Source organism: Methylophilus sp. VKM B-3414 (assembly GCF_032248435.1).
In the GTDB taxonomy this organism is placed as follows: domain Bacteria; phylum Pseudomonadota; class Gammaproteobacteria; order Burkholderiales; family Methylophilaceae; genus Methylophilus; species Methylophilus glucosoxydans.
In genome coordinates, this window is the sequence record NZ_JAVTLI010000008.1 from 57,171 (window position 1) to 114,605 (window position 57,435).

55 protein-coding genes and 1 tRNA gene (3 of these 56 only partly in view) are annotated in these 57,435 nt (G+C 51.2%); 31 read left to right on the forward strand and 25 right to left on the reverse strand.

The features are described 5' to 3' along the window. Position 1, reverse strand: a 1-nt sliver of a protein-coding gene (locus Q9292_RS09035) for an efflux RND transporter permease subunit (RefSeq protein ID WP_313987097.1). The gene continues 3,128 nt to the left of window position 1, outside the view; just 1 of its 3,129 coding nucleotides falls inside the window; its start codon straddles the left edge of the window (only 1 of its three bases is visible, at position 1); its stop codon lies beyond the left edge, outside the window. Next, positions 1-3,084: the 5' portion of an efflux RND transporter permease subunit gene (locus Q9292_RS09040; protein WP_313987100.1), read on the reverse strand. It extends 3 nt beyond the left edge of the window; only the first 3,084 of its 3,087 coding nucleotides appear in the window; its start codon is at positions 3,082-3,084; the stop codon falls past the left edge of the window. Before Q9292_RS09040 ends, Q9292_RS09035 begins: the two co-directional genes overlap by 4 nt. A 15-nt stretch (positions 3,085-3,099) precedes the next feature. Further along, positions 3,100-4,404 carry an MdtA/MuxA family multidrug efflux RND transporter periplasmic adaptor subunit gene (locus tag Q9292_RS09045; RefSeq protein ID WP_313987101.1) on the reverse strand — a complete coding sequence of 435 codons (1,305 nt, stop codon included), beginning with the start codon at positions 4,402-4,404 and terminating at the stop codon, positions 3,100-3,102. Between the two features lie 385 nt (positions 4,405-4,789). Next, positions 4,790-5,356, reverse strand: coding sequence for an MOSC domain-containing protein (locus tag Q9292_RS09050; protein ID WP_313987103.1), 567 nt, complete (start codon positions 5,354-5,356; stop codon positions 4,790-4,792). Positions 5,357-5,650: 294 nt separating this feature from the next. On the opposite strand from Q9292_RS09050, the gene Q9292_RS09055 reads away from it, so the two are divergent. Then, complete coding sequence (locus Q9292_RS09055; protein WP_313987106.1) at positions 5,651-7,777, forward strand: molybdopterin-dependent oxidoreductase; 2,127 nt, start codon at positions 5,651-5,653, stop codon at positions 7,775-7,777. A 133-nt stretch (positions 7,778-7,910) separates the two neighbouring features. On the opposite strand, the gene Q9292_RS09060 is transcribed toward Q9292_RS09055, so the two are convergent. Continuing rightward, entirely contained in the window at positions 7,911-8,483 is a 573-nt protein-coding gene (locus Q9292_RS09060; RefSeq protein WP_313987109.1) for a hypothetical protein, read from the reverse strand. A 463-nt stretch (positions 8,484-8,946) separates the two neighbouring features. On the opposite strand from Q9292_RS09060, the gene Q9292_RS09065 reads away from it, so the two are divergent. Beyond that, positions 8,947-11,016, forward strand: a complete 2,070-nt coding sequence (locus Q9292_RS09065; RefSeq protein ID WP_313987112.1) for a hypothetical protein — start codon at positions 8,947-8,949, stop codon at positions 11,014-11,016. A 208-nt stretch (positions 11,017-11,224) separates the two neighbouring features. Here the strand turns inward: Q9292_RS09065 and Q9292_RS09070 are convergent. Both Q9292_RS09070 and Q9292_RS09075 read right to left on the reverse strand, forming a co-directional pair. Continuing rightward, positions 11,225-11,301 (reverse strand) — tRNA-Arg (locus Q9292_RS09070). Positions 11,302-11,391: 90 nt separating this feature from the next. After that, the gene (locus Q9292_RS09075; protein ID WP_313987115.1) at positions 11,392-12,426 is read right to left on the reverse strand and encodes a sulfite exporter TauE/SafE family protein; all 1,035 of its coding nucleotides are present in this window, start codon (positions 12,424-12,426) and stop codon (positions 11,392-11,394) included. Between the two features lie 225 nt (positions 12,427-12,651). Here Q9292_RS09075 and Q9292_RS09080 point away from each other — a divergent pair, with 225 nt between their 5' ends. The 5 genes from Q9292_RS09080 to Q9292_RS09100 all read left to right on the forward strand — a co-directional run bounded on the left by Q9292_RS09080 (position 12,652) and on the right by Q9292_RS09100 (position 17,884). Further along, entirely contained in the window at positions 12,652-13,791 is a 1,140-nt protein-coding gene (locus Q9292_RS09080; RefSeq protein WP_313987117.1) for an NDP-sugar synthase, read from the forward strand. 118 nt (positions 13,792-13,909) lie between these two features. Further along, the gene (locus Q9292_RS09085; protein ID WP_313987120.1) at positions 13,910-15,394 is read left to right on the forward strand and encodes a choice-of-anchor I family protein; all 1,485 of its coding nucleotides are present in this window, start codon (positions 13,910-13,912) and stop codon (positions 15,392-15,394) included. 150 nt (positions 15,395-15,544) lie between these two features. Continuing rightward, positions 15,545-16,048, forward strand: a complete 504-nt coding sequence (locus Q9292_RS09090) for a c-type cytochrome (RefSeq protein ID WP_313987123.1) — start codon at positions 15,545-15,547, stop codon at positions 16,046-16,048. Between the two features lie 224 nt (positions 16,049-16,272). Next, a complete protein-coding gene (locus Q9292_RS09095; protein ID WP_313987126.1) occupies positions 16,273-17,112 on the forward strand; it encodes a symmetrical bis(5'-nucleosyl)-tetraphosphatase in 840 nt (279 codons plus the stop codon). Then, the gene (locus tag Q9292_RS09100) at positions 17,081-17,884 is read left to right on the forward strand and encodes a sulfite exporter TauE/SafE family protein (RefSeq protein ID WP_313987129.1); all 804 of its coding nucleotides are present in this window, start codon (positions 17,081-17,083) and stop codon (positions 17,882-17,884) included. The genes Q9292_RS09095 and Q9292_RS09100 overlap by 32 nt, the downstream gene beginning before the upstream one ends. A gap of 21 nt (positions 17,885-17,905) precedes the next feature. On the opposite strand, the gene Q9292_RS09105 is transcribed toward Q9292_RS09100, so the two are convergent. The 5 genes from Q9292_RS09105 to Q9292_RS09125 form a co-directional block, all read right to left on the reverse strand. Next, on the reverse strand, positions 17,906-18,628 hold the full coding sequence (locus Q9292_RS09105; protein ID WP_275356734.1) for a lysophospholipid acyltransferase family protein: 723 nt from the start codon (positions 18,626-18,628) through the stop codon (positions 17,906-17,908). Between the two features lie 76 nt (positions 18,629-18,704). Beyond that, the gene (locus Q9292_RS09110) at positions 18,705-19,493 is read right to left on the reverse strand and encodes a GNAT family N-acetyltransferase (RefSeq protein WP_194749443.1); all 789 of its coding nucleotides are present in this window, start codon (positions 19,491-19,493) and stop codon (positions 18,705-18,707) included. A gap of 204 nt (positions 19,494-19,697) precedes the next feature. Beyond that, positions 19,698-20,156, reverse strand: coding sequence for a glycine zipper 2TM domain-containing protein (locus Q9292_RS09115; RefSeq protein WP_194749444.1), 459 nt, complete (start codon positions 20,154-20,156; stop codon positions 19,698-19,700). A gap of 29 nt (positions 20,157-20,185) precedes the next feature. Next, positions 20,186-21,154: a carbohydrate kinase family protein gene (locus Q9292_RS09120; RefSeq protein WP_275356736.1), complete on the reverse strand. Its 969-nt coding sequence runs from the start codon at positions 21,152-21,154 to the stop codon at positions 20,186-20,188. A gap of 85 nt (positions 21,155-21,239) precedes the next feature. After that, positions 21,240-21,806: a TetR/AcrR family transcriptional regulator gene (locus Q9292_RS09125; RefSeq protein WP_313987134.1), complete on the reverse strand. Its 567-nt coding sequence runs from the start codon at positions 21,804-21,806 to the stop codon at positions 21,240-21,242. A gap of 169 nt (positions 21,807-21,975) precedes the next feature. Here Q9292_RS09125 and Q9292_RS09130 point away from each other — a divergent pair, with 169 nt between their 5' ends. Next, entirely contained in the window at positions 21,976-22,464 is a 489-nt protein-coding gene (locus Q9292_RS09130; RefSeq protein WP_313987137.1) for an SRPBCC family protein, read from the forward strand. Positions 22,465-22,549: 85 nt separating this feature from the next. On the opposite strand, the gene Q9292_RS09135 is transcribed toward Q9292_RS09130, so the two are convergent. Genes Q9292_RS09135 through Q9292_RS09145 form a run of 3 tightly spaced genes read right to left on the reverse strand, consistent with a single transcriptional unit; the run spans position 22,550 to position 24,136 of the window. Continuing rightward, positions 22,550-23,296, reverse strand: a complete 747-nt coding sequence (locus tag Q9292_RS09135; RefSeq protein ID WP_313987140.1) for a hypothetical protein — start codon at positions 23,294-23,296, stop codon at positions 22,550-22,552. Between the two features lie 6 nt (positions 23,297-23,302). Then, the gene (locus tag Q9292_RS09140; RefSeq protein WP_194749449.1) at positions 23,303-23,713 is read right to left on the reverse strand and encodes a CopD family protein; all 411 of its coding nucleotides are present in this window, start codon (positions 23,711-23,713) and stop codon (positions 23,303-23,305) included. Then, positions 23,714-24,136, reverse strand: a complete 423-nt coding sequence (locus Q9292_RS09145) for a TlpA disulfide reductase family protein (RefSeq protein WP_313987144.1) — start codon at positions 24,134-24,136, stop codon at positions 23,714-23,716. Between the two features lie 192 nt (positions 24,137-24,328). Between Q9292_RS09145 and Q9292_RS09150 the strand changes: the two genes are divergently transcribed. Further along, positions 24,329-28,198: a DUF3683 domain-containing protein gene (locus Q9292_RS09150; protein WP_313987146.1), complete on the forward strand. Its 3,870-nt coding sequence runs from the start codon at positions 24,329-24,331 to the stop codon at positions 28,196-28,198. A 64-nt stretch (positions 28,199-28,262) separates the two neighbouring features. On the opposite strand, the gene Q9292_RS09155 is transcribed toward Q9292_RS09150, so the two are convergent. Beyond that, on the reverse strand, positions 28,263-28,388 hold the full coding sequence (locus Q9292_RS09155; RefSeq protein WP_194749452.1) for a DUF3149 domain-containing protein: 126 nt from the start codon (positions 28,386-28,388) through the stop codon (positions 28,263-28,265). A gap of 192 nt (positions 28,389-28,580) precedes the next feature. Between Q9292_RS09155 and Q9292_RS09160 the strand changes: the two genes are divergently transcribed. From Q9292_RS09160 to Q9292_RS09185, 6 genes are all read left to right on the forward strand, one after another. Further along, a complete protein-coding gene (locus tag Q9292_RS09160; protein WP_313987149.1) occupies positions 28,581-29,597 on the forward strand; it encodes a quinone-dependent dihydroorotate dehydrogenase in 1,017 nt (338 codons plus the stop codon). Beyond that, complete coding sequence (locus Q9292_RS09165; protein WP_313987152.1) at positions 29,597-30,208, forward strand: glutathione S-transferase; 612 nt, start codon at positions 29,597-29,599, stop codon at positions 30,206-30,208. Before Q9292_RS09160 ends, Q9292_RS09165 begins: the two co-directional genes overlap by 1 nt. Positions 30,209-30,260: 52 nt before the next feature. Beyond that, entirely contained in the window at positions 30,261-30,641 is a 381-nt protein-coding gene (locus tag Q9292_RS09170; protein WP_275356742.1) for an antitoxin Xre-like helix-turn-helix domain-containing protein, read from the forward strand. Further along, positions 30,601-31,314 carry an RES family NAD+ phosphorylase gene (locus tag Q9292_RS09175; RefSeq protein ID WP_313987155.1) on the forward strand — a complete coding sequence of 238 codons (714 nt, stop codon included), beginning with the start codon at positions 30,601-30,603 and terminating at the stop codon, positions 31,312-31,314. The genes Q9292_RS09170 and Q9292_RS09175 overlap by 41 nt, the downstream gene beginning before the upstream one ends. Positions 31,315-31,483: 169 nt before the next feature. Further along, the gene (locus Q9292_RS09180; protein ID WP_313987157.1) at positions 31,484-33,280 is read left to right on the forward strand and encodes an ATP-dependent nuclease; all 1,797 of its coding nucleotides are present in this window, start codon (positions 31,484-31,486) and stop codon (positions 33,278-33,280) included. Beyond that, on the forward strand, positions 33,264-35,291 hold the full coding sequence (locus Q9292_RS09185; RefSeq protein ID WP_313987159.1) for a UvrD-helicase domain-containing protein: 2,028 nt from the start codon (positions 33,264-33,266) through the stop codon (positions 35,289-35,291). The genes Q9292_RS09180 and Q9292_RS09185 overlap by 17 nt, the downstream gene beginning before the upstream one ends. Positions 35,292-35,315: 24 nt before the next feature. On the opposite strand, the gene Q9292_RS09190 is transcribed toward Q9292_RS09185, so the two are convergent. After that, the gene (locus tag Q9292_RS09190; protein ID WP_313987161.1) at positions 35,316-36,266 is read right to left on the reverse strand and encodes a PhoH family protein; all 951 of its coding nucleotides are present in this window, start codon (positions 36,264-36,266) and stop codon (positions 35,316-35,318) included. Positions 36,267-36,268: 2 nt separating this feature from the next. Then, the gene (miaB, locus tag Q9292_RS09195; RefSeq protein WP_275356745.1) at positions 36,269-37,606 is read right to left on the reverse strand and encodes a tRNA (N6-isopentenyl adenosine(37)-C2)-methylthiotransferase MiaB; all 1,338 of its coding nucleotides are present in this window, start codon (positions 37,604-37,606) and stop codon (positions 36,269-36,271) included. 111 nt (positions 37,607-37,717) lie between these two features. Between miaB and cysG the strand changes: the two genes are divergently transcribed. After that, positions 37,718-39,109: a siroheme synthase CysG gene (cysG, locus tag Q9292_RS09200; protein ID WP_313987163.1), complete on the forward strand. Its 1,392-nt coding sequence runs from the start codon at positions 37,718-37,720 to the stop codon at positions 39,107-39,109. 69 nt (positions 39,110-39,178) lie between these two features. Here the strand turns inward: cysG and Q9292_RS09205 are convergent, their stop codons facing one another. After that, positions 39,179-40,492, reverse strand: a complete 1,314-nt coding sequence (locus Q9292_RS09205) for a sensor histidine kinase (protein WP_313987167.1) — start codon at positions 40,490-40,492, stop codon at positions 39,179-39,181. A 21-nt stretch (positions 40,493-40,513) separates the two neighbouring features. After that, entirely contained in the window at positions 40,514-41,239 is a 726-nt protein-coding gene (gene ompR, locus Q9292_RS09210) for a two-component system response regulator OmpR (RefSeq protein ID WP_313987169.1), read from the reverse strand. 429 nt (positions 41,240-41,668) lie between these two features. Between ompR and Q9292_RS09215 the strand changes: the two genes are divergently transcribed. Then, entirely contained in the window at positions 41,669-42,277 is a 609-nt protein-coding gene (locus Q9292_RS09215) for an EF-hand domain-containing protein (RefSeq protein WP_228518928.1), read from the forward strand. A gap of 114 nt (positions 42,278-42,391) precedes the next feature. Next, positions 42,392-43,585 carry a GNAT family N-acetyltransferase gene (locus Q9292_RS09220; RefSeq protein WP_313987173.1) on the forward strand — a complete coding sequence of 398 codons (1,194 nt, stop codon included), beginning with the start codon at positions 42,392-42,394 and terminating at the stop codon, positions 43,583-43,585. A 5-nt stretch (positions 43,586-43,590) separates the two neighbouring features. Here Q9292_RS09220 and Q9292_RS09225 read toward each other — a convergent pair whose 3' ends face one another. Then, positions 43,591-44,283: an SDR family oxidoreductase gene (locus tag Q9292_RS09225; RefSeq protein WP_313987177.1), complete on the reverse strand. Its 693-nt coding sequence runs from the start codon at positions 44,281-44,283 to the stop codon at positions 43,591-43,593. A gap of 107 nt (positions 44,284-44,390) precedes the next feature. On the opposite strand from Q9292_RS09225, the gene Q9292_RS09230 reads away from it, so the two are divergent. The 5 genes from Q9292_RS09230 to Q9292_RS09250 all read left to right on the forward strand — a co-directional run bounded on the left by Q9292_RS09230 (position 44,391) and on the right by Q9292_RS09250 (position 49,322). Then, positions 44,391-45,482 (forward strand): TIGR03790 family protein, encoded by a 1,092-nt coding sequence (locus Q9292_RS09230; RefSeq protein WP_313987180.1) that lies wholly within the window; start codon positions 44,391-44,393, stop codon positions 45,480-45,482. Between the two features lie 98 nt (positions 45,483-45,580). Further along, a complete protein-coding gene (phoR, locus tag Q9292_RS09235; protein ID WP_194749463.1) occupies positions 45,581-46,879 on the forward strand; it encodes a phosphate regulon sensor histidine kinase PhoR in 1,299 nt (432 codons plus the stop codon). Further along, entirely contained in the window at positions 46,876-47,619 is a 744-nt protein-coding gene (locus tag Q9292_RS09240; protein WP_228518929.1) for a hypothetical protein, read from the forward strand. The genes phoR and Q9292_RS09240 overlap by 4 nt, the downstream gene beginning before the upstream one ends. Positions 47,620-47,630: 11 nt before the next feature. Next, a complete protein-coding gene (locus tag Q9292_RS09245; protein WP_313987185.1) occupies positions 47,631-48,785 on the forward strand; it encodes a cupin domain-containing protein in 1,155 nt (384 codons plus the stop codon). Between the two features lie 270 nt (positions 48,786-49,055). Beyond that, positions 49,056-49,322 carry a hypothetical protein gene (locus tag Q9292_RS09250; protein ID WP_313987187.1) on the forward strand — a complete coding sequence of 89 codons (267 nt, stop codon included), beginning with the start codon at positions 49,056-49,058 and terminating at the stop codon, positions 49,320-49,322. A 12-nt stretch (positions 49,323-49,334) separates the two neighbouring features. Here the strand turns inward: Q9292_RS09250 and tpiA are convergent, their stop codons facing one another. Continuing rightward, entirely contained in the window at positions 49,335-50,117 is a 783-nt protein-coding gene (gene tpiA, locus Q9292_RS09255; RefSeq protein ID WP_313987190.1) for a triose-phosphate isomerase, read from the reverse strand. A 64-nt stretch (positions 50,118-50,181) separates the two neighbouring features. On the opposite strand from tpiA, the gene ybeY reads away from it, so the two are divergent. From ybeY to Q9292_RS09280, 5 genes are all read left to right on the forward strand, one after another. Continuing rightward, positions 50,182-50,616: an rRNA maturation RNase YbeY gene (ybeY, locus tag Q9292_RS09260; protein WP_313987193.1), complete on the forward strand. Its 435-nt coding sequence runs from the start codon at positions 50,182-50,184 to the stop codon at positions 50,614-50,616. Between the two features lie 37 nt (positions 50,617-50,653). After that, complete coding sequence (locus Q9292_RS09265; RefSeq protein WP_194749468.1) at positions 50,654-51,451, forward strand: segregation and condensation protein A; 798 nt, start codon at positions 50,654-50,656, stop codon at positions 51,449-51,451. A 28-nt stretch (positions 51,452-51,479) separates the two neighbouring features. Continuing rightward, a complete protein-coding gene (gene scpB / locus Q9292_RS09270) occupies positions 51,480-52,001 on the forward strand; it encodes an SMC-Scp complex subunit ScpB (protein WP_409934492.1) in 522 nt (173 codons plus the stop codon). A 7-nt stretch (positions 52,002-52,008) separates the two neighbouring features. Then, on the forward strand, positions 52,009-52,356 hold the full coding sequence (locus tag Q9292_RS09275; protein WP_313987201.1) for a LysR family transcriptional regulator: 348 nt from the start codon (positions 52,009-52,011) through the stop codon (positions 52,354-52,356). A gap of 227 nt (positions 52,357-52,583) precedes the next feature. After that, complete coding sequence (locus Q9292_RS09280; protein ID WP_313987204.1) at positions 52,584-52,808, forward strand: hypothetical protein; 225 nt, start codon at positions 52,584-52,586, stop codon at positions 52,806-52,808. A 97-nt stretch (positions 52,809-52,905) separates the two neighbouring features. On the opposite strand, the gene Q9292_RS09285 is transcribed toward Q9292_RS09280, so the two are convergent. The 3 genes from Q9292_RS09285 to nadB are packed head-to-tail and all read right to left on the reverse strand — an operon-like array spanning position 52,906 to position 55,557. Continuing rightward, positions 52,906-53,385: a peptidylprolyl isomerase gene (locus tag Q9292_RS09285; protein ID WP_194749471.1), complete on the reverse strand. Its 480-nt coding sequence runs from the start codon at positions 53,383-53,385 to the stop codon at positions 52,906-52,908. Between the two features lie 60 nt (positions 53,386-53,445). Further along, complete coding sequence (locus Q9292_RS09290; protein ID WP_313987207.1) at positions 53,446-53,943, reverse strand: thermonuclease family protein; 498 nt, start codon at positions 53,941-53,943, stop codon at positions 53,446-53,448. Between the two features lie 3 nt (positions 53,944-53,946). Further along, on the reverse strand, positions 53,947-55,557 hold the full coding sequence (gene nadB / locus Q9292_RS09295; RefSeq protein ID WP_194749472.1) for an L-aspartate oxidase: 1,611 nt from the start codon (positions 55,555-55,557) through the stop codon (positions 53,947-53,949). Between the two features lie 209 nt (positions 55,558-55,766). Between nadB and rpoE the strand changes: the two genes are divergently transcribed. From rpoE to Q9292_RS09310, 3 genes are all read left to right on the forward strand, one after another. Next, positions 55,767-56,396, forward strand: a complete 630-nt coding sequence (gene rpoE, locus Q9292_RS09300; RefSeq protein WP_194749473.1) for an RNA polymerase sigma factor RpoE — start codon at positions 55,767-55,769, stop codon at positions 56,394-56,396. A gap of 99 nt (positions 56,397-56,495) precedes the next feature. Next, positions 56,496-56,960 (forward strand): sigma-E factor negative regulatory protein, encoded by a 465-nt coding sequence (locus Q9292_RS09305; protein ID WP_313987213.1) that lies wholly within the window; start codon positions 56,496-56,498, stop codon positions 56,958-56,960. A 37-nt stretch (positions 56,961-56,997) separates the two neighbouring features. Beyond that, a protein-coding gene (locus tag Q9292_RS09310) for a MucB/RseB C-terminal domain-containing protein (RefSeq protein ID WP_313987216.1) crosses the window boundary here: on the forward strand, positions 56,998-57,435 show its 5' portion. 516 nt of this gene lie beyond the right edge of the window; only the first 438 of its 954 coding nucleotides appear in the window; its start codon is at positions 56,998-57,000; the stop codon falls past the right edge of the window.

Consider the following 57,435-nt stretch of genomic DNA (forward strand, 5'->3'; position numbering starts at 1 on the left):
TGGGTTCGCCTCGCTGTGTGTGACTGCTTTGTGCTGACCAGGCTGGGCCAGGCGGTCAAACATCAGGTAGATGACTGGCGTAGTAAACAAGGTGAGCAACTGGCTCACTAACAGGCCGCCTATCATGGCAATGCCGAGCGGCGCACGCAATTCTGAGCCGGGGCCATCGCCGGTGACCAGCGGCATGGCACTTAACAGCGCCGCCAGTGTGGTCATCAGGATAGGCCGGAACCTGAGCAGGCAGGCTTCATAAATGGCTTCTTCAGGCGACTTGCCATGATGGCGCTCGGCCTCCAGTGCAAAATCAATCATCATGATGGCATTTTTTTGCACAATGCCGATCAGCAAGATAATGCCGATGATGGCAATCACGCTGAGCGGGTGTCCTGTCAGCATGAGGGCCAGCAAGGCGCCGACGCCCGCTGAAGGCAAGGTGGAGAGGATGGTCAGCGGGTGGATATAACTTTCATACAAAATCCCCAGCACGATATACATGGTGAGAATGGCGGCCAGCATTAAAAACAACTCGTTGCCGAGTGCAGCATTAAATGCCGCGGCTGCGCCCTGAAAACGGCTGATGATGGTGGCCGGGAATTGCATGCGCTGTTTGACTGCATCAATTGCTGCCACGGCATCCCCCAGGGCATAGCCATCGGCAAGGTTAAAGCCAATGGTGACCGAGGGTAACTGGTCTTCCCGGTTCACCACCAGCGCCGCCGGTTGCTCGCTGATACGGGCAATGCTGGCCAGCGGCACCTGGCGCCCGGTATTGCTGGTGACATAAACCTGATCCAGCGCCTGCAAGCCCGAGGCCGAGGACGGTTGCGACTCAATAATTACGCGGTACTGATTGGCCTGGGTGAAAATGGTACTGATCATGCGCTGGCCAAAGGCGCTATAGAGCGCATTGTCCACATCCGCCATGGTAATGCCCAACCGCCCGGCACTGTCGCGGTCCACGGTCACGGCGGCGCGCAGGCCGTCGCTGTGCAGGTTATGCGTGACGGTGGTCAGTTGCGGCAGCTTGCGCAGTGCTTGCATAAAGCCGGGGAGCGCGCTTTGCAAGGCCTGCGGATCGGTGCTGGTCAGCAGGTATTGATACTGGGTCTGGCTGACACGGTCTGACAGCGTCAGGTCTTGCACCGGTTGCATAAACAGCTTGAGCGGGGCGGTGGCCTCCAGGCGAGATTGCAAGCGGGTAATGACCTCGCTGGCGCTGGCCTGGCGTTGCGGGTAGGGCTTGAGGTTGATCAGCATGCGGCCACTGTTATGCGTGGTGTTGACCCCATCCACGCCCACCACCGAAGAAATACTTTCTACATCGGCATCCTGCAAAATGGCTTCTACCACGGCTTGCTGCTTGTGGCTGATCACGCTGAAGGCATCCGAACCGTTGGCCTCAGTCATCACCTGGATAAAGCCGGTATCCTGGGTCGGGAACAGGCCTTTGGGGATGCTGATCACCAGCGTGACCGTCAGCACCAGCGATGCGGCGGCAAGCAGCAATACCAGCGGCTGGTGCCGCAAGGCAACCTGCAGTCCTCTGCCGTAATAGGCAATGATGCGGTCTATGAGGTTAGTCTGGTTTGCGACAGGGGCTTTGGCTGGTTTGAGCAAGCGCGCGCATAGCATGGGCGTCAGGGTGAGCGAGACTACCGCCGAAATGAGGATGGCGACCGCCAGTGTGACGGCAAACTCGCGGAACAAGCGGCCAATCACATCGCCCATAAACAGCAAGGGGATCAGCACCGCAATCAGCGAAAAGGTCAGCGAGATAATGGTAAAGCCGATCTGGCGGGCGCCCTTGATGGCGGCATTCATCGGCGTCTCGCCTTCTTCAATATGGCGCGCGATGTTTTCGATCATGACAATGGCATCATCGACCACAAAGCCGGTGGCAATGGTCAGCGCCATCAGGGTGAGGTTGTTGATGCTAAAGCCTGTTGCATACATGATGCTAAACGTGCCCACCAGCGACAGCGGTACAGTCAAACTGGGGATGACGGTGCCCGCCGCCGTGCGCAAAAACAGGAAGATCACCATCACCACCAGGGCAATGGCCAGCATGAGCTCAAACTGCACATCTTCAAGCGCACTGCGGATGGTATGTGTGCGGTTAGTGAGTTCGCTGACGCTGACATCGGCCGGCAAGCCCGCAGTCAGGCCGGGCAGGCGCTCGCGAATCTGCTCGACCACCTCAATCACATTGGCGCCGGGCTGGCGGCGGATATTGACCAGAATGGCGGGCGTTTGATTGGCCCAGGCAGAGATATACAAGTCTTCTTGTGCTTCTTTCACCTCAGCCACATCCCGCAGGCGCACGGGCCGGTCACCGGTGTTGGCAATAATCAGGTTACGGTATTCCTCTGCGGACCGTAGCTGGCTGTTGGCATCGAGTTCATAGGCCAGCAAGGGGCCATCAATATTGCCTTTGGCCTGGTTGGAGTTGGCGCTGTCTATGATGGTGCGCAGCGTATTCATGCCCAGGCCGTAGGCCGCCAGCACGGGCTGATTCACCTGAATGCGGATCGCCGGTTTTTGCCCGCCATCCACACTGACCAGGCCCACGCCACTCACCTGCGCAATTTTTTGCGCCATGCGTGTATCCACCAGGTCGCGTAACTTGGGCAATGGCAGGCTCTGCGAAGTCACGGCCAGCGTCAGCACCGGGGCATCGGCCGGGTTCACCTTGTTATAGATGGGCGGGGAGGGTAAATCCGCAGGCAAAAAGGTACTGGCCGCGTTCATGGCCGCCTGTACCGACTGGACGGCAACATCGAGGCTGTTTTTCAGACTGAACTGCAAGGTAATGACTGAAACACCGCCAGAACTGGCAGAAGACATATGCGCCAGGCCAGCCATAGAGCCAAATTGACGCTCCAGTGGCGAGGTCACATTCATCGCCATCACCTCGGCACTGGCGCCGGGGTAGAGCGTGACCACTTGAATCATCGGGTAATCGACCTGCGGCAAGGCAGCTTTTGGCAACAAGGTATACGCCAGCAGGCCCGCCAGCAGAATGGCGACCATCAATAACGAGGTCGCCACCGGTCTTAAAATAAACAGCCGTGAAGGGTTCATCATCGTCAGGCGTGCCGCTTATGCCCCGGCTGCCGCGCGGCGTCTATGCTTGGATGCTTGTCCATCAGCGCTACCACTGGCCGGCGCTGGATCCGCCTGCTCAGCCGGATCCAGCGCGTGATTCGGGTCCTTGACCCGCACTTTGGCGTCTTGCTTGAGTTTATCAATGCCGCTGCTCACCACCCGGTCACCCGGCTGCAAGCCCTTGGTAATGGCCGCGATTTCTGCGTCGGTATGCCCGACCGTCACCGCTTGCAACACCACTTTTTCGCCGTTGGTATCGGGCACAATTTTATACACAAAAGCGCCGTCCGGCCCTTGCTGCAAGGCATTGATCGGGATCATGCTGGCATGCGGAATCGTCTCGCTAAACAGTTTCACATTCACAAACTGGTTAGGAAACAGATGGTCGTCCTCGTTGGCAAAGGCCGCCTTGAGCTTAAGTGTGCCCGAAGTCGTATCAATCTGGTTATCAATACTCTCCAGCACCCCGCTGGCCAACCGCCGCGTATTGCCTTTGTCCCACGCTTCTACCTTGAGTTTGTGCAAGCCAGCGCTTGACTGGCTTTGTGCCACCAGGCGCGTGATGCGGTCTTCCGGCAGCGTAAACACCACATGGATAGGATGAATCGCATTAATCACTGCAATCGGGCTGGTGGTGTCGATATTGTTGCCGCTATCGACCTGACGCAAGCCAATGCGGCCGCTGATTGGCGCGGTGATGTTGGTAAAACTGAGCTGTAACCTGGCGTTTTCCACCGAGGCTTTGTCGGCCTGCACTGTGCCCTGGTATTGCTGCACCAGCGAGGCTTGTGAGTCTACTTGCTGCGAGGCAATCGAGTCTTGCGCTTGCAGGGTTTTATAGCGCTCCAAATCAATCTGGCTGTTTTTGAGCAAGGCCTGGTTGCGCACCGCCTGCCCCTGAATCTGCCCCAGCGCCGTTTCAAACGGACGCGGATCAATCTTCGCCAATAACTGCCCTTGCTTGACCAGCTGACCTTCCTGAAAAGCCACTTGAATCAATTGCCCGGCCACGCGGCTGGTCACCGTCACCACCGCAGACGGAATTGCCGTCCCCAGCGCCGTATGTGTCACCGGAATATCGGCAACCGTCACCGTGGCCGCTGTCACTGGCGTGGGCTTGTCTCCCCCCGGGCCATGATGGCCGTGTCCGTGTCCGCGACCATGCCCCTGCCCAGCTTGCGCCTCTGCCTGGGGCGCCTCAGCCCCTTGATCGGTACGCGGATGTTTCCAGAACCAGATTGCCAACCCCAGGGCAATCAGTCCTATTGCAGTGTTCAGTAGCGCTTTTTTATTAGACATAGCCGACTCAATATGCTTGCTCAACGTTGAAAATACAAACATCTCTTCATGCGGTCAATCATTCACCCCGCGACTTGCATTTTATCGCGCCCATCCCCCGATTCTGGTTTTCCAGAAAAAGAAAATTCCAAATCGCAAACGGGAGGAGTTTGTAATTGGGGTGGGACTCACTGTGATATCTGTTTACAGGGCGTAACCTTGCATCACCGCATTGAGTGCTGCATTTGCTAGGCAGCTAATCTAACAATTGGTGCGATTATTGTGCAAAAGATTTTGTCACGAAATGTATCAACCCCTGATTCAACGCCGGGGATTGAAGCGGGCTTAGTCAGGGGGTAGGCGGCGAAGACAAGTCAGGAAAAAGTAATTTTGCGGGCTGCTTCTGCTAGAAGCTCAAAGACGATTGCAACGGCGCATCTGTTGCAGACTCAGCGACCATCACCCGCACCGGGTCTCCTCGCTGCAGTATCCCACTTTTTAAAACCCGAGCCGTGACCCCGCCATGACCACGCATGGCGTTGTAACCGCCTGTCCCCAGCACCTGCTCCATACGTGAGCATGGCTCACAAGGGCCAGTCACCTCCAGCACCACTTCACCTATCAATAAATGCAAGGGCTGATCTTTAAACAGCGATTTAGCCGCCAGCAGATTGAGCCCGGAGACAATCAGGTTGCGCCTGAGCACCCCCGGATCCACCTGCGCCCGACCCGTGAGTGCCGCAATCACTTGTAAATGCTCGGCTTGCAGCAAGGTCACCTGCCGTTTGCTGCCATTCGCTTGTGATGACGCCCTCAAGCTGGCTCTATCCCCTTGCAATCCACGGTTTGCTATCGCTAAGGCTTGATTGGGTGACAAACAAGGCTGACCGCGATCTGGACGAAGGTAAATGTTTTCCAGTCGACCGTGTTGGCTAAAGTGCTGGGTTAAGTCACGCAGGGTGGCGGTTTGCATTGATTGAGTCTTAAAAATAAGCGGCGATTCATAAATTGGGGCGCTGGGAAAACACAATTGATTTTGTTTGCGTATCGCCTAGAACGATTATATCGAGTTTGAATAGCGAGTCATGCAACCCATGCTCAAACTTTTTATCTACAGGCGATGATCCGCTTTAAGAACAAAAAGTATCAATATCCAGCAGCATTGTATTTCCATGCTAAGGGGTATAGTATTTGAAATAGACAGACCTGTCTTGCATTGATTCTTTTTAAAACATGACGGCATATAACAGTGCGCTTGGAGTGTCATATGAATGATGTTGCAGATGTAGTCCAAACCTTTCATGGTGGTTGTCCGCATGATTGTCCTGATACTTGCGCGATGCAGTTTCATGTCAAAAACGGCGAGCTGATTTCAGTTTCAGGTAACCCTGATCATCCGATGACGCGAGGCGGGTTATGCGTCAAATTAAAAGATTACGAAAAGCGGCATTATCACCCCAACCGCCTGCTGTACCCCATGAAACGGGTCGGGCCCAAAGGCACCAATCAGTTTGAGCGCATCACCTGGGATGAGGCCCTGGATACCATTGTGGATCGATGGCAAGCACTGATCAATCATGAAGGCCCCCGTGCGATATTGCCAGTCAGTTATCTGGGTAACCAGGGGCTGGTACATGGACTCAATGGCGGGGATGCCTTTTTCAACCGGCTGGGCGCCACTGTTTGTGAAAGAACCTTTTGTGGTGAAGGCTCTTGCACTGCCTGGTTACTCACGGTCGGGCCGACCGCCGGCGTGGACCCCGAAAGCTTCATCCATGCCAAATTCATCGTCATCTGGGCGTGTAACTCTGTCTCCACCAATCTTCATCATTGGCACATTATTAAAGACGCCCAAAAACGAGGGGCGAAGATCGTCGTGGTAGATTCGTTCGCTTCCAAAACCGCAAAAGAAGCCGATTGGCATATTGCCCCCAGGCCAGGCACCGATGGCGCGCTGGCGATGGCGATGATGCACGTGATCATTGCAGAAGACTTGGTCGACCATGACTATGTTGAGAAATATACCGTCGGCTATGCCGAGCTGGCTGAAAGAGCTAAACCCTGCACGCCGGAATGGGCAGCTGACATCACAGGCATCCCCGCCGACCAGATTCGCCTGTTTGCCCGCGAATATGCGACCACGCCGCCAGCCGCCATCCGGATTGGCGTCGCGCTGGAACGCAGTTATGGCGGCAGTCAGGCGATACGCGCTGTCACCTCATTGCCAGCCCTGATTGGAGCCTGGCGGCACGTAGGCGGGGGCGCACTGCAATTCCCAGTCTGGGAGCATCCTTACAAGTTTGATGTGATTTGCAGGCCGGACTTGATCCCTGAAGGTACGCCAGTGGTGAATATCCTGCAATTAGGCCGGGCGCTGCTTGGCGAAACGCCGCTAGAGGTGCCGATTAAATCGATAATGGTGTGGAATACCAACCCGGTCACCCAATCGCCCGAAACTGACAAGGTCATCGAAGGGCTCAAGCGCGAAGACCTGTTTACCATTGTGGCTGATCATTTCATTTCAGATACGGCGTCGTATGCAGATATTGTCTTGCCCGCCGCCATGGGTGCAGAGCAGGAAGACATGATCTTATCCTGGGGCCATTTATACCTCACCTATAACACCAAATGCATAGAGCCTCCCGGCGAAGCCTTACCCAACAATGAAATATTCCGGCGCTTGGCCCAGCGTTTGGGATTCGAAGAAGACAATTTCAAATGGAGCGACAGCGAATGTCTTGAAAACTATGTAGATTGGAATTCACCCGCCTGCAAAGGCATAGACCTCAACTACATGCGTGAGCACGGGTTTGCAAAACTGAATGTCGGCACCAAAGACGACCGCGCCCCGCATCGCGAGGGCAATTTCCCCACCCTGACAGGTAAATGCATGTTCATGGTCGAAGGCGCCAAGAATTTTGTCGCAGGCCCCTTCAGGCAGATGTATGACGGTTTTCAACCGGGTGAGGATTTAGACCCATTGCCGGCCTATGTGCCCAGTCGGGAAGCTCCTGATACCAACGCAGCGCTGGCGGCCAGGTTTCCTTTAAACATCATCTCCCCCAAAAGCCATGGCTTTATTAATTCTTCATACGCGAATATGGAATCCAAACTCCGTGTGCAAGGCGAGCAATACCTGATGATCAACCCGGTAGATGCACTCGCACGCGATGTGCAGGATGGCATGGTGGTCAAAACCTATAACAATAGAGGCGCTTTTGAAGCGGTCGCCCGTGTCACTACTGATGTGAATCCTGGCATCGTGGTCGCTACCTTGGGCTATTGGCGCCAACTCAACAAGGGGACGGTGAACTGTATCAGCTCTGCCGAATACGGAGACATGGGCCACTCAAATACGTTTAGCGATAATCTGGTTGAGGTTGAGCTTGTTTGAGAAAATGGTTTACTAAGTAGAAACAGGATTTCGTTTGATCGATCAGATTTCAACATTCTGGATCGCCACTCGCGCTTAAAAGCTGTTCAATCAATTGGCTGAACAGTGACTACAAAATTAGTGGCGATTCAAATTAATCTACCCATTGAACCTCGCCAATTGTTGTATAGGTAGGTCTGGAGAAAACATTGATGATTGCTATTACATCAGAATCACTGTTACCAACTCCTTGAAAGGCATCGTTAAGTTGCAAGAGTCGATCTGGGTATATATTTAATCTGCTCACTAATGCGTCATCCTCTAACAGACAGAAAAAAGGTTGTTCATTTTCATTAGGGCTATCTTTCTCTGGGATTTCGCCTAGGTTATGGGGCTTCCTTAGTCCATCGAGGAGTGTTTTTATACGGTTATCTAGATCTCCACCTCTAGTGATTGCCCTTCCCGGCTCGTCCCTTACTAAAAGGGTGATATTAAGTTCTGCAGTGTGACGTAGTGACTCTGAAATAATTGGAACAAAAGTGAATTCTCCGAGCTGGGACTGAACAACACGACCACTATTTTTTTCAAGCATCGCTCGAAATGTCCCCATAGGGGGGCGGCTCACAAGATCTTTTAGCTGAGTGTGTATCTGACGTCTGATAATTTGTTTCTGCACTGGGCCACGGTTTGAATTAAGCTGCCCTTTGTAAATCAAATGAAACTCCATTTATCTTCTCCGATGTTATTCTGACTATACTCAGGATAAGTGTATAAAAAAACATTCACATCTTAAGATACTAATTTGTATGCTGCGCCAGCGGGAATCGAACCCACGACCCTTGGCTTCGGAAAGCACCACACGCATAATAAGTTAGTGCTTATTTTATAAGGGAAAACCTAGTAAACACCAGGCTTGCCGCGCACCTGCTACTGGATTTAATCGGATAGTATCGACTTAAAACGGTCAATTTTTTAGCACCAGTTTAGCACCACTCATCAAAATTTAGCACCACTTAGCACCACGTGTCTCGCCGCTTTTTGGGGGAAGATTTTGCGATTGTTTTTTGGTATTGAGGTTAAGAGTCAGTAGGTTATTTTTTCTATAGTCTTTGATGTCCAAATATTTTTGTTATTTGCTTTCTGATAGTAAACTGACACGAGTGCAAAAATAAATTTTGGATTAAATAATAATGACTCTGGACATTCGGGGTGGTATCAAAAATACAAAAATTAGCCAGAACTCCTTCACGGTTTTTGAGGAGTTATTATCCAATTCTATAGATTCTTATCTGATTCGAAAGAACTCTGACGAATACTGCCCTAAATTAGATATTCATATAAAAATTGAATATTTAGACGGGCTGTTGAGAGACGGGAGTCAATCAGTTCGATTAACTTGTACAGATAATGGAGCCGGATTTGGTGATGGGCCGGTAAAAGCCTTTGTCACCAAAGATTCCACATATAAAGACTCACTAAGTATTACTGGTATTGGGAAGTGCAAAGGTACTGGCCGAATTCAATTCTTTCATTATTTTAACCATCTGAAAATTGATAGTACGTTTATTGTCAATGGATCTATTAAACATAGAAGCCTGATTATTTCTGAAAATACCAAAGAGGTATCGGAGCAAGATTTTAAAATTGCGGATAGTGCCTCATCTGAGCTGCAAACCGTTGTTTCTCTTGCTGAGTTAAAGCCGAAGTTGAAATTAGATTTTTCAAGCCAAGATATTCGTGATTATTTGTTTCTAACATTTCTGCAGCGATTCATTTTTCTTAAGAAAGTTATTGGTGATTTCAAGATTGATATCACTGAAGTGCGTACGCAAGGTGAGGAGCAGGTAGAAAACACTTTAAGTATTGATTCGAAAGATTTGCCAGAACCCACTGATGAACAGCAAATAGTGGTTTTGACAAGTAATGAAACCAGGATTCTTTTAAAGGTTACGCGATATTCAATACCTGCTAATGAATTGAGCAAAGGGCAACATGAGGTGGCTTTGTGTGCCAACTACACGATTGTTATGTCAATCATAAAAGATTTTATTAAAAAGGCTGACAGGACATCTCCACTATACGGTAATTTTGAATTGCTATTTGTGGAGAGCGAGGTTCTTGAGACAACGGTTAATGTACAGCGAGATGGTTTTGATTTGCCCCTTAATAAAAGTCCAGTTGAAAGTTTTAATGATGATATATCGCTTGAAGAAATCATTGAGGCTCTTAAGGATTATGTATATTCAATATTGACCCCTAAAGATTTTGATAAAGAAGAGCTCATAACTGCTACTCAAGAAAAATTTGGTATTACAAGGGGCATGCTAAATACAATGAACATCAAAGTTCATTATGGTGATACAGAAGGAAATATTGCAAAGCGGGTCTTGCGTAGGTTTCAAGAGGAAATAGTGAATGAAACATCCAATCTTGTTGATTTAAAGCAAGAGGTTCTTAAGTTAGATCCAAGAAGCCAAGATTTCCGAGACAAGGTGCAAGAGTTGTCATGGGAGTATACAAGTTCAATCAAAAAAATGGATATGGCAAATCTTTCACAGTTGGTTGTGCGTAGAGCAACTATCTTGGAAATTTTGAAGCTTGCGGTTAAGAGCTCACTGAATTGCCAAAATGAAAGTGGAGTAAGGAATGAAAATGAAAGAGTTATTCACAATATTTTCTTCCCAATGGGTAAAGATAGCAACGAGTTCCAAGACCATGATATTTGGATATTAAACGAGGAGTACCATTACTTCTCACATATTGCATCTGACAAGTCTCTCGCATCAATCACGTTGCCAAACTCAGAGAAACTTTTTGATAGTGATATTGATGCGAGCCTAGAAAAGCTATTCGCTCAAAATAACGAAGAGCACAAACTAAAACGACCTGATATAGCCATCTTTAATGAGGAGGGTGCTGCTATTATTATTGAGTTCAAAGCCCCTGGGGTGCCTATTCAAGAGCATTTGAATGACCTTACTCAATATGCAAGATTGCTGGCAGCCAAATCCAAAGGTAAATTAAGGAAATTTTATGGGTATATCATTGGCGATACAATTGACCCATCAAGAATTCCAGGCAACTACACTCCATTTCCAAGTGGATTGGGATATTTTACCAGTAGTCCTTTAACTGACCCTGTTTCAAGAATTCCTTATGGTGAACTTTATTCTGAGGTTTTACTGTATAGCCAATTCATAGACAAGGCTGAGAATAGACTTAAGGTATATAAGGAGAAACTCAATTTTGATATCAATTAGATTGCAATATGTTAAAAAAGACCAAGGTTTAAAACTTGGTCTTTTTTATTGTTTAATCGGAGCAACGACTCATGGTGTAATGCACCAATACCACACGAAATATGCTTAATTTTCTTGAAAATTTGATAAGAATAGCACTCAAAGTAAGGATATTTACGCTTAAATTAGCACCACTTTAGCACCATTGGAGTTAAGTCTTTGATTTGTATGGTGCGCCCGGCGAGATTCGAACTCACGACCCTTGGCTTCGGAAACCAATACTCTATCCAGCTGAGCTACGGGCGCAATCCTGCCATTATATCAAATTAAGTGCGGCTGGCTTCGCTTGTCGCCGCTCAATTTTTAGGTGTGTTTGATTCAAAGCGTTTCACGCTGTTACTTAAACTTGATCTTTTTGATCAAGTTAGTTTCGCCTTTGTAGTAATAGGCTTCGTATGAGATTTTCTTCAGAGAATAGACTTTTTCGATAACAATTTTGTTTGCGCCTATATTCTGCGCGTTTACATGGGCTTGTCTTGGCGCATCCAGCGCTGTGAATGGAATAATCCGTTCAAATTCAAAGCCTTCGCCGTATTTGAACTCGATGGTATAGATTAAATCATCCCAGTTTAGCGTGGCGTCATAGCCCTTGGAGACGCGGACGATGTGTACGTTGGGGTCGTGTGCTTCTTGAATGCGGATGATGGCACTGTTGAGCAAGACGACGCCGGACAAGACCATGGCACCGTAGCCAACTTTGCTAAAGAGGCTGATGGAGATTTTAGGTAGCACGTATTTCATCAGGTAGGTGGCTGCGACGGCAGCAATGGCGACCAGTATGCCGATGGTGAGTGCTTTTAGCGTAAATAATCCGAAATAGGCATATAGGCCCAGTTTGACGATGTGCAGAAAAATCTCATTGGCTGCGCGGGTGGCGATGATTTCTTCTTTGCTGAGCCCGTATCTGAGGTAAACACCATTGAACAAGACGCCGACTGCGCCGGTGAGGGCGGAGATAAAGCCTGCGAGAAAACCGATAAATTTAAGAAAGTGGTTGGATAGCGCGGGTTTGTCTGCACTGGGGGTGGCGGCTTTTTTGAAGAGGTAGGGCAGGTTGCAGACCAGAAAAATGGCCATGCACAGCTCGATGTACATCGGGGCCAGGTAGCTGAGTAGCCAGGCGCCGACGATCACCCCCAGTAAGGCGAGGGGCAGAAAGTGCCTGACGATGCGCCAGTTAATGTGCTGGAAGAACAAATAGAGCTTGGTCAGTGAACTCACTGAGGTGCCTACCGATAGCGCCGCTGGCACCTGAGACGCCGGGAGCACGTGGCCTAGAATGGGGATCAGTAGCAGGCCTGCTCCGCCGCCGCAAACCATACTGATTGCAAACGCGATGAAGGCAATGAGGAAAATATTTAAATAAATCATGGCAGGGCAGGCGTTATGTTTGTGGTTGCATTTGAAACGCTCAAATCATAGCCCAAATGCCTGGGCTTTTAGTAAGCATCTCTAAAAAAGCGGCAGTCGTTTGGCGGGCAGGGGGTAGCGCTCACCTTGCCTTGACTCGGGGAGCGTACTAAAGGTTGCAATAATCGTGTCATAGAGCGTGACTATGCTTGGCTGATAAATCTAAACATATGAGGATATAGCACGATGAAAGCCATGATTTTAGCTGCGGGGAAGGGCACTCGCGTTCGGCCACTGACTTATGATTTACCCAAGCCGATGATTCCGGTGCTGGGCAAGCCTGTGATGGCTTATCTGGTGGAGCACCTGGCATTGCATGGGGTGGCGGATATTATGGTCAATGTCAGTTATCTGCACAAAAAGATTCAGGATTACTTTGAGGATGGTCATCGTTTTGGCGTGAATATCGGCTACTCGTTTGAGGGGGATATTGTGGATGGTCAGGTGGTGCCGCATGCAGTGGGCTCAGCTGGTGGCATGCGCAAGATTCAGGACTTTAGCGGCTTTTTTGATGAAACGACGATTGTGTTGTGCGGGGATGCGATTATTGACCTGGACATTACGCGTGCGGTGAAAGAGCACAAGGAGAAAGGCGCACTGGCGAGCCTGGTGACCATGCAGGTGCCCATGGACAAGGTGTCTGGCTATGGTGTGGTGGTGACCAACAATGAAGGGCGCATTATTTCGTTTCAGGAGAAGCCTAGCCAGCTGGAGGCGCGCTCTAACTGGGCGAGTACCGGCATTTATATTTTTGAGCCGGAGGTGCTGGACTTGATCCCCTCTGGCAGCGAGTTTGATATTGGCTCGGACTTGTTTCCATTATTGGTGCAAAAAGGCTTGCCGTTTTACGCGATTCAGCATCCGTTTAACTGGATTGATATTGGCGTGGTGACCGATTACTGGCTGGTGATGCAGCAAATGATGCAAGGCTTCTTCCCGTCGATGCCGATTCCGGGCACGCAGGTGAAACCGGGTGTTTGGGTGGGCCTCAATGTGCATATTGACTGGGAGCACACGCAGATTGAGGGGCCGGTATACATTGGTTCTGGTAGCCGGATTGATAAAAATACCCGCATTGTTGGCCCAACCTGGATTAACTCGGGTTGCCATATCCAGCGCGACAGTACGGTCATCCGCTCCATTTTGTTTGATTACACCCGCATTGCGCAGGGCTATGAAATTGTTGAGCGCATCGTCTGTGGCGAGTATTGCGTAGACCGTAATGGCCGCATGGTGCATATGGATGATGATAGCTGCGACATTATCTGGACTGATGCACGGGAAAAAGTGGTCTATCCGCAAAACTACGCTTATGCGAGGTTGTAATTTCAGCGCGGTTTGATTTTAAATGACTAGTCCGTTTTCATTTGATTGACATTTAACTGTCAAGGATTTGTCATGCATGATGCCTATGCTTTTCTCACTTTATGAGGAGAGTATACACATGAAAAAAATGACTTTAATGATCGGCTTGCTAGTGGGCAGCATGGGCGTGGCTGAGGCTGCAACCAGTTATCAGATTAGCAAAGAGTGGACCTTTAGCCATAGTGGGAGTGGTTATTTGTCTGAAATTCCGGCATTTGATGCCATGACCAATACTTTATGGGTCGCAGGCGTCAAAGGCGTAGATGTTTTGAATGCGGCTACAGGCAGCCTGGTGCAGCATATTGACACCAGTAGCTTCGGTAACATCAATAGCGTCAGCATCAGCAATGGCATGGCGGCATTTGCCATCGAAAACAGTGCACGTACTCAACCGGGGATCGTGCAGTTATATAACACCACAACCAGAAGCCTTGCATCTGGGACTAACACATTTACGGTCGGTGCATTGCCAGATATGCTGACATTTACGCCGGATGGCAGCAAGATTTTGGTTGCCAATGAAGGAACCCCAGATGTGTATGGCACACGTAAAGGCAGCACGGTGCCACGCGTATTCAACCCGGCAGCCAATGATCCAGTCGGTAGCGTGACTATTATTGATGTAACCAAGCGTAGCGTGGCTGCCACTGCGACCTTGTCTGGAGTGCCTGCTTCAGGTAGCCATATTCGCAATAATACTGGCATGGATTATGAGCCTGAGTATATTGCCGTCAGTGCAGATGGCAGCAAGGCTTACGTGACCCTTCAAGAGGCGAATGCCATCGGCATTTTGGACATGAACACCAATTCATTTACCCAGGTGGTTGGCTTGGGTGCCAAAGACTTCAGCCTGCCGGGCAACAGCATAGACCCGCTTAACAATGGTAGCGTTAATTTTATTAGCGCCAACGTAAAAGGGTTGTACATGCCTGACGGGATCGCGACTTACAACGTTGCTGGCAAGGACTACTTGGTGACTGCGAACGAAGGTGATTTCCGTGAGGATGATGGTGATCGCTCTAATGCCAGTTCATTAGGCGCGACTGGGGATTTGGCCAATATTCGCGTATCAAACACCGATTCATCTGCAGGCGATCTGTACGCCGCAGGCGCGCGTTCTTTCAGCATCCGTAATGCCGATGGTAGTCTGGTTTATGACAGTGGCGATATCCTTGATAAAGAAGCTTTTGCACGTGGGATTTATGATGACGCCCGTAGCCGCGACAAAGGGGTTGAGCCAGAAGGTGTGGACTTGTTTACCCTGGGTGGCCGTACCATCGCTGCTATCGGTTTGGAGCGAACCCTGAAAGGGGCCGTAGCGCTGTTTGATATCACTGATCCTACCAAAGTCAGCTTTATTGATATGATTGTCTCAGACGGCGACAAAGCGCCAGAAGGCTTGGTTGCGTTTGAAAAAGCCGGACAGATTTTCCTGGCGTTCTCGAATGAAAGCTCCAACACCACTTCCTTGTTCAAGGTCAGTGCTGTCCCTGAACCCGGCTCCGCAGCGATGCTGGGGATGGGGTTGCTCTCATTGGCGATGTTGCGTCGTCGACAAAAGTAGTACGGTTTTATCTGTGCGAATATCAGCCGGGTCTGGGAATCAGCCCGGCTGTTTGTTTTGCATGGCAGTAAATACCGGTGCGCGTTTCCTGTCTGGCGGTTCTGCGCTATAATCACGTGGAAAATTTTTCTAACGCAACGGGATGCAGATATGTCGGGTTACAATCAGAGTTCAAGCATTAAAGAGTTAATTATTGCCATTCCAGGCGCCATTATTGCTTTCACATTGCTGGTTTCGCTGCTGGCATATCTTTTTGGCGTGTTTGGTGCCGAAAAAGCAGCCCCAAGCAAAGAAGTGGCTGAAGCAGCAGAGCAAAAAGTGCTGGCCAATATTGCCCCGGTTGCGACAGTGGCAGTGGCTGAAGCAGGTGGCGCGCACGTTGAAAAGAGCGGTGAAGAGATTGTTAAAGGCGTGTGTATCGCTTGCCACGGTGTGGGTGCCTTGGGTGCGCCAAAAATCGGTAATGCCGGTGACTGGGGTCCACGTATTGCACAAGGCTATGAAACCTTGGTAAAACATGCCATCGAAGGGATTCGTAGCATGCCAGCGCGCGGCGGTAACGCAGAGTTGACTGACCACGAAGTCGCGGATGCGGTGGCCTATATGGCGAATCAGGCAGGGGCCAAATTTGATCCTGCCAGCTTGAAAAAATAAGCAGCAATATTGCGATAAGCCGCTTGAATCTCAAGCGGCTTTTTTATTGGTCAGGGCGCTTCTACACCTTCAAATCGCTCAGCCAGACAAGGCGCGAATGAAAAAATTTGATGCTGCATATAGTTGATATGGCAGGAGAAATTTCTTGATGAGCAACGCCGTATCGCGACGGAAGTTGAGTGTGTAGCAGTGCCCGTAAATCGATTTCAGATAGGTGCATAGCCATGGCGAGATACGCAATTGGCGACCTGCAAGGTTGCTATCATTCTTTTATGCAGTTGCTGGCAAAGCTAAACTTTGCGCCTGGGCGCGACCAGTTGTGGCTGGTTGGCGATTTGATCAACCGCGGCACGGGATCACTACCGGTATTGCGCTGGTTATATGCGCATCGCGAGCATATCAAGGTGGTGCTGGGTAACCATGATTTGCATGCCATTGCCGTCGTACACGCCGTGCGGCCACCGCATCGCTTTGACACTTTAGCGCCTTTATTGGCAGCCGAGGATGGCGAAGCGTTATTACACTGGTTGCGGCATCAACCATTGATGGTGCTGGAAGACGACTATGCCATGATACATGCCGGCTTGTATCCGCAGTGGTTGTTGCCGCAAGCGAGGGCGCTGGCTGCCGAGGTTGAGGTGGTGTTGCAATCGCCCGACTATCTGGGCTTTTTGCAAAAGATGTATGGTAATCAGCCTGCCGCCTGGCACGCGGACTTGACCGGCATGGACCGCTTGCGGGCGATTACCAATGCGCTCACCCGCATGCGTGTGGTGGATGCGGCCGGCGCGATGGAGTTCGCGTTCAAAGGCGAACTGTCTGAGCTACCGGCCGGGTATCTGCCCTGGTTTCAGGCGGCCGGTCGCCAGTCCGCCCAGGCCAAGCAGCCCATCCTGTGTGGGCACTGGTCGGCGTTGGGCCTGTATCAAGCGCATGGCGTGATCGCGCTGGACACCGGTTGTTTATGGGGGCGAGAACTGACGGCATACGCCCTGGACACTGGCGAGGCGACGCAGGTGGCACTGGATCCGCGTGATCAGCCGCCCGGCCTGGGTGGCGATTAGTCCGGAGACGGGGGTGGAGCTCTGGTGGGTGATCCTGGCCGCTTTTGGGGCGGGCGTGGTGGATGCCATGGTGGGCGGCGGTGGACTGGTGACCGTCCCCGCTTTGCTAACCAGCTTTCCGAATGCCGCGCCCGTGCTGTTGCTTGGCACCAATAAATGTTCCAGTGTGTTTGGCACCAGTGTTGCCGCCTGGCGCTATAGTCGGCATGTGCGTCTGGATTGGACTTGGTTAGTCCCTGCAACGCTGGCTGCATTTTTAGGCGCCTGCCTGGGGGCATGGACCTTGACTTGGGTCGCGCCAGATTTTTTGCGCAAGCTATTACCAGCGGTGTTGTTGCTGGTGTTGGTGTATACGCTCAAGTTTCCGCAGTTTGGGGTCGAACAGGGGGCCCGGGGCCACAGTGTGCGGCAGCGATGGATGATTGCGTTGGCCATTGGGGGCAGCATCGGCTGGTATGACGGTTTCTTTGGGCCAGGCACCGGCAGCTTTTTTATTTTTATGCTGGTGCGTTTTCTCGGCCAGGATTTTTTGCATGCTTCTGCCTCTGCTAAAGTGTTAAATGCCAGTACTAATCTGGCAACGTTAGCGGTGCTGGGCTGGAGCGGCGCAGTCTGGTGGCAACTGGGCTTGGCCATGGCGGCCGCCAATATCGCGGGCAGCCTGTTAGGCAGTGCACTGGCGCTAAAGCATGGAACCACGCTGGTGCGCCGGGTGTTTGCGGCAGTTGTGACGCTTTTGCTGCTTAAAACGGCCTGGCAGGCATATGTCTAACGATGGGCTGAGCCATCACAGTCAGGCTTGCTTTTGCACCGCTGGTTCGCTGACGGTTTCAGGCACGGTCGCCCAGGGTAAGCGCGCCATGATTTCATTTCTTGCCTGGCTGGCCAGCGTTTGCCGGTCCAGCAGGCGCGCCTCTATCGGCGCACAAAAATGCAAATGCACTTTGGGTGACTGCATGTTCAGAAAAGACAGCATGGATTCGATCATGCTGGTTTCGCCTGCATACGCTGCCGCCAGGTTAGGGCTGCCGTCAGGCATGGGATAGTGGATCGCAATCGGGATCACTGTCGCCTCTGCATCAATCGCGGCCTGAATCAGGCTACTTTTAAACGGTAATACTTGCTGCCCATCGGTGGTGGTGCCTTCGGGAAACACGCACAGATTGTCCCCCAGTTTCATCGCCTGCGTGACTACTTTCAGCACGCGTGCCGCATCACGTTGGCGTGTCCGGTTAATAAAAATGGTGCCAGACTTTTTGACCAGATAGCCAAACACTGGCCAATCCTTGATTTCGACTTTTGCGACAAAACGCACTGGAATCAGGCTGTTCAAGGCATGGATATCTGACCACGAAATATGGTTGGCAACAAACAGCACATGCTTGGACTGCGGTGCCGGGCGTACGCCGCTCACCGATAACTGCAGGTTAAAACAGCGCAATAGTTTGGCACACCACCAGCGAATCAACTGCTCGCGGCCACGACGGCCACACACAGGCAACACGAGCGTTGCCAATGTGAGTCCGGTAAGTGTGTGGAGAAAAATGCGGGCGGTGCGCCAGCAGAAGGTAAGAAAATTTGTTTTTGGCAAGTTATTTCAAGAAATGCGCAGCATATCTGGGATTGATTCTGGATAAAGGTAACAATACCAGCATATCGGCCGTATTAAAAGCCGGATCCCAGGCAGGTTCGCCACAAATATAAGCCCCCAGGCGCAAATAGCCTTTCACCAATGGTGGGCAGGTCACTTCGAGTGACTGATCCAGGGCCTCGATCGGCAATGGATGGTGCGGAAACACACGATATTCCGCGGGAGATAGATAGTCTTCGCGCAGGCTGTTGAACAGTGAGGCAGCGGTGTGGCCACCATCGTGCATGGAAATACTGGCGCAACCAATCATGTATTCATACTGGCGGGCCATCATGTATTTGGCCAGGCCTGCCCACAACATGGTGATGGTGCCACCGGTGCGGTAATCGGCATGCACACAGGCACGGCCCACTTCTACCATCCGGTCAGACAAGGGGGCCAGACGGCTCAAATCAAACTCTCCGGCAGAGTAGTAACCGCCTGCCAGCATGGCCTGCATCGGGTTCAGGATGCGGTAAGTGCCCACCACTTGCTGCGTGGCATCATCGCGGACCAGCAAGTGATCGCAAAAGGCATCGAAGCCGTCTACATCAAGGCCATTCTGGCTCTTGATCTGCGCGCCCATTTCTTCAGCAAACACCTGATAGCGCAAGCGTTGCGCTTCCATGATTTCTTCTGCGGTTGTCGCCAGAGCAACACTCAGTGTTGAGTTGACTTTACGGTTGTTCTCGGTGGTTGGCTGAATTTCGGCTTGATATAGGCCATGTTCCTGCAAATTGCGTTCTAACATCACGCGACTCCTTGGTTGAGGTTTAGGGTGATATTAGAAGTGTCACATGAATGATTGGTGACGTTCACATGACAATTCTGTGACGTTGACTATGGTGGCGGACATGCCCCATGCACTAATAAAAAGAGCAGCCTAGGCTGCTCTTTTTAAGGACCACACCCCAGAAGGGGATGGTTGCTATGCGGCGCTTAACGCCAGCTTCTGTTAGTGGGAAACACGTGAGGTGCCGCCGTTTTCAACGATGCGTACACGGTCGCCCGCATTAAACTGTTCGTCTGCTTCCTGCACGATGGCCACCAGGCCGCCGCCATCCAGTTTGACGGTGATTTCCAGTGCGTTTTTGCGGGTGACGGCTTCTTCAGCGGCTGAACCAGCCAGGCCACCGGCGACGGCACCAATGACAGCTGCAATCGCGCTGCCGCGACCACCGCCCACTGAGCTGCCAGCAATCCCACCAATTGCCCCCCCTGCGATCGTGCCGACAGGGGACTTGGTACCTTCAAGTTTGACGGCACGCACGCTTTCCACTACCCCGGTTTTCACCGTTTGTGCTCTGCGTGCTTCATCACGCGAATACACACTACCAGAGTTAGAGCTCGCGCACGCGGCCAGAATGCCGGTGACCAATACCACAGCAAGCCATTGCAATACACGTGTTTTCATTTTTTTCTCCAATATTGAACAAGCTTCTTTTAATGGGTAGCCTGGCCCAGACTAGGATCCTCTTTCAAGGCATCCTGTACCAGGGCGTGACTGTAAATGTTTTCAATCTCGGCCCGGCTCGGCTGGTGATTCTGCCCGCCACGGCTCGCAATCTTGATCGCGCCCATGGTAGACGCCAGCCGGCCACAGGCTTTCCAGTCCCAGCCACGCACAATGCCATACAGCAGGCCAGCACGGTAAGCATCGCCACATCCTGTTGGGTCTACGACCTTATCTGCTTTAACGCACGGAATGTCATGGCGTTGACCGTCAGCATAAATATGCGAGCCCTCGCTACCCAAGGTCACAATCAAGGCTTTGACCTTGGCCGCCAGTTGTTCCAGACTGAGCCCTGTTTTGTCTTGGATGACTTGTGACTCGTAATCGTTCACTGCCAGATAGTCAGCCATTTCAATAAAGTGCATGAGCTCTTCGCCATTAAACATCGGCAAGCCCTGGCCTGGATCAAACATGAAGGGAATCCCGGCCTCATGACACTCTTTTGCGTGCTGGAACATGGCATCGCGACCATCTGGGGCAATGATGGCCAAGGCAATATCTTTGGCGTCGTTCACGCTGTTGGTATGCGCATATTGCATGGCCCCGGGGTGAAACGCGGTAATCTGGTTATCATCCATGTCGGTGGTGATAAATGCTTGAGCAGTGTAGGTGCCGGCAATCGCCTTGATGTGCTGCGTATCAATATGATGCTGGTTCAGCCATGCCTCATAGGAGGCAAAGTCATCCCCGGTTGTCGCCATGATCTGCGGCTGGCCTTCGAGTAATTGCAGGTTGTAGGCAATATTGCCCGCGGTGCCGCCAAATTCGCGGCGCATTTCAGGGACCAGAAATGCCACGCTCAGTTTATGAATTTTGTCTGCCAGAATATGATTTTTAAACTGGTCAGGGAACACCATGATGGTGTCGTAGGCGAGTGAGCCGCAAATAAGAATTTTCATGAAGTGAATACGGGGTTGGATAAAAGTAGGGCTATTATTGCTGTGCGCCAGCAGTGTGGCAAGTGTTACGAGCGGCTAAGACGGGTCAGGACTGCTTGATGGCCAGATCAATCAGCGTTTTGGCGGCCTTTTTGGCAGACTTGATGGCGCCTGAACCACGTTTGATTTGTTCGGCCTGTACGGCACCTTCAAATAGAATGGAGAGTTGCAGCGCCAGGCCTTCGGCATCTTTAATATTGGCTTCTTGTGCCAGCTTGGTAATAAATTGCCTGAATTCACGGGACTGTTGCGAAGACAGCTGATGAATCCGGTTTTCTTCATTGGGGAACTCGGCGGAAGCCTTGATAAAAGCAATCCCGGTGAACGAGGGGGAAGTCACCCACTCTTCAATAAACTCAAACAGTTTTTGGATTTTTTCATTTGGGCTGCCACCAAGACCGCCCAGTTTTTCATTCATCCAGTCCTGAAAGTCCTGGTGGCTCTGATGCAGCACGGCCAGGATCAGTTCTTCCTTGTTTTCAAAATACTTGTAAAGCGTCATTTTGGTGGTGCCTGCGACAGCCACGATCGTGTCTACCCCCGTGGAATTAATGCCACGCGTCTGGAACAGATCCGTCGATACCTGCAAAATTTTTTGCTTAAGCGCATTCATGCCTAAAATTATAACACCCTATACAAGTTTGTATACCCCCAGAACTTTCAGCCAGGGAACAAATCCTATTGTTTGACTTTGCTTGCCGTGTTAAATATACTATACCGTATAGTATACATTTATGGTCAATTTATTTACAATGTACTTCATCTACAACAAGGAGAAAATCATGCGTCAATTATTATTAGCTAGCCTGTTCGCCCTCTCAAGCACGGCATTTGCGGCCGAGCCACTGTATGTCGTTAAATCTGTGGAGCTGAATCAGCCGGTAGACGTGGTCTGGAAAAAAGTCTCTGACTTTGGCGATTTGGGTGCCTGGCATCCCGCTGTAGCGAAAACCGAGATCGTTGCGGGTAAAAATAACAGCGTGGGCGCCAAACGCGTGCTGACGCTCAAGGATGGCGGCAAAGTGAATGAAACACTGACTGCTTACAATCCAAAACAGAAAAGCTATGGCTACAAGATCACTGATGGCGTGTTGCCGGTGAATGACTACGCATCCACCGTGAGTGTACATAGCAATGGGGATGGCAAGTCTGTGGTGGTGTGGGAAAGCCATTTCTTGCCCAAAGCGCCTGCAGATGAAAAAGCAGCCTCTGACGCGATTAAAGGCGTTTACGATGGTGGTTTGAATCAGCTTAAAACCCTGTTCCAATAAATCAGCGTTTGCTGTAAAAAAAGCCGTCACGAGCAGTGGCGGCTTTTTTGTTGTGCAATGACGGCCTGTTTTATTGTCAGGCAGTCTACTGTCTGGAGTTGGCCATCAGTTTGGGCGTGTAATTGCACTGCACCTGATCAAGCAGCTGGTTGACCAGTACTTGTTCGTCGCGGTTGGTTGTGACGTGACCATTGATGATGTTTTCGATGTAAACGCTTTTCAAGCGTTCTGGCAGTTGAATCGCTTCGATCAGTCGGCAATCGCCATGTTTCATGGTTTCGAGGCGGCTGTAAATGGCTGCGGTTTCGGTGGGACTGGCCTCGAATGATAACGGGCGGGGCGGAGGCTGATGCACCGCTGCGGTCTGGAGGCTGGGCGCGGATTCGAGCTGCATATGCCAGTAATAACCGCCCACGACGCCACAGACCAAGGTGACCGCCACCACGCCATAGTTGCGGATGGCCAGCCAGTCGATTTGCAGTTTGGTTTGCTCGTCGATAAGTGCTTTTGCTGCCTGTTTTGCATGTTGCAGGGCGCTGGATTGTCTGTGTGCCAGCTTTTCCTGACAGGCGCTGAGTGCCATAAAATAGAGCTGGTTAGCGAGCATGTCAGGCAGGCGCGCGCCTGCCAGTTGTGCCTGTGTGCTCAGGTATGCCTGCAGTCGCCCAGGCTGGGTCGATGTTGTCGCGGGCGTGGTTTGCGCCTCTGCGAGCGGGCTGGAGAGCAAGTCATCCAGAATATTGAATAAGCCTAGCAGCTTGTGCGCGGCCTGCTTGCCGGACTTGTCCAGCATGGTTATCAGCCAATCTGATTGTAATAATGCGTGCAACATACCTGCTTAAAATGGCTTGACGACCACCAGAATCACCACGGCGAACAGGATCAGCACCGGGACTTCATTAAACCAGCGAAACCAGACATGACTACGCTTGTTTTGCTGCGCAAGAAATTGTTTAAGCAGTTTGCCGCAATAGTGATGGTAGCCAATCAGCAGGATGACCAGGGTCAGTTTGGCATGCATCCAGCCACCGGTGATGCCGTAACCCAGCCATAACCATAAGCCAAATGCGAGCGCCAGCAGCATGAGGGGCTGCATGAAGCGGTAGAGTTTTTGCGCCATGAGCAGCAAGCGCGCATAGGCGTGAGTTTCTGTTTCCATCGCCAGGTTGACGTAGATACGGGGCAGGTAAAACAGGCCTGCGAACCAACTGGTGACAAAAATAATATGTAGCGCTTTGACCCACAACATTTAGCTGGCTTTCTGATTCAGGAGTTTGCGTAATTCGGCAAAGTTGAGTTCGCCTATGGTTTTCTGGATGCGGTTGCCGTTGCCGTCAAAGATAAAGGTGGTCGGGGTCAGGTTGACATTACCAAACGCCTTGACCATTTCGCCGTAACCGTCATGCATGACGGCAAACGGCAGCGCTTTTTCCTGGGTGTAATTGAGCACTTGCGCAGGCGGGTCGTAGGGCATCGCCACGGCAATCACCACCAGGTTTTTGTCTTTGTACTGCTGGTAAGTGTGGATGAGGTCAGGCATCTCCTTGATGCAGCCAGAGCAGTCTGTTGCCCAGAAGTTGACCAGCACCGTTTTGCCGCGCAGGCTTTGCATGCTGATTTTCTGGCCATCCAGCGTGGTGAAGGTGACTTCTGGAGCCTGCGGTTTTTGCATGACAGCAAATACCAGGCCTGCGATGAGCGCCAATGCAACTATTGCTACGCCCCATGTTCTGAATATTGATTTCAACTTAGCCTCTTAAAAAACGGATGACTCAAAAATGCACGCTAAAAACCATAGGCCGTGTAACGTGTTTGTGCTGTATACGACATGGTATAATTGACTTTTGTTTTTGATAAATTATCAATGAACGCACCTGTCAACGCAGATTTGTTAAAGCGCAATTCTACCCCTCTCGCACGATTACGCGAAATTCCGTACAACTATACCTCCTTCTCTGACCGCGAAATCGTCATCCGGTTTCTAGGCGAAGAAATCTGGGAGATCCTCAATGTGCTGCGCGCCGAGCGTAAAACAGGCCGCAGCGCGCGCATGCTGTTTGAGGTGTTGGGCGATTTGTGGGTGGTGTCACGCAATCCTTATCTGCAAGATGACCTGCTGGAAAACCCCAAGCGCCGCAAGGCCTTGATCGAGGCGCTATATCATCGTATTGCTGCCATTCAAGAACGTAGCGGTGGCAATGAAAAAGTACAAAAACTGGTCTCTGCGGCGACCAAGGCGGTAGAGAAGTTTGCCGATGATTTCAAGCAAACGGCCGACTTACGCAAAAAAGCCCTGGCCAAACTGACCAAGTACACTCGCAAAGACAATGTGCAGTTTGATGGCTTGGCACGTGTCTCACATGTGACAGACGCGACCGACTGGCGCGTCGAATATCCATTTGTGGTGATCAACCCGGATACTGAAGCCGAGATCTCTTATCTGGTGCGCGCCTGTATCGAATTAGGTCTGACCATTATTCCACGTGGGGGCGGAACGGGTTACACGGGCGGCGCGGTACCGTTGACGCCATTGTCTGCAGTCATCAACACCGAAAAACTGGACCAACACACAGGTGTGCAAATGCGCACCTTGCCCGGCGTCTCCCGTCAGGTGGCTACGATTGAGTGCGGCGCGGGTGTAGTGACCCGTCGCGCCATGGATGCGGCTACCGCCGCCGGCCTGGAATTCGCCTGCGACCCGACCTCTGCCGATGCCTGTTGCATTGGCGGTAACGTCGCCATGAACGCTGGTGGTAAAAAAGCCGTGCTGTGGGGGACTGCGCTGGATAACCTCGCCTCATGGCGCATGGTGACGCCAGATGCGACCTGGCTGGAAGTGGAACGTCTGGATCACAACCTGGGCAAAATTCACGATATTGACATGGCGCGCTTTAAAATCAGCCGCTACGACATCGACCATAAAAACCTGCTGTCCGAGCCTGAGATTCTTGAAATTCCGGGGCCGAGCTTCCGTAAGGTCGGGCTGGGTAAAGACGTGACCGACAAGTTTCTGTCCGGCTTGCCTGGTGTGCAAAAAGAGGGTTGTGACGGCCTGATTACCTCTGCGACCTTTATTTTGCACCGCATGCCCAAACATGTACGCACCATTGCGCTGGAGTTTTTTGGCAATGTGTCGCATGCCGTGCCCGCGATTGTCGAGATCAAGGATTATCTGGACGCTACTGCCAAGCAAGACCCGTCGGTGATCATGGCCGGTCTGGAGCACATGGATGAGCGCTATGTGAAAGCCGTCGGCTATGCGACCAAGGCCGCACGTCAGCAACGGCCAAAAATGGTGTTGTTGTGCGATATCGCGTCTGATGATGAAAGCGCCGTCGGTGAAGTGGCTTCTGCCGTGGTGCGCATGTGTAACGCGCGTAACGGCGAAGGCTTTATTGCCGTCTCGGCCGAGGCCCGTAAAAAATTCTGGCTGGACCGTTCACGCACGGCAGCAATTGCGCGCCATACCAATGCCTTCAAGATTAACGAAGACGTGGTGATTCCATTGCCGCGCCTGGGGGAATACTCCGACGGCATTGAGCGTATCAATATCGAGCTGTCTATCAATAACAAGCTGCGTCTGGTGGATGCGCTGGAAGCCTTTGTCGCTGGCGACCTGCCTTTGCAGCCGGATGAAGACGGCAACTCCGACCCCGAAGGTGTCAAATCCAAACAAAACATTGCCTTGCAGTTGTTGCGTGATGTGCGTGCCAAATGGCGCCTGATTTTGAATACCCTGGACGAGCCTGTCACCGTGCTGGGCGAGATGGGCAAGGCCTATGCCCAATATGAAAACGTGTTCCGCGCCGTGCAGTCTTACGATTTGCGCGTTTCCTGGAAGCGCGAACTCAAGCGACCAATGGCGGATATTTTCGCTGGCCGTGAATACCAGAAGATTCTGGACAAGCTGGATGAGATTCAGAAAACCGTGTTGAAGAGCCGCGTGTTTATCGCGCTGCACATGCACGCCGGTGACGGTAACGTGCATACCAATATCCCGGTCAACTCTGACGACTACGGCATGATGCAAGACGCCCACGCCGCTGTTGCGCGTGTGATGGCCCTGGCACGTAGCCTCAATGGTGTGATTTCTGGCGAGCATGGGATCGGTATCACCAAGATGGAGTTCCTGGATCAGGCCACCATTGATACCTTTGCTGCTTACAAAGCCAAGGTAGATCCCGAAGGCCGTTTCAACAAAGGCAAACTCATGATGGGTTCCGGGCTGGAAAACGCCTATACCCCCAGCTTTGGTTTGCTCGAGCAAGAGTCCATCATCATGGAACAGTCTGCCATAGGCGAGATTGCCGATGATATTTCTGACTGCTTGCGTTGCGGCAAGTGTAAGCCCGTGTGTTCTACCCACGTGCCACGCGCCAATTTGCTGTATTCCCCACGTAACAAGATTCTCGGCACCTCCTTGCTGATCGAGGCCTTCTTGTACGAAGAGCAAACCCGTCGTGGCATTTCGCTCAAGCACTTTGACGAGTTCAACGATGTGGCTGACCACTGCACGGTCTGCCACCGTTGTGAAAAACCTTGCCCGGTCAATATTGACTTTGGTGATGTCTCCGTCAAGATGCGTAACTTCCTGCGCGAACAAGGCAAGAAGAAATTCAATCCTGGCACGGCTGCCGGTATGCTTTATCTGAATGCCAAAGATCCGGCCACCATCAAGTTCTTGCGTGCAACCATGATAGGCATGGGCTACAAGGCGATTAATATTGCTAACAGCCTGGCCAAAAAATTTGGCCTGCTCAAGGACAAAAAAGCACCACCGGCGACGGTGGGCAAGCCAGAGATCAAGGCGCAGGTGATTCACTTCATCAACCGGCCGATGCCGAAGAAAATGCAGTCCAAGACCTCACGTGCCATGCTGGGCGTGGAAGATGACACAATGATTCCGGTCATCCGCAACCCGCAAAAGGTAAACGAGGATTCGGAAGCCGTGTTCTACTTCCCGGGCTGCGGCTCCGAGCGCCTGTTCTCTAACGTCGGCCTGGCGACTCAAGCCATGTTGTACGAGGTGGGCGCGATTACGGTCTTGCCGCCAGGCTACCTGTGCTGCGGTTACCCGCAAACAGCCTCAGGCAACCACGACAAGGGGCAGGAAATCACGGCGGACAACCGCGTGCTGTTCCACCGTGTCGCCAACACCTTGAACTACCTGGATATCAAGACCGTGATTGTGTCTTGCGGCACCTGTATGGATCAGTTGCAGAAGTACGAGTTCGAGAAGATTTTCCCGGGCTGCCGTCTGCTCGACATCCACGAGTACCTGATGGAAAAAGACATGCGCCTGCAAAGCGTCACCGGTACGCGTTATATGTACCACGACCCATGCCACTCGCCGATGAAGACTTACAAGCCGCTGGAAGTCACCAACAAGCTGATGGGCACTGACGTGACGTTGAATGACCGCTGCTGCGGTGAGTCCGGCACTTTTGCTGCGGCGCGTCCTGACATTGCTACCCAGGTCAAATTCCGCAAACAGGAAGAGCTGGAAAAAGGCATGGAGAAAATGGGCTTGACCGTGGGCGCCCCCGAGCAGCCAGTCAAAATCCTGACGTCTTGCCCAAGCTGCCTGCAAGGTCTGTCACGCTATGGTGATGACACTGGCATTGAAGCTGACTACATTGTGGTGGAAATGGCCAAGCACGTGCTGGGTGAAAACTGGATGGAAAATTACATCCAGAAGGCCAATAACGGTGGCATTGAGAAAGTATTGCTGTAAACCCACAAACCCCGCGTAAGCGGGGTTTGTTTAAGTGGCGGCGTATCGTGTCAGTGCAAAGGGTTTATGATTGTCGCGCTTTGACATAGACATAAATCCCTGCCCAAATCATGACCACTAAAATCACAGCAATCACGATAAAACTCATTAAACCGTAGTCAGTCGATAACAAATCAATCAAAATTTTCATGGGTTTCCTCCAGTAAGCGAATCATGTTGCACGCAATGAATCTGTAGAGGATTTTGAACCCTTATGACATCATGGTTTTTGATGTAACGCAAAAGTCATGTCAGCGACACCTGGTGACTGTATTGTCTGGCAGTCACTGCTGGCAAAATGCAACGATAGAGTTGGAAAATTAAAAGTTCAGGAATCAAACGGATGAATGTTTACTCGCTGCTTAAACCTCTGCTGTTTCAACTGGATGCAGAGCAAGCACACGATATTACTTTGCAATCGCTCAAACGTGCAGAAAAGCTCGGCCTGCTCACACTCGCCGCCTGCCGTTTACCTGCACAACCGACGCAGGTCATGGGCCTCACGTTTCCCAACCCGGTCGGCCTGGCGGCCGGGCTGGATAAAAATGCCGCTGTGATTGACGGCATGGCCGCGCTAGGCTTTGGCTTTATTGAGGTGGGCACCGTCACGCCACGCCCGCAGCCTGGCAACCCCAAACCACGCTTGTTCCGTTTGCCACAAGCCGAGGCCATTATTAACCGCTTTGGCTTTAACAACCTCGGTGTCGATCAACTGATCCAGAATGTGAAGGCGTCCAAATTCAAAGGCATCCTGGGCATTAATATCGGCAAAAACTTTGATACGCCGAACGACCGTGCCGCTGAAGACTACCTGAGCTGCATGCGGAAGGTGTATAACTATGCCAGTTATATCACGGTGAATATCTCCTCACCCAACACCAAAAACCTGCGCGCCCTGCAAGAAAAAGAGGCGCTGGGCCAACTGCTCGCGACGCTCAAAGCCGAGCAAAAAATCCTCTCGCAACTGCATGGCAAATATGTGCCCGTTGTGCTCAAAATCGCCCCCGATTTAACCACCGAACAAGTACAAGAAATTGCTGAACTGCTCATGCAGCACCAAATGGACGGCGTGATTGCCACCAACACCACCTTGTCGCGCGATGCTGTGGCCGGGTTGCCAAACTCGGAAGAGGCGGGTGGGCTGTCAGGCGCACCGGTAAAAGCGGGTTCTACACGCGTGATTCAAACACTGGCGGCCAGCTTGCAAGGCAGCCTGCCGATTATCGGCGTCGGTGGTATTCTCAATGGCGACGATGCCAAAGAGAAAATGGCGGCCGGTGCCAGCCTGGTTCAACTCTACAGCGGACTCATCTATAAAGGCCCGCAGTTAATTAAAGATTGCCGCAAAGCCTTGCTCTAATGGCATTGCCCATCCTTTACTCCTACCGCCGCTGCCCCTACGCCATGCGCGCCCGTATGGCGATCTGGGCGGCGAATATTCAGGTAGAAGTGCGAGAGATTTCCCTGCGAGAGAAACCTGCACATTTGCTACAGATTTCCCCCAAAGGCACCGTGCCGGTATTGCAATTGCCTGACGGCACTGTGCTGGAGCAAAGTCTGGATATCATGCAGTGGGCACTTGCCCAGAACGATCCTCAAGGTTGGTTGAATGCAGACCACGATGCAGTGAACGCGCTGATAACTATCAATGATGGTGAGTTTAAACAAGCACTTGACCGCTATAAATACCCTGACCGTTACCACGAGCAAGCGCAACTGGTTTATCGTGAACAAGGTGAGCAGTTTTTGCAGAGGTTAGAAGCTGCATTAGAGCAGCATGACTATTTGCTTGGGGATAAACCTAGCATGGCCGATGTCGCCATATTTCCGTTTATCCGCCAGTTTGCAGCGGTTGATGCGGATTGGTTTGCCAGCAGCGCATATCCAAAATTGCGTGTCTGGTTAGAAGGGTGGTTGCAAAGCCCATTATTTGAAAAAGTGATGCAGAAGTTTCCAACTTACACACAGTAAATATTCCTGTTGAAATAATATTGTGTTAGAGTTTCCATGGAAAGGAATTTCTATGGTCGCGACCACACAAAATAACGTCCCCCAAGCCGATGCACAATCCGTGTTAACCAAAGCGGTAAGTCGCGCGGCTGAGCGTTTGCAGATTTCCAAAGCCTTGTTGGCAAGCATTCTTGGCCTGAGTCCTGCCACCATCACCCGCCTGTATAGTGGTGAATATGTCCTCGACCAAAAACGCAAAGAGTGGGATTTTGCTTTGCTATTTGTCCGAGCGTTCCGCTCGTTGGATTCCATTGTCAACAATGATGAAACCGCCCGTGTCTGGTTAAACAATCAAAACCTGGCGCTCAATGCGCGCCCCATCGACCTGATTAAACAAACTGAAGGCCTGGTTCGTGTCGTCCAATATCTGGACACCTCACGCGGTATCGTCTGAGGCTTTTGCTTGGGCATCGTTGGCCTGGCGCATGGTCGAGGCGCAACATGTCGCCTCCACCATGAAGCTGGTCGATACTGAGGCCGAGCAAACCCTGCTTGAAGCATTGCTCGATAGCAACAAGCCACCGTACGCCGCGGATACCGAGCATCTTGATTACTTGCTCTCCACACCATTCCGTTACCCCAGCCGCGCTGGAGGTTCACGCTTTCGCGGTCCAAATGACCCCGGCGTGTTTTATGCCGCAGAAACAGTTCGTACCGCCGCAGCTGAACTCGGCTATTGGCGCTGGCGCTTTCTCATGGATGCGCCAGCACTCAGCCGCATAGAGCCCGTGCCACACACCGCTTTTCAAGTGTCACTCGCCACCCAAGCCATTGATTTAAGAAGTCCACCGTTTAATCAAGACCCGGCATGGCAACACAAAACCAACTATCAACCTACCCAAGCTTTGGCTGTAACCGCAAGGGAGGTGAATTTAGGCGCCATTATTTACACCTCTGTGAGAGACCCGCAACCAGCGTGGTGTGTTGCAGTATTGACTCCGCAAGTGTTTAAAGAGAACACGCCTAGACCCGAAAAACAGACGTGGTGGCTAGCTGTGAATACTCATGAAGTGATATGGCGTAGAGACTATGAATCGTTTACTTTTGATGCGGCATATTGGTACTAAACGCTTTTTTTAAACATCATAAATTGGCAATTTTACTTGGGTAAAGTTAAAACGAGGGAGCAGTATTGTTAATCCTGTAGGGGTCTCAATTTGCAACACTATTTTAAATTAAGGTAGGTCGTTATACTTAAACCCACAACATTTCCGTACCTAGCGCTGAGAAATAAAAATGTATTTATCAAATATAAAGCTATGGAATTTTAGGAGGTTTGGTCAAGCTGAGGCATTTGATCCTAAAAAACCAAATCTAGACTTAAATCTTCAAAATGGTTTGAATGTAATCATTGGTGAAAATGATTCAGGTAAAACCGCAATTATTGATGCAATTAAACTTGTTCTAAAAACACATAGTTATGATTACATAAGGGTTGATGATAAAGACTTTTACAGTGGGTCTGAGTATTTCAGAATCGAATTGACGTTTGATGGATTAACTCCTCAAGAAGCCAAAAATTTTACTGAGTGGCTAGGTTGGATTGGTGATGGGGATCAAGCAAAACCATTTCTCAAGTTAAGCTTCGATGGTCGACGTAAAGATAACAAGATTTATCCTGCTGATGTAAAAGCAGGTGTGGATGATGAAGGCTACTTACTCACAGCTGAGGCAAGGGAATATTTAAAAGTCACATATCTAAAACCATTGCGGGATGCTGAAAGCGAATTGGTAGCAAAACGCAACTCAAGGCTATCCCAAATACTATTGGCGGATGAAGCATTTAAAGGCAAGGAACAAACCAACGATTTAGTAGAAATTTTTTCAGTTCTCAAAGTTGGCTTGGAAAACTACTTTAAAGGTGAATTTGAAAGAGAAATTTCGAAACCTGACGGTACTAAGGAAGTTATCAAGCCTGATGACGGTAAAAAGATCAAAGACAAAATTGATAGATACATCAATGACTTTTATGGGGCAGGTACTCAAACTGAATTCAACGCCACATCGAACGATATAAAAAGCATACTTGAAAAACTAACCTTGAATCTTCTTGGTGACCCTAACCCAGGATTAGGCACCTTGAACAGGCTTTTTATGGCGGCTGAATTACTGCATTTGAATAAATCAAACTGGTCAGGGTTGCGTCTGGGGCTGGTGGAGGAGCTGGAAGCACACTTGCACCCTCAAGCGCAAATGCAAGTAATTGAAGCATTGCAAAAGCAAGAAAATATTCAACTCATACTCACCACTCATAGCCCAAATTTAGCTTCAAAACTTAAGCTGCGAAATCTAATTATCTGTAACAACAGTAACGCTTTTCCCATGGGGGAGAGCTTTACCAAACTTGCGTTTGATAACTATAAGTTTCTCGAAAAATTTCTTGATACCACCAAGGCCAATTTATTTTTTGCAAAAGGGGTGATTTTGGTGGAGGGTTGGGCAGAAGAAATTCTTATTCCAAGCCTTGCAAAAGCAGTTGGGATTAATTTAACTGAAAAAGGGGTATCAGTTGTAAATATTGGGCATACTGGTTTTGATCACTATGCCAATATTTACCTTAGAAAATCTGAGCCGCATATGCAAATACCAGTGGCGGTAATTACAGACGCTGATGTTAGGTGTTACGAAAAAAATGGCGATGATTTTTTCAAAAGAGATACCGAAGCAATAGACGAAGAAACCAAGCAAAAAATTGAAGAAATTGAGTCAAAGTCTGAGGGGTGCGTTAAATATTTTGCTACACCAAGTTGGACTTTAGAGTATGCAATGTTTAATTCGAAAAGTTTGAAAACTACGTTCGAAACTGCCGCAAAAGAAATTCATACCAAAACTCCTTGGGATAGCGATTTTGAGCTGGAACTTGCAAAAAAACTGATCAAGAAATCTTTAGAGAAAACAAGAATTGCGTATGAAATTGCAACCGCGATTGATGAAGACTTAAAGAAACCTGTCCATGAAAGGCAAATAAAAATCACCGATGATGACTCCATCAGCTATCTTGTGAGCGCGATTAAATATGCCGCAGGTAATTAATGTTTCAGATGAGGATATTTCTTATGCTGAAAAGATACTTCTGCCAGTGGGCAAAGTATTCGATCCAGAAGGCAGGGCATTTATACGCAATTTAAATACCATAGATTTACAAGCTGTACCTGGTAGTGGAAAAACAACTGCTCTCTTAGCAAAGCTACTAATTTTAGAACGAAAGCTCCCATTTGCAGATGGTTCCGGGGCTTTAGTTATATCTCACACTAACGCCGCGATTGATGAAATCAAAGAGAAAATTTATAAACATTGTCCTAAACTTTTTTCTTATCCAAATTATGTCGGGACGATACAGGGTTTTGTGGATCAATTTTTAGCCATTCCATTTTTTATTTCTAAATTTAAGAAAAAACCCAACCGAATTGATAATCAAATTTATGATGAAGCTGTAAAAAGGCGTTTTCCATTGAATTTAAATGGCTTTGAAAAACAAGAACAAAGTAATGCCAGATATTATTTAAAAGCCAATAATTATGAAAACGTCTACAGACTAGCTTACAGAAATGGAGCTGTCTGCTTAGTTAAGTCTATAAATGGAGATGAACTAGACATTTCCAGACCGAAAAGCAAATTGAATGGAAAGGACTTTACTGATTCTGAAAAAGTACGAGTAAAAGAATGGCTCATTAAATTTAAGTTATCTATCATGCAAACAGAGTGCGTTATGCATTTTGATGATGCTTATTTTTTAGCGGAGCTTTATATAAACAAAATTGCTCCTGTAAAGATATTATTGCAAAAACGCTTCTCGTTTGTTTTTGTCGATGAGATGCAGGATATGGATGCCCATCAATATGACCTTTTGGAAAATATTTTTTATGACTATGGGCATGCGCTTTCCAAATACCAACGTATTGGCGATAAGAATCAAGCTATCTTTAACTCTGTAAAGGCCGATGAAGTTTGGACTGATCGGGATGAAGTGCTAACGCTAAGTGGAAGTCAAAGACTTAGCAAGCCGGTAGCTAATGTTGTGAAGAAATTTGCATTGCACGCTGGTCAAAGCTTTGAGATCGTAGGTTTGCATGAATCAAATGTTAAGCCACATATTTTGGTTTTTGATGATGAAACCATCAAAAATATCATCCCTTCCTTCATCGAAATTTTAAAGGAAAGCAATTTATGGAGACCAGATAAATCTGTAAAAGTTATCTGCTGGAATACTGACTGGAAAGATGATGAGGTAAGTCGCCAAGACCCTAAAAAACTAAGGCTAGAGAATTATTACGAGGGATATAGAAAAGAACAAAGCGTACCAAGACTAGACTACGATTGTCTAAAAAGTTACTTGCTTAACTATGCCAAAGAAAAGAGAGCGCTAAAACCTGTACGCCAAAATATCTTAAATGCATTCCTCAAGTTGCTGCGTTTAGAGAAGATTTATGATCCGAGTAATAGGCCATACACGATAAATAAATTATTAGATTTTGTTCGAGACTGTGATGCGCAGAAATACGAAGAGCTAAATTTGAATCTTTATAATTGGTCAATTGAGCTTATCAAAGGTAATGTCGATACTGTATGGGTGGAAATAAAAACTTATGCACATGTTTTTTTATCAATATTATCCAAATCAATAACGACAGTTGGTTTAGATTTTATTAATCATGATTCGAGTCCTGCATCAGTTTCAGTTGGGCAACCGGTAATCTCTAATGTTTATTTTGATGGTGATATAGAGATTGAAGTCACAAGCGTACATGCAGTAAAAGGGCAAACACATTCTGCGACACTATATTTGGAATCCTATTTCAACAAAGATGGTAAGGGAGAAAAGGCAAAATCCTATGAGTCGGAACGTTTAGCCCCCCAATTTTTAGGGGGGAATCTGCAAAAAAATACTGCTGGTGAAAGGGTTAAGCAATCAGCGAAAATGGTTTATGTTGGATTTTCACGGCCAACAGATTTGCTCTGCTTTGCGATTCACAAAAGTAGATTTGATAAATACCTGAGTGGAATTAATCGCGTGGATTGGGTAGTTGTAGAAGTTGCGCCATAAGTTGAGTCTGATTTTTTCAATACCTTAATCTTTCTGTGCACTCTGCTCAAACTTCTCATACGCATTAATAATCTTCTGTACCAATGGATGCCGCACCACGTCTTGTGACATAAACTGGGTAAAGGCAATGCCTTTCACTTCCTTGAGAATCTTCTGCGCTTCGACCAAACCGCTTTTCTGGTGGCGTTGCAGGTCAATCTGTGTCACGTCGCCCGTAATGACGGCTTTTGTGCCAAAGCCAATGCGGGTTAAAAACATCTTCATCTGCTCGGGCGTGGTGTTTTGCGCTTCGTCCAGAATAATAAAACTCTGGTTAAGCGTGCGGCCGCGCATATAGGCGAGCGGGGCGACTTCAATTGCGCCGCGTTCGAACATTTTGTTCACCGTGTCGTAACCGGCCAAGTCATAAAGTGCGTCATAAAGCGGGCGCAGATAAGGGTCGACTTTCTGGTTGAGGTCGCCGGGTAAAAAGCCCAGGCGTTCGCCTGCTTCTACAGCCGGGCGAACTAACACGATTCTTTTCACTCGGTCACGCGTCATGGCATCCACCGCGCTGGCAACCGCCAGGTAGGTTTTACCTGTACCCGCTGGGCCGATGCCAAAGGTGATGTCGTGGTCTTGTATCTGTTGCAAGTAGCTGACCTGGCGCGGGGTGCGACCATGCAGGTCGCCGCGACGCGTCATCAGTACAGGCATGGCACTGCTGGCGACTTCTTCGGGTTTGAGTTTGTCGATCTCTACCAGACCGAGTTGAATATCTTCGAGCTCAATCGGTTTTTTTGAGCGGGCGTAGAAGTTTTCCAGCATTTGCGCGCCCAGCCGCATATTGGTTTGGTTGCCGCTCAAGTAAAACGTGCTGCCGCGGCGGTTGATGTCGATATCGAGGCCATTCGCCAGTTGGCGGATGTTTTCATCGAGCGGGCCGCACAGGTTGGCCAGCATCAGGTTGTCTTCGGGGCTGAGGGTAATTTCCATGCTTAATTCACAATTTCGCCAACCAGGCGTTTGGGGTTGTAGACGTCGGTAATTTTGACTTGCACCATCTGGTGGATATAGCGGGCATCGGCAGCGATATCCACCACGCGGCCATTATCGGTTTTGCCTGCCAACAAATTGGGGTCTTTCCACGACGGGCCGTCGATCAGCACGCGTTGCACGGTGCCCAGCATGGCGCGGCTGATGGCGTCGCCATTGGTTTCGTTCTCGGTTTGCAGTTGCTTGAGCCAGGCCGCTTTGTCGGCTTGTGGGGTTTCGTCGGGCAGGTAGCTGGCCGGTGTGCCGGGGCGGGGACTGTATAAAAAGCTGAAACTGTAATCAAACCCCACATCACGCATGAGTTTGAGCGTGGCCTGAAAATCTTTTTCGGTTTCACCGGGGAAGCCGACGATGATGTCGCTGGTGATGGTCAGGGCAGGATTGGCAGCTTTCAGTTTGCGGATCAGGCCTTTGTATTGCAGCGCGGTGTAGTTGCGCTTCATCGCCATCAAAATGCGGTCACTGCCTGCCTGCACTGGCAGGTGCAATTGGTTGGCCAGCTTGGGCACCGTCGCATGGCACGCAATCAGGCGCTCGCTCATTTCGTTGGGGTGGCTGGTGGTGTAACGGATACGCTCGATTTGCGGGATTTCTGCGATGGTTTCAATCAACAGTGGCAAATCGGCCTCGATGCCTTGATAAGGCACGCGGTAGGCGTTCACGTTCTGGCCGAGCAGCGTGATCTCTTTGACGCCTTGCTCAGCCAACTGGATCGCCTCGGTGATGATATCTTCAAACGGACGAGAAAACTCTTCGCCGCGGGTGTAGGGAACCACGCAAAAGCTGCAATATTTGCTGCAGCCTTCCATAATACTCAAGAAGGCAGTGGCCCCTTCGACGCGGGGCGGCGGCAAATGGTCAAACTTTTCAATCTCGGGGAAGGCAATGTCTACCTGTGGCTTGTCTGCCGCTTGTTTGGCTTTGATCAGCTCGGGCAGACGGTGCAGGGTTTGCGGACCAAACACGACATCGACATAAGGCGCGCGCTGAATGATGGCTTCGCCTTCCTGGCTGGCCACGCAACCGCCGACCCCAATCACCAGGTTGGGATTTTTTTCTTTGAGCGGAATCATGCGGCCTAGGTGGCTGAATACTTTTTCTTCGGCTTTTTCACGCACCGAACAGGTGTTGAGCAAGATCACATCTGCTTCTTCCATGTTCTCGGTTTGCGTCATGCCTTCATGCTCGCGCATCAGGTCTATCATGCGTGATGCATCGTATTCGTTCATTTGGCAACCAAACGATTTAATGAATATCTTTTTTCCGCTTTCGTGCTTCATCGAACGCTAAATTTCTCACAAAAACAGTATTTTAGCGTATTTGCAGGGGAAACCCCAGCTAACACTGGGGACTGCGGTAAAATACGCTTTTCTTGTTGAAGTCCCCTCTGCATGCAAGCTTTACCGATTTTTTTCAATATTGCACAACGCCCTTGTATCGTCATCGGCGGTGGCGATGTCGCGACGCGCAAGGTGATCATGCTACGCAAGGCGCAAGGGCAGGTCACCGTGATCTCGCCCGAGTTGTGCGAAGAGCTGCGCGAGATGCATGCGCAGGGCGAGATTGACTATGTGGCTGCCGAGTTTCAGGCCGAACAATTGACCAGTGCTTGCCTGGTCATTGCTGCCACCGATGACGAAGCGGTGAATGAGGCGGTGTCGGTGGCGGCCAAACGGCTGAATATTCCGGTCAACGTCGTCGATGCGCCTGCGCTGTGCACGTTTACCATGGGCTCGGTGATTGATCGCAGCCCTGTGGTGATTGCGATTTCGAGTGAAGGCAATGCGCCAGTGTTGGCAAGGCATATCCGCAGCAAAATCGAAACCATGTTGCCTGCGGCTTATGGCCGGATTGCGACCATCGCAGGTGAATTCCGCGACCAGGTGAAAGCCAAATTCTCCAACCTGCCTGCACGTCGTCGCTTTTGGGAGGATGTGTTGAACGGGCCGCTGGTGGAGCGCGTGTTGTCCGGGCAGGAGCAGGCAGCGCGGACCTTGCTGGCCGAGTTGCTCAATCAGCGTGAAGATGCGCCTACGCGTGGCGAGGTTTATCTGGTGGGCGGTGGGCCGGGTGACCCGGATCTACTGACATTCAGGGCATTGCGACTGATGCAGCAATGCGATGTCTGTGTCTATGACAAGCTGGTGAGCAAAGAGGTGATGGAGTTGGTGCGTCGCGATGCTGAGCTGATTTATGTGGGTAAATCACGTGACCAGCACACCTTGCCGCAAGAAGAAATCAATGCCTTGCTGGCTAGGCTGGCGCAGGAAGGCAAGCGCGTATTGCGGCTTAAAGGCGGCGACCCGTTTATCTTTGGACGTGGCGGCGAAGAGATCGAAACCCTGATGCAGCATGGGGTGCCATTTCAAGTGGTGCCCGGTATTACCGCGGCCAACGGTGTCTCTAGCTATGCCGGGATTCCGCTCACGCACAGGGATTACGCCCAGGCCTGTTTATTTATTACCGGCCACCTCAAAGATGGCACCATTGATCTGGACTGGCAGGCCATGGCCAGACCCAAGCAGACGGTGGTGATTTATATGGGTCTGGTAGGGCTGGAGCAGATTTGCAGCAAGCTGATGGCACAAGGCGTGTCACCGGACATGCCAGCGGCAGTGATCCAGCAGGGCACGACGCAGAAGCAACGCGTGGTGGAATCCACCTTGCAGCATCTGGCAGCAGAGGTGGCGGCCGCGGGCTTGAAGCCGCCCAGTTTGACGATTATTGGCGAAGTGGTGAAATTGCGCGAGCGACTGAACTGGTTTACGCCGTCGGCGGATTAATCGCTGCGCTCAACCAGCTTAAGTGTTGGGCCAGATTAAGTGTTAGGTCAGATTAAGTGTTAGGTCAGATTAAGTGTTAGGTAGGATCGGTAGTGAAAGCCTGGCTTCCAGCCCGCCTTCCGGGCGGTTGAGCAAGGCCAGTTGGCCACTATGTAAAGCAGCAATGCGGTTGCAAATCGCCAGGCCCAGGCCGCTGCCGCCTTCGTATTTGTTGCGCGCGCTGTCCATGCGCTCAAAAGGTCGCAGCAAGCGGTCTGCATGTTCAGGCGGGATGCCAGGGCCGTTATCCAGCACGCTGATGACGATCTTGTCGGCCATGACCTGGCTGCGCACCTCCACCTTGCCTTTACCATAGTTGTAAGCATTGCCGACCAGGTTGTCGAGCAAGCGCTGCATGGCCAGCGGACGGATGGGGATAAAGTATTTGGGGCCTAGCGAAATTTTGAGCTCGCGGCCCGCGCGACGCTGACGTTCTGCCAGTGCATTGAGCAAATCGTTAATATCCATCATGCGCGTGGGCTCGCCCTCTACGCCGCGCACAAAGTCCAGAAACTGGTGAATGATATTGTCCATATCGGAGATGTCTTCAATCATGCCCTGTTTCATATAATCGGCTTCTTGCGGCAGCATTTCTACCGCTAGCCGCAACCGCGCCAGCGGCGTGCGGATGTCATGTGAGACCCCTGCCAGCAGCAGCGTGCGTTCCGCATCGAGGCGGGCCAGCGATTCCGCCATCTCGTTAAAGGTCTGCGTCACTTCGCGTAACTCTTCGACGCTATCCACTGGCAGTTTAGGCGCGGGCTCGCCATTACGCAGCCGTTCTGCGGCATGCACCAGCATGGTCAGCGGGCGGTTGATGCGGGCCGTCAGTAAATAGCCACCCACCAGTGAAAGCAAGCCGACCACCGCCGCCCAGCCTAGCCAGTGCCAGGGGAAAGGGCGGTCTACCTGAATTTTGGGGATGACCACCCAGAAGTCATCCTGGCCGACATTAAAGCTGATCCACAAGCCAGGGATATCGTAATGGTTAACGGTGATAATGGTTTCTTCACCCAGCCGTTCGCGGATTTTGAGCGCCACCAGGTTAATGAAAGGGTCGGCTGGTAAGGGTTCGATATCTTCCAGAAAATCCGCCGCATAGACGCGTACGCCTTCACGGCCTGATAACTCGGATAACAAGGCCAGGCGGCGGTTTTCATGCGAGGCGATCAGTGAGGCACGGGTGTAGTTGACGATGGTGACGGCCTGTAATGCAGCGGCGGTCGCGCGGGGTTCCCGGTCAAAGTAATCAAAAATTTTGAGCGATGCATAGATACTGACCGCGAGTAAGATGGCGATCAGCAACATGATGCGGGACAGCAGTCGGCGGGGCAGTAAGCGCACGGGGATTAAAGCTTGGCCGGATTATTGTGGTGCTTCACCATCTGGAATAAAGACATAGCCAAAGCCCCACATGGTTTGCAGGTAGCGAGGATGTGCCGGATCAGGCTCGATAATGCGGCGCAGGCGAGAGACCTGCACGTCTATGCTGCGATCAAATACATCCAGCTCACGGCCACGTGCCAGTTGCATGAGTCGGTCACGTGACAGCGGCTGGCGTGGGTGTTCAGTGAAGACTTTCAGCAAGGTGAATTCACCACTGGTAATCGTAATGGGCACGCCGTTTTTACTTAGGCTGCGGGTACTGGTGTCGAACACAAACTCGCCAAATTGGAACGCGGCGGATTTTTCTTCAACTGCCTGTTTGGGCGAAATCTCGTGTCGGCGTAGGACCGCATTGATTCTGGCCAGCAGTTCACGCGGGTTAAAGGGTTTGGGCAAGTAGTCATCCGCGCCCATTTCCAGGCCGACAATGCGGTCCACTTCATCGCCGCGTGCAGTCAGCATGATGATGGGGGTCATGTGGTTAGCTCCACGCAGTCGGCGGCAAATGGCGAGGCCATCTTCGCCTGGCAGCATCAGGTCCAGAATCAGCAGGTCGAAATGTTCATTGGCCAGCGTTTTGTCCATCTCCTTACCATCTGATACGGACTTGATATTAAAACCTTGTTCAGTCAGGTAGCGCTGTAACAGCTCGCGCATACGTAAATCATCATCGACCATCAAGATTTTTTTTAACTGTTCTGACATACGGACCTTTGTTATTTGAAGCAAGTGTTTGCTTAACGCATTTTATTGCGATCAGGATGACCGCAGGAAGATAAATACGGCAAGGCCAAAAACTTATCCTTGATAATTATACTCCAAGCATTGGAGCGCATGAAGTGTGCCAGTTACAACTTCGTTACAAATAGCGTTGGGGATGAAATATTGCAGTTACAATCCTGATGCATGATTGCCTTCTGCTATCGGCAGGGGCATCCGAAAACGCTATTTTTTGTTAAATTTGTTGCCGCTAAAGTTGCAATTGCGTTAATGTGATCGACCTGATTTTAAAATCGGTCCCTCGTTTGCCATGAGATTCATGCTTGAGAGCACCCAATAATAGCTTAAACACAAGTGCTTTCGATGGAACAGGAATAAAGGTATTGCGTTTGGATGTGTAGAGCGATTAAACATTTGAAACGAATTGTATTGCTGACAACCTCCATGTTGCTGGCATTCCCTGCTTTGGCTGATCTTAAATTGCCAGTCCGATTGACAGAGATCCGTCTGGCTGACAATGATGATGCCGGCCTCTCCAAAACGCTGGAGCACAATTTTAGCCCTGAAGACCGTGCACGTTTGCGCAAGGCCCTTTCTGATTACGCCCGTAACACCGATCCCGACCATCAGTTGATGTTGCAAAAGCGCAAGGCCATGCATGACAGCATCGCACAACGGTTCAATGAGTGTAACCGCGACAATGACGACTCGCTAGACCGCGAAGAAGCAACGCTGTGTTTGCCACAAGTGGCCCGCCATTTTTCCTATGTTGATCTTGATGGCAATGGCGTGATCACGCTAGACGAACTTGAAACCGCCTATGCCAAAATGGTGGAGCGTCAACGTGAAGCCGAAGCCAGAACCGAGGCAAAAATCGAGAACCAGCAAAATATCGTCAGCGACTCCGAGCCTGATGCCAAGTCCAGAAACAAATCCAAAGCAAGCTCGGCAGTGATTCCTGCCAATAGCCCTGTCAATTCAAGCGGTAAAGACGTTTCGGTCATTCGTAAGCGTCCCAGTTAATTTCTTTCGTCTCAACATGCACATGCCATTCAGCGTTTCGGCGTGTCAAACAAGCAGAGTACCCTCATTATTTTTGCTGTTTAGTGGCTTTGTCGCTGACTCTGGACCCGCTTGATGCTGCCCTCGCAATTATCCTTTGTCTGGTCCCGTGGCTTGCAGGAGATAGACCCTGCCGACTGGCAGCGCCTGGCGGGCATGCATCCCATGCTCGACTACCAGTTTTTGCTGGCGTTTGAGGCCACCGCTTGTGTCGGTGCGCAGACGGGCTGGATGCCCTATCATTTAACTGCGTTTGACCAGGGGCAGTTGGTGGCAGCCATACCTTGTTATCTCAAAACGCACTCTTACGGCGAGTATGTCTTTGACTGGTCATGGGCCGAGGCCTATGAGCAAGCGGGTGGGCAGTATTACCCCAAGCTGATCTCCGCCATTCCTTTCTCACCCGTCACTGGCCCACGCCTGCTGATAGACCCGGCCTGTGACGTACCTGAAGCGATCGCCGAGGCCATGCTCAAGCAGCTGCAGGCTTTTTGTCAGGAGCATGCCCTGTCCGGCGCGCATCTGTTGTTTCCCGATGCCATGTCGGCTGACTTTTGTGAACAGCAGGGGTGGCTAAGGCGTGAGGGCGTGCAGTTCCGCTGGGAAAACGCGGGATATGCCGACTGGGACGCTTTTATGGCGGTATTGAGCCGGGACAAGCGCAAAAAAATCCGGCAAGAACGGCAAAAAGTTGCGCAACAGGGCGTGACCTGCCGCGTGGTGCGTGGTCATGACATGACTGCGCAAGACCTGGCCTTGTTTTATCAATGCTATTGCCAGACGTATCTCCGCCACCATAGTTCACCTTATCTGACCCTGGCATTTTTCGAGCATTTGCAGCGCTACCTGCCCAGGCATTTGCAGTTATTTATTGCCTCGCAGCATGGCGAGGATGTGGCGGCCAGTCTGTGTGTGCTGGGTGAAGCGACGCTGTATGGCCGCTACTGGGGGAGTTTGCGCGATATTTCTTGTCTGCATTTCGAGTTGTGCTATTACCAGCCGCAGCAGTTCTGTATCCGCGAGCAGATCCGCTATTTTGAAGGTGGTGCACAAGGCGAGCATAAGCTTGCCCGTGGCTTTGTCGCTTACCCCACCTGTTCTTACCACTGGCTCAGCCATCCCGATTTTCACCAGAGTGTGGCGCGCTTTCTGCGCCGGGAGGCCGAGGGCATGCAGCAATATGTCAATGAGCTAGAGGAGCGCAGTCCATACAAAAACATACCGGATATCAATGACACTGGCCTGTCTCAGAGACCGTCATTGACTTGATTGGGTTACCAGGGAATCGGTTTGCCATCATAGGCGATAAACTGGCCCGATTGTGCAGGGGTTAAACTGGCAATCACCTGGCGCAGGCCTTGCACGCTGGTTTCGGTATCAATCAGGCCGTTTGGACCGCCCATGTCTGTGCGCACCCAGCCCGGATGCAGTGCAGCAACGACAATGTTAAAGCCGCGCAAATCGATAGACAGGCTTTTGACGACCATATTCAGTGCAGTTTTGCTGCTGCGATAGATATATTCATCGCCACTGCCATTGTCTTCTATGCTGCCCATTTTGCTGGTCATGGCGATCAGCTTTGCCTGCGGGGCACGTCGCAGCTGCGGCAAGAAAGCCTCTGCAAGATAGTAAGTGCTCAGCGTGTTGACCTGAAAAGCCTGTAACCAGGCTTGCACGTCGGTCTGGCCAAAACTGCTCTCAGGATAGGTGCCCGCATTACTGATCAGAATGTCCAACGTCAGTGCTGACAGCTGGCTTGCCAGCGCCCGGATTGAATCGACATCGGCCACATCCAGCGCAAGCAACTGCAGGTTGCTATGTTGACTGGCCAGTTGTTGTAACGCGGGAGCCTGGGCTGGATCGCGTGCCGTGACGTAGACCTGCTGGCCGCTTTCGGCATATTGCCTGGCATACTCGAGGCCGAGGCCGCGATTGCCGCCAGTGATTAAGATGGTTTGTGTATTCATGCTGTGAACCTAGCCTTCATGCAGTGGTTTAATTTAAGTTATGATGTCATTCTACGCGGGTTGAAATGACAGGCGTAGTATCTTTGCAATCGCAATGGAGTGTTGAGTTGAAGGCAGTAAAGCAGTGGCTGATCAGTCAGTGGGGGGCAGTGGGTATCTGCCTGCTTTTTATGGTGAGCAGTGTTGCTGGCGCGGTAGACCTCAGCAAGCAAATCCCGTTGCGGCCCTCATTATTAAAGCCGGAAGATGTGGCAGTGGTGTATAACCTCAATGACGCGCAAAGCGAAGAGGTCGCCCGTTACTACCTGCAAGCCAGGCAAGTCCCTGCGGAAAATCTGATCGGAGTGGAATTGCCCCGGCATTTTAAAGATGCGCTGACGGTCCCCGAGTTTGAGTCACTCAAAGCCCAGTTGGACGCCAAGTTGACCACGCAGCAAGTGGTCTTGCTGGTCTGGCGCACCCCGTTTGCCGTGCAATGTAACAGCCTTACCAGTGCGCTGACGCTCGGGCTGGATCTCAATCAATGTCGCAAGACCTGTGACCCCGGGCGCGACAGCCCTTACTTTAACAGCCCCTCATTGCGGCCATGGGCGGATCACCATTTGCGTTTGTCCATGTTACTGCCCATCACCAGTGTCGCTGCGGCCAAGGCACTCATAGACCGTGGCGTCATGAGTGAATTCAGTTTAAATGACGCGAATGGGTTTTTTCTAAAAACCCAGGATGCGGCACGCTCCAAGCCACGTGAACCTTTTTTTCCGCAAGAGGGCATGACGGTCAAATCCAAAAAACTGACCTTACATACCTTGAGTCAGGAGACGATAGAAAAACAGCCCTCAGTCATGTTTTATTTCACCGGGCAAAAATCGGTCGATTATCTGCTTACCAACAGTTATTTGCCCGGCGCCATTGCCGATCACTTGACCTCGACCGGAGGCATTTTGTCTAATTACAATCCGCAAATGCCTGCCTTGCGCTGGCTGGATGCGGGGGTTACCGGCAGTTATGGCACTGTGTCTGAGCCCTGTAATTATTGGCAAAAATTCCCCAACCCGCAGGTGTTAATTGGCCATTATCTGGCCGGTGAAACCCTGATTGAGGCCTACTGGAAAAGCGTGAAATGGCCGATGCAGGGCGTGTTTATTGGCGAGCCGCTGGCCAAACCCTACGCCAAAAGCGTCCAGGTGGTGGATGAGTGAGCGATGGTCATCGCGCCTGCGCTTACGTCATTTTCCTGTCATTGTGCCTGCATCGTTGTGTCGTATAATCGCTGCCATCTATCCGGTGAGATTGGCTTGTGCAAGATATTCGTTTAAAAGCGTTTTGGACTTTGTTTCTGTGGGCATTTGGTTGCTTGCTCCTTGGCTGGTTCACAAATGCGCATCTGGCGTGGTTGACTTATTTATGTGGTGTGCTGGCCTATCTGGCCGGACATTTATACTGGATACACCGTCTGTACCAGTGGGCCCTTAAGCCCAGCCTGAATTTTATCCCCAACGGCAAAGGTATCTGGGAAGACATTTTTGCCAATCTCTATCATGAAATGCGCCGCCATTCGCGTAGCCAAAGCCAGTTAAGCAGTACCTTGGAGCGCTTGCGTCATGCCACCAGTGCTTTGCCGGATGGCGTGGTTGTGCTGAATAATCGTAATGAAATCGAATGGTTTAATGAGCCTGCCGTGCAACGCCTGGGTCTCAAGCGCCATCATGACGAAAGTCAGCCGATTTATTATTTATTACGCCAGGCCGAGTTCGTGGAATACCTGCAAGCCGAAGAGTACAGCGAACCACTCAAGCTTAAATCCTGGCGCAGTCCCGATATCACGCTGGAGTTGCAGATTATTCCGTTTGCCAGCAAGCAGCGACTGCTGATTTGCCGAGATGTATCCGCCATTGAAAAAACCGAAGTCATGCGCCGCGATTTCATCGCCAACGTGTCACATGAGTTGCGTACACCGCTCACCGTGATTGGTGGCTTTCTGGAAACCATCAGTGACATGCAGGGGGAGATTTCTCCCGATATCCAGCCTTATTTTGACATGATGCAGGCGCAAACGACGCGCATGCGCCGCATTATCGAGGACTTGCTGACCTTGTCACGCCTGGAGAATAATGTCACGCTCAAGGATGAAACCGAGATTGACATGAAGGCCATGTTGCAGCAATTGCATCGCGATGCTCAGGCATTGAGCCAGGGGCAGCATCAGGTCACCTTGCATATGGAGGCGAACGTTAACCTGACGGGCAGTTATAATGAGCTCATGAGTGCCATGAGCAACCTGACCACCAATGCTGTACGCTATACCCCGCCACAAGGCAAGATTGATATTTATTGGCAAATGCGGGGGGAGGACGTGGTGTTCAGCGTCCAAGATAATGGCATCGGTATTGAAGCACACCATTTACCCAGACTGACCGAGCGTTTTTATCGTGTGGACAGCGGCCGGAGCCGCGATACCGGCGGCACAGGTTTGGGCTTGTCTATCGTCAAACATATTCTGCATCATCATCAGGCCAGCTTGCAGGTGGAGAGTGAGCCTGGGCTGGGGAGCTGTTTCCGCATCGTGTTTCCTGCGCAAAGGATCTTGCCTGCATGAGTTGCATCGGCTGCAGTGGCCTGATGTTGCTATTGCTGCTGGTCGCCTGTACGACCTCCCCTCATTCAGGGTATGTCGATTCGCCGAATGGACGTCCGGTGCCAGTGCGGCAAGACCGGAATGCCTTGCATCAACTGGTGAAAACCGATCTGGATCGCCTGGCGGATATTGAATATGCCGAAAACGTCAGCACCTTGCGCTTGCTGATGCTCAAACTGTATAAACGCAACCCGGCTGAAGCGCAGAAATCTGGCTTGGGCGGGCCCGAACAGATCGCCACCTATGTGTTTGAGCAGGCTCACGTGCATGGCTGGCAACTGGAGGCGCTTGGGCATGCGCAAGACACCGCTGCGATCAAGCTGGCATTAAACCCGCAATTTGGTGGCGATCGCGTACTGGCACTGGTGGTGGGTATCCAGTCCATGCTTTACCGCGCGCATGGCAGCAAGGCGTCTTTTTTCTTGCTGGATAGCATAGATCCGCAAAACCTATACAATGCCGCCAGAAATATTGAAATCGCCATGTGGAAACTGGCGAATGCCAAAAATGCCCAGGGCGAACTGTTGTTGCTGACCAATAGCCTGACAGGTGAGGTACAGAATCTGAGCTTTGAGCGCGAGTTTAGCAAGCTGGTTGCCCGCACAGATTTGCTGGCCTTGACCTTGGCCGAGAAGTCGCAGCGCTTGATCTCGCGGCTGACACAAAGCATCACGACCGCCCCTTTTCTTCCTTTTAGATAATCTTCATCATCATGCATCAAGCCCTGACCCTACTGAACGGATTAAGCCCTGCGCAATTCATGGCAGACTACTGGCAAAAGAAACCATTATTAATCCGGGGTGCTATCCCTGGTTTTGAGGGATTACTGACGCCAAGCGAGCTGGCGGGGCTGGCCTGTGAGGCTGAGGTGCCGGCCAGACTGATACAGTTTGATTCTGAGCGCATGAATCAGGGAGATGGCTGGCAGGTCAGGCAAGGCCCGTTTGATGACGAAGACTTTACCAGTTTGCCTGCGCGCGACTGGACCCTGCTGGTGCAGGGGGTGAATCATGTGCTGCCAGAGGCGCAAGCCTTGCTGTCGCAGTTTAGCTTTGTCCCCAACGCCAGACTCGATGATGTCATGGTCAGTTATGCGCCGACTGGTGGTGGCGTCGGGCCACATATCGACAGCTATGATGTCTTCTTGCTGCAGGGCGCGGGGCACCGCCGCTGGCGTATCAGCCAGCAAACGGATTTAAGATTGATTGCCGATGCACCCTTGCGCATTTTGTCGCACTTTGAATGCGAGCAGGAGTGGGTGCTGGCGCCGGGCGACATGCTCTATCTGCCGCCCAATGTCGCGCATTGGGGCATTGCAGAAGATGATGATTGCATGACCTACTCCATCGGCTTCCGGGCGCCCGCCGCGCGTGAACTGGCCATTGAGTTTCTTGAGGCCTGCCGCCAGGAGATGCTGCCTGACGAACTGTATCGCGACCCTGAGTTGCAACCCGCTCAAGATGCCGCAGCGATTGACCAGCAGATGGTCAGTCAAGTGGCTGGCATGTTGCGCCGCTTGCCCTGGGAGACCGAGCAACTGGGACCGTTTCTGGCAAAGTATTTTTCAGAGCCCAAAGCGTATGTTGTGTTTTCGCCCAACCGCAAACTGAGTGCAGAGAAGTTTTTGCAACGCGCCCAGCAATCTGGACTGGTGATGGACTTGCAGACGCAGATGTTGCATTGGCAAGGCCAGTATTTTATCAATGGCGAGCGCGTGAGTGTGTCAGCGGAGGCGGGGCCTTTGCTCAATACATTCGCTAACCAGCGGCTGTTGACGGCCGCAGACTGCCAAACAGCAGCCATTCATCCCTTGTTGCCCTGGTTACGAGGGATTTACCTGTCTGGATACGTGCATTTTTCTGATTGAGCCGGTTAATTTTGCATTGATTGCAAAGGATTTGGCGGATTTTTTGTGAAAAAAACACAGAGTTGTTGTTCTGACACAAAAAAATCCTTTCTTTTTCACTGGTTTTTCGTTCTTTTTTTAATCAATTGCTGATACAATTTTTTCACTCGGTTGATTCTGCACCCGCAGCGTTACCCGTACATAATTTTTTGCTCATACATACTAAGGAAATAAAGATGACACGTTCTGCATTGTTGGCTGCATTGTTGGCTTTGGCTTTGACTGCTTGTGGTGAAAAACCAGCTGAAGAAGCACCTGCTGCTGAAGCGCCTGCTGCTGAAGCCCCAGCTGCTGAAGCTCCTGCTGCTGAAGCTCCTGCTGAAGCTGCACCAGCCGAAGCTGCTCCTGCTGAAGCTGCACCTGCTGAAGCTGCACCTGCTGAAGAAGCTAAGTAATCCAGACATCCGTAATCTGGTTTTACTTGGATGTAGAAAAGCCGACGAAAGTCGGCTTTTTTATTGGCTGCGCGCTGAGCACCTCAACCACTCAGGGGCGTGACATTACATGTTTTCAGGCGGCTGACTTGAGGGTGGATAACTCGTTGGCAATCTGGCAGATTTGAATAAAATCTTCGACAATCAGCGATGCACCGCCGATCAGCCCGCCATCGACATCTGGCATGCTCATCAATTGCGCAGCATTGCCGGGATTGACGCTGCCACCATAGAGCAAGGTTATCTGTTCTGCAACTTGTTCGTCCAGTAGCCCAATGTGGCCGCGGATGAAAGACAAAATTGCTTGGGCATGTTGCGGACTGGCGGCTTTACCCGTGCCGATGGCCCAGATCGGCTCATAGGCAATGACGCCTTTGGCGAGCGCTTGGATGCCTACATGTGAAATGACGGGGTTCAACTGCCTCACTACCACGAGATCGGTTTCGCCCAGTTCGTATTCTTCCAAGGTTTCGCCTATACACAGGATGGGCGTCAGCCCAGCCTTGAGGGCTGCCTCAAAACGCTCTCCGCAGCTTTCATCGCTTTCGTGCCCACGTAAGCGGCGTTCAGAGTGGCCGATAATGACGTAGGTGCAGCCAAACTCTTTGAGCATGAGCGGCGAGACGGAACCTGTGTAGGCACCACGCTCAAAGCGGCTCATGTTTTGTCCGCCCCAGGCCACATGGCTGTGTTGCAGTAATTGTTGCGCCTGCTGCAAATAGGGATGTGGCGGGCACACCGCATAGCGCGCCCGGTGATGGCGCGTCTCTTGCAACACACTTTGCATAAAGCGGGCATTGTCTGGCAGGTTGCCGTTCATTTTGCGGTTGGCAACCACCAGCTTGGGGCGATTTGTCATCACACCATTTCCTTTGAGGGTTTTCTTTCTATAATGTCGGATATTGTACATAAAACTTGATGCTATGCCTCAACTCGATTTTTCATTACAAGTGGCGACACCTGCGGAAGATGTGCCCAGCGCGTCGCAATTCAAGCGCTGGATCCGCGCCAGCTTGCGCGTAGATACCAGCCTGACGATCCGTATTGTCGATGCTGAAGAAGGCCAGCAACTGAATGCGAATTACCGCGGCAAGGATTATGCGACCAATGTGCTCACCTTCCCGTTGGCGGAGGAGCCCTGCCTGATGGGCGACATTGTGATCTGCGCGCCGGTGATTAGCAGAGAGGCTGCTGAGCAGGGCAAGTCCGTGCTGGCGCATTATGCGCACATGACGGTGCATGGCGTCCTGCACATGCATGGCTACGACCATGAGGTTGAGGCGCAGGCGGCGCTGATGGAGGCGCTGGAGATCGGCATCCTGCAAAAGCTGGGCTTCCCCAACCCTTATGCAGAATAAGCTTTAAGCGCCCGCGACAAGTCGCTACAATCCGTGCATGGAGCTTTCCGTCAACAGCACCCAGATCAGAATCAATGGCGAGCCGCTCTCGGCTTTGCCGCAAGATTTGTATATTCCGCCGGATGCGCTGGAAGTGTATCTGGAGACCTTTGAAGGGCCACTGGATTTGCTGCTGTACCTGATCCGCAAGCACAATCTGGATATTCTCGACATCCCCATGGCTGAGCTGACCACGCAGTACATGGGCTATGTGGAAAAAATGAAAGCGGTGAATCTGGAGTTGGCTGCCGACTATTTGCTCATGTCAGCCATGCTGATTGAGATTAAGTCACGCATGCTGTTGCCCAAGCCGCAAGAGCTGGAGGAGGAAGACGACCCGCGCGCTGAGTTGGTCAAACGGCTGATGGAGTATGAGGCGATCAAGCAGGCTGCACAGCGGCTGGATGCCTTGCCCAAAGTCGGCGTAGACATTGAGGTGGCTGCGGCGTATTACGAGCGGCTGTCACTGGTCAAGCCGCCTGAAGTCAGTCTGGATGATCTGGTAGAGGCGTGGCGCAATGTGCTCAAGCGTGCCAGGCTCAATCAGCACCATAAACTGGGGCGGGCGGAACTCTCTGTACGCGAGCATATGAGTCTGTTGTTGCGGCGCTTGTCGGCAACGCCGGTATTGCGGTTTGACGAGCTGTTCGATGTGGGGACTGAGGGCGTGCCCAAGCTGGTGGTGAATTTCCTGGCCATGCTGGAGCTGGCCAAAGAAGGCTTGATTCTGATCACGCAGCAGGAGGCTTTTGGTACCATTTACCTGCAAGCCAATACCACTGGCCGGGAGACTTGACGTGCATACTCCGGAAAACATTACCGAGATGAAACAAGTGCTGGAGGCTGCCTTGCTCACCTCGCCGCAGCCGCTGTCTCTGGACGATTTGCTCAAATTGTTTGCCGGACGCATGGAGCGTGCGACATTGCGCATGTTGCTCGATGAACTCAAGGCCGACTGGTCGGATAAAACGCTGGATTTAGTACAAGTGGCCAGCGGCTACCGCTTTCAGGCCAAAGCTCAATACAGCGAATACCTGGCGCGTCTGAATCCTGAGCGGCAGCCAAAATACTCACGCGCAGTGATGGAAACACTGGCGATTATTGCCTATCGTCAACCGGTGACGCGGGGCGATATCGAGCAGATCCGCGGCGTGGCGGTGAATCCGAATGTGATTCGGCAATTGCAGGAGCGTGACTGGATAGATGTGGTCGGCCAGCGTGAAGTCCCCGGACGCCCGTCACTGTATGCCACGACCAAACATTTTCTCGATGATTTGAACTTGCGTTCGCTGGCCGAGTTGCCGCCTTTTGAAACCTTTGTGCAAACAGATATTCAGTCAAAGTAGTTTACCTATGTCCGCCTCACTGCTTAAAATCAGGATCAGCCATCAAGGCCACATCGCGCTCGGTCCAGGCAAAATCGAGTTGCTGCAGCACATTGTGCAACACGGTTCCATTTCGGCCGCTGCCAAGCAAATGCGCATGTCTTATCGCCGGGCATGGGAGCTTGTTGATTTGATGAATCATTGTTTTGACGAGCCGGTCGTCATCAGTGCCGCTGGAGGCGCGCACGGCGGCGGCGCACAGGTCACGGCCTTCGGTTTGGCACTCATCCAGGCCTATGAGCACATCCTGCAAAAGTCTGCGCAAGCGGCGGCGGATGAGCTTGGCTTTATCACCCAGCACCTGCAAAAAAACTGATTTTTTCAAAAAAAACCGTATTTTTCAAGTTTCGTAATATGCATTTGAATATAACGATGGTAGCATCACAAGCTTGTTATACCGTGCGCGCCATCCATCATGCGTGCATGATCAAGGGCTGATAATGCGGAACACACTCTACAGGAATAAAGTGCTATGGCTGGTCGCCGGTCTCATCCGCTTGATGGCACATGTATTGCTCAGCAGGGCTGAAGACAAAAAAACGCATGATATTCGCGGCAGCCAGCCTGACGGATGCCATGAACCAGTTTCCAGACAATAATAGCCAGCAAAGCTGGTATGCGAGTGATGACGGTGTAGGGGGGGCTCCGGGACTTTGGTCAAACAGATGGCACTCGCGAGGTATCCTGACCATTCCGGTTGGAATTTATGTCAAACAGTCGCTGACCGGCTTGTGCTGGTGGGATAAGCTTAAAAATCGCCTGGGCTGAATTAGCAGAGATTGCCGATGAAGTGCTGGTGCTGGTGCTGGCGCAGGGTCAGTTGCGCCAGCCAGTAGCGATAGGCCAGCTTGCGCTGGCGGGTTGATTAGTGGTGATGACCACCGGCACCATGCACATGCTGGTGCTCGATTTCTTCTTGATTGGCTGAGCGTACGCTGGCAATCGTTGCCGTGAACAGCAGACGCTGGCCGGCCCAGGGATGGTTGCCATCGACCACGACTTTACCATCTGCAATATCGGTGATGGTGTAAAGGATCACGTCGCCGGTTTCGTCTTCGCCTTCAAACTGCATACCGACTTTAAGATCTTTGCTCGGAAAGGCGCTGGCCGGTTCAATTTGCACCAGGTTGTCGTCGTACTCACCAAAGGCATCTTCAGGGTCCAGACTTACTTCTACCTTGTCGCCGACATTTTTGCCATGCATGGCTTCTTCTACTTTGGGAAAAATGTTGTCATAGCCGCCGTGCAGGTAGGCCACCGGCTCCTGGCTTTCTTCCAGAATGTCGCCATCACTATTTTGCAGTTTATAGGTCATGGAGACCACGGTGTTCATTGCTACTTGCATGTGTTGAATCCTAAAGTTCGCTGTTAAAACAATATTCTAAAGGATATTGTGGCGACAGTGTCAGTCTTGGTGACGATAATGTTGACCGTATAATTTTCGCCATTGCCAGGGTGGCATCGCCTCGCTTGATTGCCACAAACCCAAGCCTTGTTGTTGTGCCTGCTGCTGCAAGGCCTGCAAGGCGGTGCGTGTTGAGTAGCGCGCATTAAACCAAGCCATCCCTTGCGCCACCTGAAACTGGCTGGCCTCTGTGCCATCGCAGTAGAGGTGGCCCAGTTGCCTGCCATATTGATCTTGGCCTTGGGTGTTGACCGTAATCTTTGCACAGGCACACAGTTGGCTCAAGCTACGGCGGGATTGCTTGCCAAATGCTTGGTGCAGCTCAGGCGCATCAATGTCCAGCAAACGCAAGCGATAATGGCTGCCTTGCGCCTGTATCAATACCGTGTCGCCATCAATGATTTTTTCAAGTTCTGGGGCGGCAATACTGCTATTGCAGAGCATGAGCCACAGGCAGGCTGCCAGCCATCTGCACAACACACGAACGCGAGTGGCCATACGCTAATCAAGCAAGCTGGTATAGTTGTCCGGGGTCAGGACGGTAGGAATGGCTTCGGGCAACAGGTCTGGGTAGTCTTTGCTGTAATGCAAGCCACGGCTTTCATGGCGTTCGATGGCGCTGCGGACAATCAATTCCGCCACCTGTAACAGGTTACGCAGTTCGATGAGGTCGTGACTGACTTTAAAGTTACTGTAAAACTCATGTACTTCATCGCGCAGCATATGGATGCGATGCAGTGCGCGGCTCAGGCGTTTGGTGGTCCGCACAATCCCTACGTAGTTCCACATGAACCGGCGCAACTCGTCCCAGGTGTGGGTGATCAGCACTTCTTCATCGGCATCGGTAACGCGGCTTTCGTCCCAGTCCGGCAAGGAAATGGTCGGTTGCTGACCCTGTGACCGGATATCTTCGGCGCAGCTGCGACTGAAGGCCAGACACTCCAGCAAGGAGTTGCTGGCCAGGCGGTTGGCGCCGTGCAGGCCGGTGCAGGCGGTCTCGCCAATGGCATACAGGCAGTCAATATCGGTGCGGCCATGGATGTCGGTCATGACGCCGCCACAGGTGTAATGCGCTGCAGGCACCACGGGAATCGGTTGCTTGCTGATATCAATGCCCAATTGCAGGCAGCGCTGGTAAATATTCGGGAAGTGGGACTGGATGAAATCCAGTGGTTTATGGCTGATGTCCAGGTAAACGCAATCCAGGCCGCGCTTTTTCATCTCGAAGTCGATGGCGCGCGCAACTACATCGCGCGGGGCCAGTTCCGCACGCTCGTCATGCCAAGGCATAAAGCGGGTGCCATCAGGCAATAATAGCAAGCCGCCTTCGCCACGCAGCACTTCTGAAATCAAAAATGATTTGGCGTGCGGGTGATAGAGGCAAGTAGGGTGAAACTGCACAAACTCCAGATTAGCCACGCGGCAACCCGCACGCCAGGCCATGGCAATACCGTCGCCGGTGCTGATGTCAGGGTTGGTGGTATACAAATAGACTTTACCCGCGCCCCCTGTGGCCGTCACTGTGTATTGGGCAGACAGTGTGATCACTTTGCCGGTCTGGTTGTTCAGCACATAGGCTCCCAGGCAACGGTTGGGGCCATCATTCTCGGTTTGCTTGAACAGTTTGTGTGTGGTGATTAGGTCCACCGCAATATGGTGTTCCAGAATGGTAATGTTAGGGTGGGCACGTACGCGATCGGTCAGCGTAGTTTGCACCGCCTGGCCCGTGGCATCGGCCACGTGGACGACGCGCCGGTGGCTGTGCCCCCCCTCGCGGGTGAGATGCAGGCGGTCATCTTGAGCTTCACGCGTAAAATTCACGCCTTGCTGCAATAACCAGTCTATGCTGTCGCGGCCACTGGTCACCACCATGCGGGTGACTTCGCTGTCGCACAGGCCCGCGCCAGCGTCCAGCGTGTCTTTGATATGCGCCTCTACCGAATCTTCGCTATTGAGTACCGCCGCTATGCCGCCCTGTGCCCAGTTGCTGGCACTCATGGTCAGTTCGCGTTTGCTCAAGATACATACCCGGTATTGATCGGCCAGTCGTAAGGCCAGCGATTGGCCAGCCAGGCCACTACCAATAATCAAGACATCAAACACTTTATTCATAAACGGGCGTGGTCAACGGAACTTTTGAAGAGGGCGGTCAGTCGTACTAGTGTTCGCATTGCGTGTTGCAACTGCAAACAATACTAAGGGATGAGACGATGTTACACACAGCAAATTTAGAGGCGTTAACGCGCACTGGGTTCGTCGAAAATAACACAAAAGCGTATACTACTCCCAATCATAAAATTACCCAAGGGAGTCATCGCGATATGACTGTTCAGGCGGCGAGCGCCAAACAGCAAGAGAATAAAGAGTTTGACCAGATGCTGGTTGAACGCGCTCAACAAGGCGATAAACGCGCCTTTGGATTGCTGGTGGAAAAATACCATCGCAAGTTGGGCCGCTTGCTGTCGCGTATGATCCGCGATCAGGCAGAAGTGGAAGATGTGGTGCAGGAGTCTTTTATCAAGGCTTATCGTGCGCTGCACAGCTTCCGTGGGGACAGTGCGTTTTATACATGGCTGTACCGGATTGGCATTAACACGGCCAAGAATTATCTGGTGTCCATGGGGCGCAAGCCGCAGGTGATGCAGGATGTCGAAATTGAGGATGTCGAGAATTTTGATGAAGGTGAAGACATGCGTACGATGGAGACGCCTGAAACATCCCTGATGACCAAGGAGATTGCGCAAACCGTGAATGATGCGATTGCTGCGTTGCCAGATGAGTTGCGCACTGCGATCACCTTGCGTGAGTTAGAGGGCTTGAGTTACGAGGACATTGCTAGCGTCATGCAGTGCCCGATTGGCACAGTGCGATCCCGTATTTTCCGTGCCCGTGAGACCATTGCCGCGAAATTGAGGCCGTTGTTGGATACGCCACACAATAAACGCTGGTAGTGGCATGATTTGTTATAAAAATTTGATTGGGTGTGTAGGTGTTATGACAAATTTTTTGTTAAATGCTAACATAAAAACATTGATTGATTTGGGGTTATTATGAAGCAGCAATTATCTGCCTTGGTCGACGGTGAGGTCGATGTTGAACGCTGTGAACATATATTCTTGGCGGCCAAATCTTCTGGCGAGGTCGCACAAGCCTGGCGCGAGTATCATGTGATCCGTGACGTCATGCGCGATGAGCTGTGGATGCAGTCAGACATGACCAGCCGCATTATGACCGCACTTGAAGATGAACCGACACTATTGGCGCCGCAAGCCATCGCCAATGCCGACAAATTGACGCGTATCCGCCCGCGTTTTGACAAGTACACCTGGTCTATTGCCGCGTCTGTGGCTGCTGCCTTTTTTGTTGGCATGTTTGTGCTTAATCAACCTGAGGCGCCTGCCCCTGCGCAGATTGCCGACAATGATACCGAGCAATATGTATTGGCTCATCATAATTATGCGCCGAGTAGTGTGACTTATTACACGCATAATGTTGCCTATACGGCTGGCGAATAAAATTTCTTTCACTCATCATTTGGTTGTTGCTACTGCTATGTTTTGGCGGATTGTTGCTTCGATTTCATGCCTGTTCATGGTGCAGCAGGCGGCCTTTGCTGAAGAAGATTTATGGTCAACCATGCAGAAAACCGCCTCTGCCGCCAGAGAGCTCAATTATCAGGGCCTGTTTGTCTATCACAATGGCTCCATGATCCGTTCGGTGCAAATCACCCACATTTATGAAGGCGGCCGGGAATTCACACGCAATGTGGTCCTCGATGGCCGCCCGCGTGAAGTATTCAGTGAAGGCGATGATATTGTCATTTTTAATGCTAAAAATGACAAGGTCGTGATCGAGAAGCGCCGAGGCCAAAACCTGTTTCCGGCCATGCTGCCCACACAGCTATATCCCCTCAAGCAAAATTACAAGCTCAAGTTTGTCGGACAGGAGCGCATTGCCGGGCGTCTGGCACAGGTCATCGACATGGTGCCG

Coding starts and splice junctions, on each gene's coding strand:
- Q9292_RS09120 (WP_275356736.1), bottom strand. CDS start 21,154: ATGAAAATTCTTATTTGCGGCTCACTCGCCTACGACACCATCATGGTG.
- Q9292_RS09220 (WP_313987173.1), top strand. CDS start 42,392: ATGCTGCCCTCGCAATTATCCTTTGTCTGGTCCCGTGGCTTGCAGGAG.
- Q9292_RS09110 (WP_194749443.1), bottom strand. CDS start 19,493: ATGTTAGAACGCAATTTGCAGGAACATGGCCTATATCAAGCCGAAATT.
- Q9292_RS09170 (WP_275356742.1), top strand. CDS start 30,261: ATGGTCGCGACCACACAAAATAACGTCCCCCAAGCCGATGCACAATCC.
- Q9292_RS09185 (WP_313987159.1), top strand. CDS start 33,264: ATGCCGCAGGTAATTAATGTTTCAGATGAGGATATTTCTTATGCTGAA.
- Q9292_RS09115 (WP_194749444.1), bottom strand. CDS start 20,156: ATGAAAACACGTGTATTGCAATGGCTTGCTGTGGTATTGGTCACCGGC.
- Q9292_RS09305 (WP_313987213.1), top strand. CDS start 56,496: ATGAAGCAGCAATTATCTGCCTTGGTCGACGGTGAGGTCGATGTTGAA.
- cysG (WP_313987163.1), top strand. CDS start 37,718: ATGCAAGCTTTACCGATTTTTTTCAATATTGCACAACGCCCTTGTATC.
- Q9292_RS09145 (WP_313987144.1), bottom strand. CDS start 24,136: ATGCAAAAACCGCAGGCTCCAGAAGTCACCTTCACCACGCTGGATGGC.
- nadB (WP_194749472.1), bottom strand. CDS start 55,557: ATGAATAAAGTGTTTGATGTCTTGATTATTGGTAGTGGCCTGGCTGGC.
- Q9292_RS09055 (WP_313987106.1), top strand. CDS start 5,651: ATGAATGATGTTGCAGATGTAGTCCAAACCTTTCATGGTGGTTGTCCG.
- Q9292_RS09275 (WP_313987201.1), top strand. CDS start 52,009: ATGTCCGCCTCACTGCTTAAAATCAGGATCAGCCATCAAGGCCACATC.
- scpB (WP_409934492.1), top strand. CDS start 51,480: ATGAAACAAGTGCTGGAGGCTGCCTTGCTCACCTCGCCGCAGCCGCTG.
- Q9292_RS09245 (WP_313987185.1), top strand. CDS start 47,631: ATGCATCAAGCCCTGACCCTACTGAACGGATTAAGCCCTGCGCAATTC.
- Q9292_RS09180 (WP_313987157.1), top strand. CDS start 31,484: ATGTATTTATCAAATATAAAGCTATGGAATTTTAGGAGGTTTGGTCAA.
- Q9292_RS09065 (WP_313987112.1), top strand. CDS start 8,947: ATGACTCTGGACATTCGGGGTGGTATCAAAAATACAAAAATTAGCCAG.
- Q9292_RS09225 (WP_313987177.1), bottom strand. CDS start 44,283: ATGAATACACAAACCATCTTAATCACTGGCGGCAATCGCGGCCTCGGC.
- Q9292_RS09160 (WP_313987149.1), top strand. CDS start 28,581: ATGAATGTTTACTCGCTGCTTAAACCTCTGCTGTTTCAACTGGATGCA.
- Q9292_RS09150 (WP_313987146.1), top strand. CDS start 24,329: ATGAACGCACCTGTCAACGCAGATTTGTTAAAGCGCAATTCTACCCCT.
- Q9292_RS09095 (WP_313987126.1), top strand. CDS start 16,273: ATGGCGAGATACGCAATTGGCGACCTGCAAGGTTGCTATCATTCTTTT.
- Q9292_RS09125 (WP_313987134.1), bottom strand. CDS start 21,806: ATGAATGCGCTTAAGCAAAAAATTTTGCAGGTATCGACGGATCTGTTC.
- Q9292_RS09155 (WP_194749452.1), bottom strand. CDS start 28,388: ATGAAAATTTTGATTGATTTGTTATCGACTGACTACGGTTTAATGAGT.
- Q9292_RS09075 (WP_313987115.1), bottom strand. CDS start 12,426: ATGATTTATTTAAATATTTTCCTCATTGCCTTCATCGCGTTTGCAATC.
- Q9292_RS09050 (WP_313987103.1), bottom strand. CDS start 5,356: ATGCAAACCGCCACCCTGCGTGACTTAACCCAGCACTTTAGCCAACAC.
- Q9292_RS09240 (WP_228518929.1), top strand. CDS start 46,876: ATGAGTTGCATCGGCTGCAGTGGCCTGATGTTGCTATTGCTGCTGGTC.
- Q9292_RS09135 (WP_313987140.1), bottom strand. CDS start 23,296: ATGTTGCACGCATTATTACAATCAGATTGGCTGATAACCATGCTGGAC.
- Q9292_RS09085 (WP_313987120.1), top strand. CDS start 13,910: ATGAAAAAAATGACTTTAATGATCGGCTTGCTAGTGGGCAGCATGGGC.
- ompR (WP_313987169.1), bottom strand. CDS start 41,239: ATGTCAGAACAGTTAAAAAAAATCTTGATGGTCGATGATGATTTACGT.
- Q9292_RS09190 (WP_313987161.1), bottom strand. CDS start 36,266: ATGGAAATTACCCTCAGCCCCGAAGACAACCTGATGCTGGCCAACCTG.
- Q9292_RS09080 (WP_313987117.1), top strand. CDS start 12,652: ATGAAAGCCATGATTTTAGCTGCGGGGAAGGGCACTCGCGTTCGGCCA.
- Q9292_RS09140 (WP_194749449.1), bottom strand. CDS start 23,713: ATGTTGTGGGTCAAAGCGCTACATATTATTTTTGTCACCAGTTGGTTC.
- Q9292_RS09090 (WP_313987123.1), top strand. CDS start 15,545: ATGTCGGGTTACAATCAGAGTTCAAGCATTAAAGAGTTAATTATTGCC.
- Q9292_RS09060 (WP_313987109.1), bottom strand. CDS start 8,483: ATGGAGTTTCATTTGATTTACAAAGGGCAGCTTAATTCAAACCGTGGC.
- Q9292_RS09045 (WP_313987101.1), bottom strand. CDS start 4,404: ATGTCTAATAAAAAAGCGCTACTGAACACTGCAATAGGACTGATTGCC.
- Q9292_RS09130 (WP_313987137.1), top strand. CDS start 21,976: ATGCGTCAATTATTATTAGCTAGCCTGTTCGCCCTCTCAAGCACGGCA.
- miaB (WP_275356745.1), bottom strand. CDS start 37,606: ATGAAGCACGAAAGCGGAAAAAAGATATTCATTAAATCGTTTGGTTGC.
- ybeY (WP_313987193.1), top strand. CDS start 50,182: ATGCCTCAACTCGATTTTTCATTACAAGTGGCGACACCTGCGGAAGAT.
- tpiA (WP_313987190.1), bottom strand. CDS start 50,117: ATGACAAATCGCCCCAAGCTGGTGGTTGCCAACCGCAAAATGAACGGC.
- Q9292_RS09285 (WP_194749471.1), bottom strand. CDS start 53,385: ATGCAAGTAGCAATGAACACCGTGGTCTCCATGACCTATAAACTGCAA.
- Q9292_RS09280 (WP_313987204.1), top strand. CDS start 52,584: ATGATATTCGCGGCAGCCAGCCTGACGGATGCCATGAACCAGTTTCCA.
- Q9292_RS09265 (WP_194749468.1), top strand. CDS start 50,654: ATGGAGCTTTCCGTCAACAGCACCCAGATCAGAATCAATGGCGAGCCG.
- Q9292_RS09290 (WP_313987207.1), bottom strand. CDS start 53,943: ATGGCCACTCGCGTTCGTGTGTTGTGCAGATGGCTGGCAGCCTGCCTG.
- rpoE (WP_194749473.1), top strand. CDS start 55,767: ATGACTGTTCAGGCGGCGAGCGCCAAACAGCAAGAGAATAAAGAGTTT.
- Q9292_RS09165 (WP_313987152.1), top strand. CDS start 29,597: ATGGCATTGCCCATCCTTTACTCCTACCGCCGCTGCCCCTACGCCATG.